The following is a 57671-nucleotide window of genomic DNA, read 5'->3' as shown; positions in this document are numbered from 1 at the left end:
TCAAGACCTTCGATTTTAATGTGTTCAGTTAACGTTTGAGCTACACGCTTTTCGTAACCAGAAAAGGCTTGTACTACATACCAACGTAACTTAATTTCTTTGTTCTCGTTCTCATCCGACATGGGATCAGATCTCCAATCCAGTTAAAAAGCCTACAGCGCGGAATAAAATGCCATCTAATCCCCAAAGGATAAGTGCCATAATCACTGTTGCAACCATTACAATTAATGTCGTGTGGGTAGTTTCTTGGCGCGTTGGCCAAATAACTTTGCGTACTTCAATTCGAGCTTCTTTAGCGAAAGCAAGAAAGTTACGTCCCTTAAATGTTTGCGAGGCAATTGCTAATCCAGCCGCTATTGCAACAACAACGCCAATAGCACGTAGTAATACAGATTGATCTGCATACATGTGATTACCAACAACTGCGCCTGCAAGTAGCGCGATTGCTACTAACCACTTTACTGACTCCATCGCACTTGATGGTGTTTCTACATTCGTGCTCATAATATTATTACCTTAACTACAGACACAACAACCCTACACTACGGCAGGGTTAATCCATTAAAATCTAAACTTAAAAACAGACTTAATTTAAACCGGTTTTTAATCTCAGACTACTCAAATAACAAGTAAAACTGGCAGGGGCGGAGAGATTCGAACTCCCAACCATCGGTTTTGGAGACCGCTGTTCTACCAATTGGAACTACGCCCCTGCAAAGTGGATGCCTATTATACTTACGCAGTTCATTAACACAAGCCTAAAAGATACCCACATTGGAAAATCTAATTAATTAATTACATTATTGTTTAAACTGCTAATAATTTAATCGGTTAGATAAACCTACAATCCAAAGATATTGACTATTTCCCTATGGTTTTATAAACGTCACTTAACAAGCTTGAAGCACCAAACCTAAATGTATTTTCTTGCAAATAATCATCACCCATTATTGCGCGTGCTAGCGCTAAATAATCACTAGCATCGGCAACAGTTTTAATACCGCCGGCCGCTTTAAAACCCACACGTTTATTTGAGTTTTTAATAGCTGTTAGCATGATTTTTGTTGATTCAAGAGTCGCATTAACAGCCACTTTACCCGTACTGGTTTTTACAAAATCAGCACCGCTTTCAATTGCAAGCTCAGTGGCTTGAGTTATGAGTGCTTCAGTTTTTAGCTCTCCACTTTCTATTATTACTTTTAGCTGGGCGCGCGACCCACACGCTTTTTTACTTTCGCTTACAAACCTAAGTACTGTTTGAACATCCCCCGCTATTAACTTTTTATAAGGAATAACCAAATCGATTTCATCTGCGCCGCGCTCTATAGCAATGAGTGTTTCGTTAATTACATCACTCAGTGATGCATCACCCGCTGGGAAATTAGTGACTGTTGCAACTTTTACGTGGTTAAGCTCACGCGCTGCAAGTGCTATTTTTGCATCATCAACAAAGGCACTATAAACACATACGGCAGCAGGTGTGCCAAGCGTCGGGTTTATACTATTAACAAGCGCTTGAATGCTTTTGGTGGTATCGCTGGTATTTAAGCTTGTTAAATCCATCAGTGCGACTGCTAATGCGGCATCTTTTTGGTGTTGTGTCATTAGAGCTCCGGTACTTCTTGAGTACAAAATTTGATATGTCTCCATATTAACAAATTAAACCAAACTCGCTATAGCTCATAACCAAACACTATAAGCTGGTTATTTTCCTTGTAACTCGGCGCAATCCCTTGTTAACTAGCTCTTAGGCCTAAAAAGCCCACCTATTATAACTTTTGGTTATATCAACTTGGTTTTAATTATTTTTTACTTATTGATAGCCGCTATATTCTGCTTATCAGAATAAAGCGTTTTCTTATATTTGAATTTGTTTAGGGGTCTTATTAACGTGCAGTATTTACCTATCTTTACCAAACTCGACAACAAACCAGTATTGGTTGTTGGCGGTGGAGAGGTCGCATTACGCAAATGTCGCGCGTTCTTAAAAGCGAGAGCAAGCGTTACTTTAGTAGCACCTTGGTTTTGCGACGAACTAAAAGAGCATGCACATAATAATGAAGTAACGCTTATTGATGCTTATTTTGATGAATCGCACCTTGATGGCAAAATGCTTGTTATTGCAGCCACCGATCGCGATGAAGTAAACAACAACGTATTTGAACTTGCCAATGCCCGCAATGTGTTTGTAAACGTGGTTGATGACCAACCTAAATGTACGTTTATATTCCCATCGATTGTTGATCGCGACCCAATTACCATTGCTATATCAAGTGCTGGCACAGCGCCCGTACTTGCACGTCGCTTACGCGAAAAGCTCGAAACTCTTATTCCGCATCATATTGGCCCACTTGCAACACTTGTTGGTGGCTTTAGAGACAAAGTAAAAAAACGCTTTAAGCATTTTTCAGACCGCCGCCAATTTTGGGAAGGTGTGTTCGACTCATCTGTCGTGAGTAAAGTACAAACCGGCGATACCCAAGCCGCGCAGCAGCAACTAGAGCAAATGCTAGATGCGAAAGCAGAACCTGAAGGCGAAGTATACGTAGTAGGTGCAGGCCCTGGCGATCCAGAGCTTTTAACACTTAAAGCACTGCAACTTATGCAACAAGCCGACGTCGTCGTTTATGACTTTTTAGTCTCTGACGAAATTATGGAATTAGTGCGCCGCGATGCTGACCTTATTTGTGTAGGTAAACGTTTAGGCGATCATAGTGTTGTTCAAGAAGATACCAACCAAATGCTGGTCGACCTTGCTAAACAAGGCAAAAAAGTATGCCGTATTAAAGGTGGTGACCCGTTTATTTATGGTCGTGGTGGCGAAGAAGTACAAGTACTGGCTGCTAACAAAGTAAATTATCAAATTGTACCGGGTATTACAGCAGCTGCAGGTTGTAGTGCTTACGCGGGTATTCCGCTAACGCATCGTGACCATGCACAAGCCATTCAATTTGTAACTGGCCATTGTAAAAAAGACGGCCAAGAACTTGATTGGCAATCGCTGGCAAAAGCTAATCAAACGCTTGCTATTTACATGGGCGTAATTAAATCGCCGCACATACAAAGCGAGCTTTTAAAGCATGGCCGCAAAGCCGACACCCCTGTTGCCATTATCGAAAACGGTACACGTAAAAATCAGCGTGTAGTAACAGGCCAATTAGGCGAACTTGCCGACTTAATCCAGCGCAACAACATTATATCGCCTGCGCTACTCATTATTGGTGAAGTAGCCGCCCTACACTCGCAACTAGCGTGGTTTGGCCAAAACGAGCAAACAAGCAGCTTTGCACAGCCGCTAACAGATGTATCAAATACATAACCGAATTTTAAATTTGTAACTTTTAATCATTTTAGTAGGACGACTAACAATGGCTTTAACTCACCTTCAGCAACTTGAAGCTGAAAGTATCAAAATCATGCGCGAAGTCGCCGCTGAGTTTGAGAACCCAGTAATGCTTTACTCTATTGGTAAAGATTCGTCGGTACTTTTGCACTTAGCGCGTAAAGCATTTTACCCTGCAAAAATTCCGTTTCCGTTATTACACGTAGACACCAACTGGAAGTTTCGTGAAATGATTGAGTTTCGCGACCGTATAGCTAAAGAATACGGCTTTGATCTACTGGTACACAAAAATCCAGAAGGCATTGAAATGGGTGTAGGCCCGTTTACGCATGGCTCGGGTAAACATACTGACATAATGAAAACCCAAGGCTTAAAGCAAGCACTTAACAAATATGGTTTTGATGCTGCATTTGGTGGCGCACGCCGAGACGAAGAAAAATCACGCGCAAAAGAGCGTGTTTATTCATTCCGCGACAAACACCACCGTTGGGACCCTAAAAACCAACGTCCTGAGCTTTGGAACACCTATAACAGCCAAGTTAATCCGGGCGAAAGCATTCGTGTTTTCCCGTTGTCTAACTGGACTGAGCTTGATATTTGGCAATACATTTACCAAGAAAACATCGACATGGTACCGCTTTACCTAGCAAAAGAGCGCCCTGTTGTTGAGCGCGACGGCACCCTAATTATGGTTGACGATGAGCGTATGCCACTTAATGAAGGTGAAGTACCGCAAATGAAATCTGTACGTTTTCGTACATTAGGCTGCTACCCACTTACCGGTGCAGTTGAGTCAACAGCAAGTACTTTAACCGAAATCATCGAAGAAATGCTGCTATCTACGTCATCTGAACGTGAAGGTCGTGTTATTGATCATGATTCAGCCGGCTCAATGGAGAAGAAAAAACGTGAGGGGTATTTTTAATGTCTAGCCAAAATAACGATACATTTAACGAAGTAAAAGAAATAGGCATAGACGCCTACCTAGCACGCCAACAAGACAAAAGCTTATTACGCATGCTTACTTGTGGCAGCGTAGATGACGGTAAATCAACATTGATTGGCCGCCTACTGCACGACAGCCACCAAATTTATGAAGATCAGCTAGCAGCCCTTCATAAAGATAACGAAAAAGTAGGTAACGCAGGTGAAGATCTTGACCTTGCTTTATTAGTTGATGGCCTACAAGCTGAGCGCGAGCAAGGCATTACCATTGACGTAGCGTATCGTTACTTCTCAACAGCTAAGCGTAAATTTATTATTGCCGACACACCTGGGCACGAGCAATACACACGCAACATGGTAACGGGTGCATCAACAAGTGATGTCGCCATTATTTTGGTTGATGCGCGTTACGGCGTGCAAGTACAAACTAAGCGCCATAGCTTTATTTGTGACTCGCTGGGCATTAAGCAGTTTGTTGTTGCCGTTAATAAAATGGATATCGTTGATTTTGACGAAACCGTGTATGAAAAAATTAAGGCCGATTACCTTAAATTTGCTGAGCAACTTAACGTATCAAACATTAAGTTTGTGCCTATGTCGGCGCTTAAAGGCGACAACGTAGTAACGCGTTCTGCTCATACACCGTATTACACCGACAAGCCGCTACTAGAATTACTAGAAGATTCGCCAGCAGCCGAAACAGATACAGGCTTTGAAGCGCGCCTACCTGTGCAATATGTCGTGCGCCCTAACTTAAACTTCCGTGGTTTTCAGGGCACACTTACATCGGGCAAGATACATGTAGGCGATGCAATAAAAGTATTACCGTCGGGTAAAACATCAAGCATTAAAGAAATTGTTACCTTTGATGGCAACCTAGACAGCGCACAAGCAGGCCAAGCAATTACCGTTACCCTAAATAACGAAATTGATATTAGCCGAGGGGATGTAATAGTACCTGCAAACTCAACGGCCGCTGTAACTAACCAGTTGCAAGCTAAAATTGTGTGGATGCATGAGTCGCCATTAGTGTTAGGTAAAAGCTATAACCTAAAACTAGGCAGCAAAAACACCTCAGCTATTGTTAAAAAGATTGATTACACAATTGATGTGAACACGCTTGAGCACGGCACTAGCGACTCATTACAGTTAAACGAAATTGCGATTGTAACACTTGAACTAACCGAAACTATTTTGGCAGACGAGTACCACAGCAATCACGAAACAGGCTCGTTTATCCTAATCGATCGCTTATCAAACCTAACAGTTGCTGCGGGTATGATTGAGCAAGTACTGCAAAGCCAAGCACAGCAAAGTAACTTTAGCGAATTTGAAGTTGAATTTAACAGCTTAGTACGCAAGCACTTTCCGCATTGGCAAGCGCTTGATATTTCTAAGTTATAAGTTAACTTTAGCCTGTTAGGAATTTAAAAGCATGGTAGAACAGCTCGTTTTAACAGGCATTATGCTTACCTTAGTCGGGTGCCTTTTTGGCACCCGTATTAATCCAGCATGGTTATTTGTAAGTGCCATTGGTACTAGTTATTTAACCGGATTAATTGATCTTGAAAGCATGTTAGTTAATTACGCTAACCCGTCGCTTATTACCTTGGTATTACTGGTATTAGTGTCGACAGCAATAGAAAAAACCACCCTAATTCAAAAGTTAGCGCAATCGCTATCTAAAGGTAGTTTAGTAAAATCGGTAACAAAATTGGGGTTATCAACCGCCTTTTTATCGTCGTTTACTAACAATACTGCCGTTGTTGCATCGCTTATTACCGCGATAAAAGACAATCCTAATCACTCCCCTTCAAAGCTATTATTACCGCTGTCGTACACTGCTATTTTGGGCGGCACAATTACGCTTATTGGTACATCAACCAACTTAATCGTCAATGGCTTTGCAGTAGATGCGGGCATGGAACCGCTGGGCTTTTTTGACTTTACCTTAGTGGGTTTGGGCGCGCTAAGCGTAGGCCTAATTACCATTTTAGTAATGCTTAAATACTTACCCGACAACGGTAAAAGCGACCAAGAAGTCGTGCCTTTTTACCTAGAAGGTAAAGTACAAGCAAGCTCAAAATTAATAGGCCAAACCGTAGAAGAAAACGGCCTGCGTGATTTAAAAGACTTATTCCTCGCTGAAATCATTCGCGATGGCAGCCGCATTTGCGCAGTCACTCCACAGCAAATTATTCAAAAAGACGACGTGCTGCTGTTTGTAGGTGACATAAAATCGGTGCCATTACTTACCCGTTTCGACGGCCTAAAAGTAGTGCACGAGAATCATCAAAAAGACATAGAACACTTAGTAGAAGTAGTTGTAAGTCAGTCATCAAAATTTATTGGCAAAACCGTAAAAGAAGCCCGCTTTAGAGAGCAGTTTCATGCAGCCGTTATTGCCATTCGCCGTGGGCACGACCGCTTACAAGGCGGCCTTGGGCAAGTGCAATTACAAGCTGGCGACTCGTTAATACTCGCACCAGGCAAAAACTTTTACACCTTGCCTAATTTAAAGCGCGAATTTGTGTATATTTCAGGGTTTGACTTACAAGCCCACCTTGCACCTAAGCAATCAAATATTGTGCTACTAAGCTTTGCCGCAGTACTGGGTTTAAGCATTATTGGCATAGTGCCGCTGGTTAAAGGCTTATTAGTATTACTGATTGGCTTAATGCTCAGTGGCACCATAAAACTTAACGAAGTAAAACGCCGTTTTCCTATCGAGTTACTCGTGGTTGTAGGTAGCGCCATTGGCCTTGCTAAATTAATGATAGGCACCGGACTTGCCGGGCAAATATCCGACGCCATGTTTATGGTACTTGGCGACTTTGGTCCGTACGGCGCGTTTATTGCCATATTTTTAATGACCGTATTATTTACCGAGCTTATAACTAACAACGCAGCAGCTGCCTTGTCGTTCCCTGTTGCTTACTCGCTCGCGGTTGGTTTTAATGTAGACCCGCTACCGTTTATTATGGCGGTTGCCTTTGGCGCATCAGCCAGCTTTATATCGCCATTTGGGTATCAAACTAACCTAATGGTTTATAGCGCGGGTAACTATCGCTTAAAAGATTACATAGTGATGGGCTTACCCCTTTCTATTATTTATTCAATCACGGTATTAACCCTGATCCCGCTGGTATTTCCGTTTTAATACCTGCGCTCACAGCATAAGAGACTCTCACTATGGATGAAAATATAGTTTGGCATAACTACGCAACTACAAAAGCACAGCGTAGTGAGCAAAAAAAACATAAGCCCGCTATTTTATGGTTTACCGGCTTTTCAGGCTCTGGCAAAAGTACCGTAGCAAACGCACTAGAAGCGGCGCTTAATCAGCAAGGTACGCACACTTACCTGCTAGATGGCGACAACGTACGCCACGGTTTATGTAAAGACCTAGGCTTTAGCGACGAAGACCGCATTGAAAACATACGCCGCGTAGGCGAAACCGCTAAACTAATGACCGACGCTGGCTTGTTAGTACTTACTGCGTTTATATCGCCTTTTAGAGCAGAACGCGATATGGTGCGCAGCCTAGTAGATGACGGCGAATTTATTGAAGTATTTATCGATACCCCACTGGATGTATGCGAAAGCCGCGATCCAAAAGGCTTATACAAAAAAGCCCGCGCAGGGGAGATAAAACACTTCACCGGTATCGATTCAAGCTACGAAGTGCCAAATAATCCAGAAATAATTTTAGATACAAGTAAAAACACCCTAGACCAATCGGTTACACAACTGATAACGTATCTAAAACAAAAGCACATAATATAGGTTAACCCCATGAATCAAACCGAACTGCTAGAAGAAACCCTCATCCTTGCCCGCAAAGCAGGCCAAGCGATAATGGGAATTTACGAAAAGGATTTTAACGTTGAGTACAAAGCCGATGAAAGCCCCGTAACCGACGCCGATTTAGCAGCTCATAAATTGATTGTGGCAGGGCTTCAACAGCTCACACCTGATATTCCAATACTCAGTGAAGAAAACGCCGACATAAGCTGGGATGTACGCCAAACGTGGAAAAGCTACTGGTTAGTTGATCCAATCGACGGCACTAAAGAATTTATTAAAAAGAACGGTGAATTTACCGTAAACATCGCCCTAATTAAAAACGGCATTCCTATTTTAGCCGTAGTAGATGCACCCGCTCTTGGCGTATCGTACTTAGCTGCAGAAGCCATTGGCGCGTTTAAAGATAAAGGCGATGAGCGAATTGAGCTTAAAGTAACCACCAAACCTAACAAAGGGTTAATTCGTGTTGTAGGCAGCCGCTCGCACCCATCACCCGATTTAGCCGAGTTTGTAAAACGCTTTGACGAGGTAGAAATGGTGTCTAAAGGCAGCTCATTAAAGCTGTGTTTAGTGGCTGAGGGCAGCGCCGATATTTACCCGCGCTTAGGTCCAACCTGTGAATGGGATACAGGCGCCGGCCATGCAATCGCCGAAATAGCCGGTGCTAAAGTGACTAAGCTTGATGGCAGCCCGCTTATTTATAACACCAAAGATGAGTACTTGAATCCGCATTTTGTAGTGAGTGCGGTGGAAGAGTAAGGGTAGTTTTTAGTGGTTAGCTATCAGTTGTCAGCAAGGCAAGTGGTAGCTTTAACTCTTTGATGTTACCAGTTGATGTCTAGCAAACGGTGAAAAAACATGCCTAATTTATTACTTGCTAGGTTTTAAGTACATCATACTACCTTTAAATACATCAAATAACTCACAATGAAAGTTTTGAAGACCATCAATTAGCTCCTCAATTTCCCTTAGATTACGAGTAAACTCGGGATTTGATTCTTGCGTACCAGGTAATGAATTAATTTGCATTAAGTTTAGCCAGGCTGATGCATCAGAGTCTACTTGAAATAACCAATCGGTCACAATACCGTCAAAATAAAAATCAGCTAGGGCGAGTGCCTCTTGAAGCTCTTCGTATAACTTATCATCGACCACACGATTTATATCAACGCTACGCAAAAACCTTTTAACAACTATATAAATATGCAGTTTATTTGAGTTACTTTCACGCTTCTCTTTATCAACATTAAGCTTCCACTGCTGGTATGCAATAAAGCCTACTGAGATAGCAATTACAGGGCTTAATAAAGCCGAAAAGATATCAATAACTTGCTTAGCTGTACTTAACGCTTCCAATTTAAATTCCTTTTAAGTTAACCCATTTAGATCTTTTTTAAGTTTTGTAAGTCAAAAAAGAAAGTCCTATCTCTATTTTATCTACAACCCTAACGATTTTGCTGGGCGATAAACGCAAGCGAGTGCTGATTGAATAAGTCGGGGCGTTCTACATTACAGACATGGCCGCAATGGTGAATAGTTTGCAGTACGCTATTTTTATGGCGCTTTACCATTTCTTTAACAGGGCCAAGGAACATATGATCTTCTTTGCCCATAATGTAAAGAATGGGAATATCAATGTCTTTTTCTTTGAAGTACTGCATTAAGGGGTTTACGTCCATGGCTAATTTAAACCATTTTATAAACTCTTTTTGGCACAAGCGTTTTGCTTCACGAACAAACAAAAGTCGAGATTCTTTATGACGCTTTTTCGGCATCATAATAAAAGCAAATAAGCGATACAGCCACATATAAGGCAGGAAGTGTTTAAAAGTATTACCTAAATAAACCAATGTATTACTGCGAGTATTGAAACGAGTAACCGCTCCACCTAGCACCATGCTAGAAACATATTGCGGCGCAATTTCAGCAATATTTCGAATAATAATTGTGCCCAATGAAATACCAACAAAGTGTGCGCTGGTGATATTGTTATGATCTAGCACATCAATAATGTCTTTTGAGACATTATTAAATGAATAATTATTATCAACAAAGTTTTGTACTAAGTTATTCGATTTACCGTGACCACGAAGATCTAGCAGCAATACATTATATTCTTTTTTATAAGCTTTAAGCTGACGAAACCAGATTGCCGAACTACCACCTGCGCCATGGACAAATACAACCCATGTTTTACTGGTTTCGTGCGCAAAAGTAGTATGGAAGAGAATCTCTTTGCTCATTGCAGTTAGTGGCCTATTTACTTCGTTTGGCATATTCAATTGAAGGAAGTATAACGGAGTTTAATAAAAATCTCCTATGAAGTTCAGATCAATGGCTTCTACTTAACAGCTTTTCGGGGCAAATTCTGATTTTTAAATGAAAACCAATAAAAATGACCAGTTGCTATTTTTACGTTATGAAAACCGCCTATCTTAGATCTTGGCTTTGCTGCTGGCGTGACGCTATGGCGTATTGGGTTTCGCTGCGCTCTAACCAACCTACTTTAAAATTATAATGTGGTGCTGCCGCTTAAGGGTGTTGCTCACTTTTACACCGCTGTTTCGTATTCATGACACTTACCCTCCAATTTGGTCTAATTAATTAGTCTACAAATCCTCTCAAAACATGAAGTTTTTAGCTAAAAACTATATTCTTGCGCGCGATTATTATTTAAATAATGGATAAACACACACATGACAACATCTCAAGATGCAACGCATTCAAATGCATCAACAACAGGTGCACACACACCTGCAAACACAACCACTTCTAAATGGAACCTGCACGATACGCAGTGGACTTTAAGCCTTTTTGGTACCGCCGTTGGTGCGGGCATTTTATTTTTACCTATTAACATTGGTATTGGCGGTTTTTGGCCGTTAATTATTTTKGCATGTTTAGCATTTCCAATGACCTTTTKTGCACATCGAGGATTAGCGCGTTTTGTACTGTCATCAAAAAATAAAGATGCTGATTTTACCGATGTAGTTGAAGAGCACTTTGGTGTGACTGCGGGGCGGTTAATTTCTTTATTGTACTTTTTATCTATATTCCCAATTTTGCTTATTTACGGTGTAGGCTTAACCAATACCGTTGATAGCTTTATGGTTAATCAAATGGGGATGGAATCACCTTCTCGCGTGTTGCTTTCGGGTGTATTAGTTGCAGGTATGATTAGCTTAATGATGGGCGGCGAGCGTTTAATGCTACGTGCCTTTGCTATTTTAGTTTATCCGCTTGTGGGTATATTGTTCTTTTTATCACTTTATTTAATCCCAAGCTGGCAAATGCCAGATATGGCAATGCCCGAAATTGGCAGCTTTGGTAAAACGTTGTGGTTATCAATTCCTATTATTGTGTTTTCGTTTAGCCACGCAGCGGCTATCTCAAGCTTTGTAAACGTGCAACGCGGTCACTACGGTGAAAAAGCTACATATAAGTCTGAGGCGATTTTAAAGCGCACTAGCTTACTACTTATTACCTTTGTACTGTTATTTGTGTTCTCTTGCGTGCTATCGCTTACAGGCGAGCAAATGGCCGCGGCTAAAGCAGCTAACGTATCGGTTTTATCCTACCTTGCTAATATTACTGATAACTCGTTTATTGCCACGCTTGGGCCGCTTGTTGCCTTTATTGCTATTACATCGTCGTTTTTGGGTCACTTTTTAGGTGCACGTGAAAGCTTTACGGGTTTAGTAACTAAACAAACAAGCTTAAGCGCAAAAGCGGCTGATAAAATTGGTGTGTTAATTATGTTTTTAGCTATTTGGTTTTGCGCTGTTAAAAACCCAAGTATTTTAGACATGATGGATCAGTTATCGGGCCCAATCATTGCGATGATTTTATTCATCATGCCAATGATTGCAGTTTATAAAGTGCCTGCACTTCATAAGTACCGCAACCGTTTAAGCACGCTATTTATATTAGCGGTTGGCTCACTTGCTGTATTTGCACTTATTTACAGCATGATTAATTAAAACGCTATATATTCAAAAGCCCAGCTAAGTTAATTAGCTGGGCTTTTTTGTGTGCAGTTTATCTCAAAATGTTTTTTTATAACCCTTCTTCAGGCATGTTATAAATTACCTAGCCTAAAAATAAAACAATTATGCACTTTACTAAACAACTTCTACTTTGTGTAAGCTTGCTAACTACGCTTGCTTTAAGCCCTTTTGTTAGAGCCGATGACGCTCCTGCTATTTTGTCGATGAAAGAGCGCGCTGCGTTTATAGATAAAATAACTGAGCTTAGAGTTAACACCTTAATGCCTTCGTTAATGAAGCAGCACAACACTGATATGTGGCTACTTATAAGCCGCGAATATAACGAAGATCCAATATTAAAAACAATGCTGCCTGCAACATGGCTTTCAGCCAGACGTACCACTATTTTGCTATTTGCACTTAATAAACAAGGTGGTGTTGATGCTTACGCTATTGCGCCTTATAAAATAGGTAATGTATTTAAAAAAGGCTGGGATAAGCAAACACAACCTAGCCAGTGGCAGGCACTCAATACGCTTATTGAGCAATACAAACCTCGCAACATTGCACTTAATACTTCTACCGACTGGGCACATGCTGATGGCCTTGTGCTAGGCGATTACAAAACCTTAATGGCTAACTTGCCCGCCACTTATCACGATAAAATAATTTCTGCAGAGCCGCTTGCTGTTGCGTGGTTAGAGCAACGCATTCCTGAAGAAGTTAAAATGTATAAACATATTGTCGCTATTGCCCATCATATTATTGCAGAGGGGTTTTCGGGTAAAACAATTACGGTTGGTGAAACAACTAGCGATGACTTGGTATGGTGGTTTAGAGAGCGCGTAAAAGAGCTAAAACTACAAACATGGTTTCACCCAAGTGTTGCTATTCAGCGCGCCGATGCGAAGTCGTTCGATCATGAAGAAAGCTTTACCAATGGCTACGATGATAACGTTATACAAGCCGGTGACTTGCTTCATGTAGATTTTGGGATTACTTATTTACGCTTAAATACCGACACGCAGCAGCATGCGTATGTGCTCAAAGAAAACGAAATAAGTACACCTAGTTACTTAGTTGAAGCACTAAAAAGCGGTAATAAACTACAAAACATATTTACCAATCAATTTGCGGTAGGTAAAACCGGTAATGAGGTTTTAGCTGCAGCACGAAAAGCCGCCATTGTTCAGGGATTAAAACCCACTATTTATACTCACCCTCTTGGCTACCATGGTCACGCTGCTGGTAATACATTAGGTATGTGGGATTCTCAGCAAGGTGTACCAGGAGATGGTGACTATCCGCTGCATTTAAATACGGCTTACTCAATTGAGCTTAACAATGCGGTGTTTATAAAACAGTGGAATAAAGAAATAAGAATAATGCTAGAGGAAGATGCTATTTTTGATAAAAGCGGTGTCTGGTATTTAAATGGCCGACAAACACAGCTATTGCTTGTAAAATAAAGCAAAAAAAATGGCGCTCACTGAGCGCCATTTTTAATTTAATTCGTCATGCTTATTCTGTATCTGGCAAGTTACGGCCATAGAATATTTCTTGCATTTCGCGAGTCAGCTTAGAGCGAATTTCGTCTTCTTCTTCGTCCGATAACTCATCAGTAGAAAGGCCGAATAAATAGGTATTTAAGTCGGTTTCTTTTAACATCATTTTGGTGTGGAACAGGTTTTCTTGATACACGTTCACGTCCATCATTTGGTACGCTTCTTTTGTATCTTCTGTCATGAAGTTTTGAATCGAGCTAATAGCATGGTCAATGTAGTGTTTAACACCGTTTATGTCGCGGGTAAAACCACGAACACGGTAGTCAATTGTTACTACATCTGACTCAAGGCTATGAATTAAGAAGTTTAACGCTTTAAGTGGCGAAATAATGCCACAGGTAGATACTTCAATATCAGCACGGAATGTACAAATACCATCATCAGGGTGAGCTTCTGGGTATGTGTGTACACAAATATGGCTTTTATCTAGGTGCGCAACAACTGAATCAGGTAATGGGCCTGGTGCTTCGTCAGCATCGTAATTTTGCTGCTCTTCTACTGGTTCTTCTGAAACCAAAATAGTGACACTTGCGCCTTGCGGTTCATAATCTTGGCGCGCTACATTTAAAATGTTAGCACCAATAATATCAACAACTTCACCTAAAATGTCGGTTAGTCTATCTGCACTGTACTGCTCATCGATATATTCAATGTATTCTTTACGTTGTTGCTCGGTCTTTGCGTAACAAATATCATAAATACTAAAGCTTAAACTTTTGGTTAAATTGTTAAAGCCATGAAGTTTAAGTTTATCGAAGGGTTTGTTCATAATAAACCAACCTATAAATTAGTGGGTTCTGCACCTGCAGAATGAAAAGTTCGCGGATTTTATACGAATTCTTCTCGTGGAAAAAGCGTTATTTTGCTTGTTCTTGCACAACTTCGTGGCTATGCGTAATTTCTACTGTTTTATCAAGCATTAATGCAACCGAGCAATACTTTTCAGCAGAGAGTGAAACTGCACGTGCAAGGTGTTTTTCAGACACATTATTGCCTTTAACAACAAAGTGTAAGTTGATTTTGGTAAACACGCGCGGCGCTGTTTCAGCGCGCTCTGCACTTAGTTGCACTTGTACGTCTGAGAAATCTTGTTTAGCTTTTTTTAAAATGCTCACCACATCAACTGATGAGCAACAGCCAACTGACATTAAAACCATTTCCATTGGGCTTGGTGCTGCGCTATCGCTGCCGCCATCAAACACAACATTGTGGTTAGAATCAGAACGGCCAATAAACGTATCGCCTTCAACCCATTTTACATTTGCTTGCATTGTTATATCTCAAAAAAATATTTTCTTGATTGTAAGCAACTTAGCCGTAGTTGCAAATGAAAATGCAACGCAGGGCTATAAAATGGCTAAGATTGTTGTGCTAAAGCGCTATCAAAGAGGTTTTTTACTAAACCTGCAAATTCATCTATAAAGGCATGCTGTTCAACCGTGACAGGCTGTGAGGTGATGCTGCTGAGGACTTCTTCTAAATCGTAAACTATGCCATCAACTTCACGTACAATTTGGCTACGCTGCTCTGTGTTGAGGTCTGTGTGCTGCTCGCAAATAAGCATCACATTTTGTGCAATGACGTCTTCAATTAATTCCATTACTGTTGGGGCACCTGGTTTTATTTCGCCTGGCTTCTCAAACAATGCTAAATTTTGAGTTAGATACATGATCAAATCATCGTACCCTTGCCTATCTAAAACCATTATGCGAACCACCTAAATATATTTAATTATGCTGATTTAAGCAGAAAGAGTCGGTAATTACTAGCCTTGTACGATAGCAATACAAAAAAAGCAGCCGAAGCTGCTTTTGTAATGATTAAGTAGTATTACTACTTAATCTATTTTTAAGCCTGGGCTTAATGTTGCTGGCATCGCTACTTTTTCAAGCTCTACTGAAGCAACTGGGTATGCACAGTAATCAGCTGCGTAATACGCGCTTGCTCTGTGATTACCCGATGCGCCAATACCACCAAATGGTGCTGCGCTTGATGCGCCAGTAATTGGGCGGTTCCAGTTAACAATACCAGCGCGAATACGACGTAAGAAATGGTCGTAATCTGCGGCACTATCACTTAATAAACCAGCCGATAAACCAAAGGTTGTATCGTTTGCTTTATCAATGGCTTGGTCAAAGTCATCAAAGCGGAATACTTTTAAAAGTGGTCCAAAATGCTCTTCATCTGGGAAGTCACTAATATTTGTACACTCAATAATACCTGGTGTTACAAAGCCGGTATTGGCTGTGTGCTCAAGCTCTACTAATACTTGAGCGCCAAGCTCAACAAGCTCGTTTTGCGCTTTAACCATGCCTGCAGCTGCCGCTGATGAGATCATAGAACCCATAAATGGCTGGTCTGCATCATCGTAGTTGCCTACTTTAATCGCTTTAGTTGCAGTGATAAGACGCTCTAAAATTGCATCGCCTTTGCTACCTGTTGGTAAAAACAGTTTACGAGCACATGTACAACGCTGGCCGCTTGAAATAAACGCTGATTGAATAATATCGTGTACAACGGCTTTCGTGTCTTCAACGTCAGTAATAATAAGTGGGTTATTTCCACCCATTTCTAGCGCTAAAATTTTACCCGGTTGACCCGCAAACTGTTCATGTAAAATATGACCAGTACGAGAAGAACCCGTAAAGAACAAGCCATCAATTCCTTTGTGAGCAGCAAGGGCTTTGCCCGTTTCTACTTCACCTTGGACTAGGTTGATAACGCCTGCTGGCAAACCTGCTTTTTCCCATAGTTTAAGCGTAAGCTCAGCAACCTTAGGAGTAAGCTCAGACGGTTTAAATACAACCGTGTTACCTGCTAAAAGCGCTGGCACAATGTGGCCATTAGGTAAGTGGCCCGGAAAGTTATATGGACCAAATACCGCTACTACGCCATGTGGCTTATGACGAATCATCGCACGCCCAAGTGGCATTGCGTTTTCTACGTCGCCAGTGCGCTCTAAAAATGCTTTTTCAGAAATGGCAATTTTACCAACCATAGCACCCGCTTCTGTGCGCGTTTCCCACAGTGGCTTACCTGTTTCTTGTGCGATAGTAATAGCGAGCTCTTCGCTGTTTTCTTTTAATTGCGCTGCGAATGCTTTAATTATTTCCAAGCGCTCAGTAAAGCTTTTATCAGCCCATGCATAAAACGCTTCACGCGCTGAATTTACTGCGGTATCTACTTGCGCCGCAGTGGCTGATGATGCCTGCCAAATAACGTCGTTATTTGCAGGGTTTACTGAATTAAATTCTGTGCCTTGGCCTTGAGACCATTGACCATTAATAAATTGTGCAGGATGAGTCATATACTTTCTCCTAAATTAAACTGGGGTTGCGCTAACAATATCGCCAGCTTGCAAATGTAATGCATCTGCTATTTCTTGCGATAAAATCAGGCTTTTAGCTCGATCGTCAAATGTCATTGGCGCAACTGTTGCTCTAAAGTCATTAAGCTTTTCGTTAGCTAGTAACACCATGGTGTCGCCAGTCATTTCGCCAATTTCAACGTTAAAGTCATTAGCATTACGAATTGTCGCAATGTTATCTACTTTTGCTTCAACCGTTGGACCGGCGTCAAAAATGTCTACGTAGCCGTTAAACGTAAAGCCTTCGCTTTTTAAAAGCTCAATAGCTGGGCGTGTGTTGTCGTGTACTTTACCTATTACGGCTTGCGCATCTTTACTTAGCAAGTTTACGTAAATTGGGTATTTAGGCATTAGTTCTGCAATGAAAACTTTTTGGCCAATACCTGTTAGGTAATCGGCTGTAGGAAAGTCCATTGAGAAAAAGTGCTCTTCAAGCCACTGCCAAAAAGGGCTACTGCCATTTTCGTCAGACACGCCGCGCATTTCTGCAATCACTGTTTGTGCAAAACGCTCTTGATGCTGTTTTATAAACATAAAACGCGCTTTTGAAAGTAGCTTACCGTTACAATTTTTACGATAGCCATCTTTTAAAAACAATGTGCAAAGCTCTGTAGCACCTGTGTAGTCGTTACATAGCGTTAAAATATCAACGGCTTTGTATACGTCTAATGTACGCGAAGAGTGAATCACTTTACTTAAGTGATAATGATAAAATGCATCATCAAGCCCTACCGCCGCTTCAATTGCAGACGTACCTACAACTTCACCGGTTTCGCTATCTTCAAGAACAAACAGGTAGCCTTCGTCACCAGGTTGTGACGTTTGTTTAGCAAATGAGCTTACTGAATGGTCGATCTTTTTTTGTAATAGCTCTTCATTTAAAGGCAAAGACGTAAAACCATGCCCAGATTCGTGGGCAATTTTCAGTAATGCTGAATAATCATTTTGCTGGATTGGGCGAAGGATCATCATGAGTCCGCTTGCTCCCTTATAAATAACGGTAAATAGGAATTGCAGGGCAAGCAGTGCTTGCCCTTAATTGGTTGGCTTAGGTAGCTTATGCGTTTACTACACTTGCTACTGCTTTTTCAAAGCGTGCCATACCTTCGCGAATGTCCGCTTCAGGAATTACTAACGATGGAGTGAAACGTACTACGTCTGCGCCAGCAACTAATGACATAAGACCTTGCTCTGTACCTGCCACTAAAAACTCTTTTGCACGACCTTTGTATTGCTCGTTCACTACTGCACCAATTAATAAACCTTGGCCACGGATTTCGCTAAATACGTTGTATTTTTCGTTAACCGCGCTAAGTAGTTCATTAAATAATGCGGCTTTTTCTTTTACGCCAGCCAGTACTTCTGGGGTATTTACTGTATCGAATGCAGCTTCTGCAACAGCACACGCAAGCGGGTTACCGCCATAAGTAGAACCATGAGTACCTACTTTAAGATGCTGTGCAATTTCAGTTGTTGTGATCATAGCGCCAATAGGGAAACCGCCGCCAAGTGCTTTAGCTGAAGTTAAAATATCAGGTACTACGTTTAAGCCTTGGTATGCGTATAAATCGCCAGTACGGCCAACACCTGTTTGAACTTCATCAAAAATAAGCAGTGCGTTATGTTTAGTACATAAATCGCGAACGCCTTGAGCAAACTCATCAGTTGGTGAAACAATACCGCCTTCACCCTGAAGAGGCTCCATCATTACGGCACATGTTTTATCGCTAATTAGTTTTTCAAAAGCAGCTAGGTCATTGTAATCACAATGAACGATATCGCCAGGCTTAGGACCAAAACCATCTGAATATGCAGCTTGACCGCCAACAGTTACGGTAAAGAATGTACGACCGTGGAAACCTTTGTTGAACGCGATGATTTGTGATTTTTCTGCGCCAAACTTATCAAGTGCAAAACGACGCGCTAATTTAAGCGCGGCTTCGTTTGCTTCTGCGCCAGAGTTGGCAAAGTAAACTTTTTCAGCAAATGTCGCATCAACCATTTTTTTAGCTAGGCGAAGTGCCGGCTCATTGGTCATTACGTTAGATAGATGCCAGATTTTTTCGCCTTGCTCTTTTAATGCGCCTACTAATGCAGGGTGGCAATGGCCAAGACAGTTAACTGCAATACCACCAGCAAAGTCGATAAACTCTCGACCTTGTTGATCCCATACGCGAGAGCCTTCGCCTCGAACAGGAATTACGCTTGAAGGTGCGTAGTTAGGAACCATTACGTGATCAAATAATTCGCGATTGACTGTCATTTTATTTCCTCTTAATTGTGAGCAACACAAAACATCAAAATAGGTGTTTGGTTAATATTTGTAACCAACTTTATAGGCAAGATCAGTAACCTGATAATTGCGCAAAATTGCTTTGTGGTTCAATTTTCAGACGCACATTATTTCAGAATTACTTATATCTGTCTCGTTAAAAACTTTCATGTATCCCTTTAAAATAAAGGGCTAAAGATATTATTTCATAGATAGTGAATAACTATTTGCATAGCTATTTATGCTTATTTTTAAACAACTAACCGCATGAGCACCAAGGCGCGTACGCTTTAATCGGCAAATATGTAATATAACAATAAGATGAGAATGAATGGTTAGTCGCAAAAAAATTAACAAAAAATTCAGATTTTTAGTCAATTTGAATAGCTAAATTGGTAAAATTACTCGATTGGAGGGTTTTTAGTTCCGTTTTAGTGAACTTAAAGTGCGAAAACCAGCTTAAAGCTTCATCAGGTTCAATAAGTTGATGTTCTTTTAAATTAAGATATTGAGAGTAGCACCGTGCCTTTAGCATTACTTCTGTTAATGGCAGTAATGTATCGCCCTTATCTACCCCATTTACTAGCTGCTGCATTACCCCTTTAAACGGTAAATATTTAAAAGCCATTTTGTCTATTACCTTGGCGCTTACTTCTATCGACTTATTGCTAAGTAGAGTGGTTAAAAATAGCGGGTCGGGCTTAAGCTCTAATAATGCGGTGTGTAAATCTTTTTGGTTTTCATTTCGGGCTAGCTGTACTTTACGTTGCCATATTTGCTCAAACGTTTTTAAGTACAAGCGCACTAATGCAATTCGCCCTACATCTAAAAGCATACCAAGGGTAAATGCATGAACGTCATTTACATTATTAATTTGTGCAATTTTTTGCGCGGCAATGGCGTTTGCCATGGCACTGTCACGTAAACGACGTTTTAATAACGAAAATGGTTCGGTGCTATGTGGCATCCAATGACGCACGGCAAATGTAGGTATAACTAGCTGTAAGTTATCAAGGCCAATATAACGAAGGGCGAGCGATGGCTTATCTACTTTTACAGACGTGTTTTTACTACGTTGATTACGATAGTAAGGTAAATTAACGAGCGTTACTAACTCCCTACCCAACCAGCTTAAATCATTAACCAATGGTTCTAAACGCCCTACCGACGCTGACTTTACCGCTAATATATCGAGTATATTGGCAATGCCATCTTCAATACCTATGGTGCTATGAATTACGCCATCTATATCTTCGAGCTGCTTATATATAGCTGTTTCAATTGTTTTGTGCAGTTGCTCACTCGCTTGAGCGCGGTACTTATGATGTGCAGTACTGCTTTGCTGGCGTTTATTCTGTGCGGCCACTTCAACCTGAAGCAAAGTACGCTGCTTCATGGGTTCGCCGTAATCTATATCTAATGTATGAATGAAACCAATTTGCTGGTGCGCAAAGCTGTGCCCAAGCAATAAGTCATGAGCCCGTTGGCTTAGTATTTTGGCAGTACGCTGCTGGGCTACAAGTTCGGTCATGACATCCATTAATAAAGTATAAAATGCTCTGTGTATTATAACATTAGAAGCGAGTTAAAAAGTTATCAAGCAGTTCTAAGCCTTGAGCAGTTAAAATAGCTTCGGGATGAAACTGCACACCTTCGATAGCAAGTTCATTGTGTAACAACCCCATAATTTCGTCAAACTCGCCTTGCTCAGTTTGAGTCCATGCGGTTACTTCAAGCTCTTTAGGCAGAGTTTGTGCTTTAACCACTAAAGAATGATAACGACACACTGTTAACGGATTGGCTAAACCTTTAAACACACCTTTGTTAGTGTGAACTATGGGTGATGTTTTACCGTGCATTACTTTTTTAGCACGAATAACATCTCCCCCTAAGGCTTGTGCGATAGTTTGATGCCCCAAGCAAATTCCTAAAATAGGATATTGCCCTTTTAGTTGCTCAACAACATTTAGTGAAATACCCGCTTCGTTTGGGGTGCATGGCCCAGGCGATAACACGATGTGCTTCGGGTTCAACTGTTTTATTTGTGCAATGCTTAGCTCATCATTACGTTTCACTAAAACGTCTTGATCTAAACGCTGAAAATATTGCACTAAGTTGTAAGTAAACGAATCGTAGTTATCGATCATTAACAGCATTACACAACAGACCTTATAAATTATTGACCACTACTTCACACAAGTGGCACTAAGCGCTGCATTCTACCACTATTAATTAACCAATATAAATTAGCAAAAAGCGTTAAAAACTTGCTCTTTTAACTAAAATAGCAGCTCAAGATAGATTTATTGCCCAGAGTTCAGGTTACTTAAGTTTAATTCCACTCATAGTCGCTTAACTTCTGTGGTTATTCTACTTTCTCGCATCTTGAGCAATAATATCGAGCCCTAAGCTTTTCACGAGTAGTTAATACGACTATTTCAGCTGTATACCCCAGCCATAAATTATTGACCGCTAAAGTACGTGCGTTTATCGATCACTTTATTGAGTACTTTGGTGAAACCCCTTATTGGGAAAAAACAACAACTGCTAAAAAGTAAAAGCGGTTGTTTGAGTTATATCAAATTAAGTTGGCAATGGTTGATTTATGATTGTTTAAACCCCAGTGTATTATATGAAGGCAGTAATTCACTTAAACAACTCATTTATATCCTATTAAGGAGCGAATATGTTAGGCGAAGACCACTCATTAACTAATGACTTTCCAGAGTACTTAAAGACCATTGCCGAATTAAATGAAAGCGACACTGAATTTGCAAAAAAAGCAGATAAGTACGACAAACTAGATAAAGAAATAAGAGTGTTAGAACTTAAAGATGCGCCCATAAGCGATGAACAAATGCATCAGCTAAAACATGACCGTTCTGAGTTAAAAGATTGGCTCTACGAACGTTTACAACAAGAATAGCATTGTATAAATAAAAAAAGAGCTCACTGATGAGGTGAGCTCTTTAGATCAACAAAGGGTAAAACGTTTACTACTTTCTAATTTACAAACCCACCTATTGGCTTCATAAATACAGTGCTTGGACCTGCAAAGGCTTTGGCAAATTCTTCACTAGGCTGGCTGTAAACAGTCGCTCGCTGCATATCAACCACACTTAAAAATAACGGGCCACTTTCGCTCCCCCTGGCAGATGTAACTTTGCTGCGGCTTCATTTTGGTAACGCTCATCAACATGTACGCTGCGGTTATTCTCGCTAATCGTCCACTCATACATAACCGTACCTTCTTCATTTTTAGCTGAGGTAATAAGCTGCTGCATTACCTCTAAAAATTGATCGTACTTGCCATCTTTAATTGGGCCTTCTACGGTCCAGGTTATTTGCCCACTCACTATGCATTACCTAACTTAAGCTGCGCTAATACAGAATCTAAGGTATCAACAAGCTGCTGGTTTTTAGCGTTGTTAAGTGCATCTGGGTGTGGAGGTGCAAAGCGCTCTGCGTCATTATCAAAGTAAAGGCCTGTTGCGTCTTTAAATTCATCGCTTAAAGCTGCACGACAAAAAATATCAGCCCCTAATTTTAGGTCACCGCCATCAAGCCCGTAGGCATCTTTTACCATTTTACTACCTAGTAACGATTTAGGGTTTACCGATACAACTAGTGGCCCCGCGCCTTTAAGCGCAAGCCCTAAATGACGTGACCACATAGTAATAGCCAACTTACTTTGTGCATAGGCTGCGCTATCTGAAAGTGGCTTATTACCTACTAAGGACTCAAAGTTAACGCTTGATTGAGCAGCAGATGATACGTTTACAACGCGCGATTGCACATTCATAACAGGCAATAGCAATTTAGTAAGTAAATAAGGGGCAATAGTATTTACCGCAAAACGAGCATCGAGCCCTTCTTTTGTCGTTATATCAGCAAGTTTGTATATACCTGCATTGTTAATAAGTACATCAAGTACTTTATCTGCTTGTTGTAAATCGCTCAGAACGCTTTGCGCTAATGTTTGTACTTGTGCCATATCGCTTAAATCAGCGACGTAAGTTACAGTGCTTGCCTGCGGGTATTGCTCATTTAAGGCACTTTGTACGTTATTTAATTTATCTTGATTGCGGCCATGCAATAATACGGTGTGGCCTTGGGCTAATAACATCTTTGCAGTTTCTAGCCCAATGCCATCGGTAGCACCGGTAAGTAAAATTGTTTTGTTCATGTTGATCTCTCCTTACTTTATTTTCGCTATATTAGCACCCCGACTTACTGCTGATAATTAGGCCAATAGTTGAATCAGTTTATAGAATTAATTGATAAAGCTAAGCCTATGTTAGTTAATATAAAAGCATTCCTTTAAAAGGCAGATGGGTGCTTAAGCTGAATGTTTTTTATGCTTTTATTTGAATTACTCAACAATCATAACTATTGTTTTTAAATCACCTTAATAGTAGTATTTATCATATAAATACACTTTTCGAGAAATAACATGAAAGTTTTAGTTACTGGCGGCATGGGTTACATAGGTAGCCACACATGTATTGCATTACATGAAGCAGGTATTACACCTGTTATTTATGATAACTTGTCTAATGCAAGTGCGCAGGTGCTTGACCAACTCGAAAAGATTACGGGTACTCGGTTTGAGTTTATTTTGGGCGACATACAAGACGAGCAACAGTTTAAGCTCGCTCTAAAACATACTAAAGCCGAAGCTGTTTTTCATTTTGCAGCTTTAAAAGCTGTTGGCGAATCAACTGAGCAACCGCTGCGTTATTATCAAAATAACGTGTCGGGCACATTAAGCATGTTACAGAGCATGCAAGAGGCGGGCGTTAACCATATTATATTTAGCTCATCGGCTACTGTGTACGGCGAGCCAGACTACCTCCCTATTGACGAAAAGCACCCGATACGCGCAACTAACCCTTATGGTTGGACTAAAGTCATGGTTGAACAAGCCATGCAAGACGTATGTAATGCCAACAGTCAATTTATGGGCATTGCGCTTCGTTACTTTAACCCAGTAGGTGCACACCCAAGTGGTTTATTAGGCGAAAGCCCTAATGGTATTCCTAATAACTTAATGCCATTTATTGCCCAAACAGCAGTAGGTAAACGTGACTTGGTTAATATTTTTGGTGACGACTACGACACCGAAGATGGCACCGGCGTGCGCGACTATATTCACGTTTTAGATTTAGCTAAAGGTCATGTTGCGGCATTTATGCAACACAAAACAGATACCGCCTTTCATGCTTATAACCTAGGCACAGGCCAAGGTTATTCAGTGCTTGATATAATCAAAGCATTTAGCGTATCAGCCAATAAAGATATTCCTTATAAAAGTGCACCACGCCGTGCAGGTGATATTGCCTGTAACTACGCCGATGCCACAAAAGCGCAAAACACACTTAACTGGCACGCAGAACTAACACTTAGCGACATGACAAACGACACATGGCGCTGGCAAACTAATTACCCAAGTGGGTTGGAGAGTTAACATGGCTTTATTAGAAAGTACTCACAGACGTAAAAATCCGCTAACGGGTCGTTGGGTATTAGTGTCACCACATCGTAATAATCGCCCATGGTTAGGCGCAACAGAAGCTGTTAACGAAAACGTATTACCAAAACACGATGAAAGCTGCCCGCTTTGCCCAGGTAACACCCGTGCAAATGGCGATAGCAACCCAGATTACAAATACACGCATGTATTTAGAAATGACTTTGGCGCACTAACGCCTAATACCAGCGAACAACCTCAAAGCTTAGAGTCAGATAGCGATTTATTTATTGCCGATGAAGCTAGTGGCGAATGCCGTGTAATTTGTTTTTCTCCAGAGCATAATAAAACACTACCAGAGCTTAGCCAAAACGCATTGCACGAAGTAGTAAAAACCTGGAAAGAAAATTACACAGAGCTTGCACAGCAGTACGAATGCGTACAAGTTTTTGAAAATAAAGGCGAGATAATGGGTTGCTCGCAACCTCATCCTCACGGCCAAGTTTGGGCTCACTCGCACTTATCAACCGAAATAGAAGCCGAAGATACGCAGCAGCTTGCCTATTATAAAAAGCATGGCAGCGCAATGCTTGCCGATTACGCACAAAAAGAGCAAGCAGATCAAACACGTGTTGTATTTGAAAACGAACATTGGCTTGTTGTTGTGCCATTTTGGGCTGCATGGCCGTTTGAAACAATGATAGTAACTAAAGATAACATTCAAAACTTTAGCCAGCTAAACGATGTGCAAACCGACTCTTTGGCTCAGGCACTTAAAGTATTAACCACTAAATACGACAACGTATTTAATTGCAGCTTTCCCTACTCAATGGGTTGGCACAATGCACCGGCTAATAGAGGCTCTGATGAGCAACATTGGCGTTTGCATGCCCATTTTTATCCGCCGCTACTTCGCTCTGCGACTGTTAAAAAACACATGGTAGGCTACGAAATGCTAGGCGAAAGCCAACGCGATTTAAGCGCAGAAACCGCTGCTTCTATTTTAAAAGCAGCCAGTACAACACATTATAAAGATACAGCAGGACACACAGATGAAGCTTAACGAATTCCAACAACAATTTTTGTCACTGTATGGCGCGCCTGCTCAAGGTATTGCAGCAGCACCAGGGCGTGTAAACCTCATTGGCGAATTTACCGACTACAACGACGGTTTTGTTTTACCGTGTTCGTTAGAGTTTCGTACCCAAGTAATGTTTAAAGAGCGCGACGACAATATTATTACTGTGCATTCTTTAAATTACCCAGGCGAAAAAGACAGCTTTAGTGTTGATGAAGAAATCACTGAAGGCCAGTCGCAATGGGGTAACTACATTCGTGCTGTTACTTATGTTCTTAAAAGAGCGGGCTACACACTGCGTGGCGCCGACCTACTTATTGACAGCAACTTACCGCAAGGTAGTGGCTTGTCGTCATCGGCCGCACTAGAGGTTGCTGTAGGCGGTATGTTTAACCATATTGCACAGCTTGGTTTACCGCCAGAGCAAATTGCGCTATTTGGCCAAGAAGCCGAAAACGACTTTATGCATTGCCAATGTGGCATTATGGATCAGCTTATTTCAGCTAAAGGCGAGAACGGTCATGCACTATTAATCGACTGTGAAAACCTCGCAACTGAGTCTGTTAAAGTTCCTGATGATTTAAATATTGTTATTGTTAACTCTAACTACCCGCGTAAGTTGGTTGATAGCGAATACAACCAGCGCCGTATTGACTGCGAACAAGCTGCTGTAAAAATGGGTGTAGAAACACTTCGCCAAGCCACCATGGCTGGCCTGCAAGCAGTAAAAGCGACATTAAGCGAAAATGAATATAAACGTGCGCACCACGTAATTAGCGAAAACGACCGTGTAATTGCAGCAACTACTGCACTACAAAATAACGATATGGATGCACTTCGTACGCTAATGGCAGCATCGCACCAATCACTTAAACACGACTTTGAAGTAACCGTACCTGCAACCGATGGCTTAGTAGAAATTTGTAAAGAAGCGATGGGCGAGCGTGGCGCAGTACGTATGACGGGTGGTGGTTTTGGTGGCGCAATTGTATGTTTGTGTCGTGATGCGGAAGTACCACTAATTAAAGCAGCGGTAGAAAAGCATTACTTTGAGCGTTTTAGCCTAAATGCTGATATTTACGTATGTTCAGCGGGTTCAGGATTACAAATTACGTCTTTTTAAATAAACTCAAGGAATAAGCATGGCAAAGGTTAATTGGGGAATTATTGGGTGTGGCAATATAGCTCACACCTTTGCTAAAAGCATTGCGCATTGCAGTGATGCACAGCTTATTGGCGCAGCATCAATGAGTATGCAGCGCGCTAAAGAATTTTCCACACCGTACAATATTAAAGGCTATGAGAGCTATCAAGCTCTTATGCAATGCCCAAATATAGATGCTATTTATATTGCCAATACGCACGATCAACACTTTAAAACGATAGCCCAATGCTTAAAACACAATAAGCACGTGCTAAGCGAAAAACCAATTACCGTTAATGCTAAGCAGTTGCAAAGCCTCACAGAGCTTGCAAAACAACAAAACTGCTTTTTAATGGAAGGCGTTTGGATGCGATTTTTACCAGCCATAGTAAAATTACAACAACTCCTAAGTGAAGGTGTTATTGGTAATGTGCACAGTGTTAATGCCAACTTTAGTTTACCTGGCAGTTTTGCCGACACTCACCGATTAATGAACCCTGTAACAGCGGGTGGCGCACTACTCGATTTAGGTATTTACCCTATTTCGATTGCTGATGTGGTATTTAATAAAGCCCCTGAACACATAAAATCCTTTGTACATAAAAGCACGACCGGCGTTGATGAGCGAAGCACTGCTATAGTTGATTACGGTAACGGGCAATTTGCATCTCTTGCCAGCGCACTGCAGCAAAATGGTCCAACAGAAGCATGTATTAATGGTGAGCTTGGCTATATTCGAATACCTCAGTTTGTAGGAGCAAAAACGTTAGAGCTACACATAAAAGACCAAGACCCTCAGTACTTTGAATACAACTTTAGCGACGATGAAAACTTTAAGTTTGAAATTGCACATGTCACGCAGTGTATATTACAAAAGCAAACCCAAAGTAGCGTATTGCCCCTCGGCACTAGCTTACGAGTTATGAACATAATGGATACCTTACGAACACAATGGCAGCTGCAATATAGCAATGCCGTCGAGTCGGCTGAACTGACTAATTAAAAAATAAAAATACACAACAAGGACACACAATGACACACACAATCAAGGCGCTTTCAAAAGCTATATTACTTGCTACGTGCAGTTTATCTGCCAGTGTAGCTGTTGCTGAATCTAATAAACCAGAGCAGCTATACCCGCCAATCACTAGCGAAGTACTGCCAGAGCTTGCAGCTAAAGGTAGCTACAATGTAGGTGTGCAAACACTTGATTTAGTTAACCCAGCGCAGTTTGACCCGGCAACACAAGGTCAAAAAGATCGTCCTTTAAAAGTAGAAGTGTGGTATCCGGCTGCAAATACAGCAAAAGCGCCACTGACCAGCTACACAGATGAAACTCGCTCAGGTAAAGAGTTTACTTTGCAAGCCGATGCAATGCGCGATGTCGCCATTAATAATAAAGAGCACTACCCTGTTGTTGTGCTGTCGCACGGTTATACCGGTTACCGTACAATTATGTACTACCTTGGCGAGCATTTAGCGTCGCACGGTTACATTGTTGTAGCGATTGACCATACCGACTCAACCAATGCCGATGTTGATTTTAAAAACGCACCGTTTTCAGGCTTTTTTAGCACGCTTATAAATCGCTCACGCGATCAGCAGTTTGTTATTAATTACTTTAATGAGCAAAACAACTTTGCAAGCAAACAGGTAGATAATAAAAGCGCAGGTGTAATTGGTTACTCAATGGGTGGCTATGGCGCGGTAAATACAATAGGTGGTTGTTACGCTTTTAATGAGCAAACTACGGCCATGTTTACGGGTATGAAAGACCCTGCTCAAATTAAACAAGTACAGCAATTACTAAACAGCTGCGCTGGTGGACAATACCAAAATCCAAAAGTAGACCCTCGTATAAAAGCCATGGTGGCCTTTGCACCGTGGGGCGGACAGCACGCTATATTTGATGCCAAAGCAATGGCAAATATTAAAGTACCTTCGCTTTATGTAGCCGGTAGCTTAGATGACATTTCAGGCTATGAAGGCATTAAAAATCTTTATGAACAAACAGGCAGCGAAGATAAGTACATGCTTACTTACAAAAATGCACGCCATAATATTGCACCACACCCAGCCCCTGCTATTGCACAAAGCAGCAGCGAATTAGATATCGGCCATTACTACGAGCCTTCGTGGTCTATGCGCACCCTAAACGAAATCAACAAACACTTTGTACTTGCCATGATGGATTGCCACGTAAAAGGCATAGACCGCGAGTGTAAATACTTAGATTTACCACAAAACGGCGACCAAGCTGTTGTTGACGGTAAACCGCTGCCACAGTGGCGTGGGTTTGATAATCGCTTTTCTACCGGTATGGATTGGCAACAAGCTAAACCTCACACCAAGTAATAATAAGCTTTAAGCGGTTGTTTTAATCAATAGCCGCGTACGCCCTTAAAATAATGCAAAAATAAAACGCCTTTTATATAAAAGAGTTACCAGCAAATATTAGCGTGTTTATTTTTTAATCTGCTATTTTAAGAAAAAACCATTGCCATTAACTTCGGTTAAAGGCAATCTAGTCATATATAAGATAAGATAAATAACACAAATATCATGTCCAAATACATACTCTCAATTGATCAAGGAACCACAAGCTCTCGGGCCATCTTGTTTACAAAAGATGCAGACGTTTTTGGTACAGCACAACAAGAATTTTCGCAGCATTTTCCACAAAATGGCTGGGTTGAACACGATCCTAACGATATTTGGCAAACAGTGCTTAGCACCAGTCGCGAAGTACTCGCTAAAAATGATGTAAAACCTGAAGAAATTATTGCCATTGGTATCACTAACCAACGCGAAACCACTTTGGTGTGGAATAAAAAAACAGGCAAAACTATTTATAACGCGATTGTTTGGCAAGATAGACGCACCAGCGACTACTGCGAAAGCTTAACGACCGATGAGCTTTGCCAAACGATAAGCGATAAAACAGGCTTACTGCTCGACCCTTATTTTTCGGCCACTAAAGTTCGCTGGATTTTAGATAACGTTGAAGGCGCACGCGAACAAGCCCTTGCAGGTGAGCTCGCCTTCGGTACTGTTGACACTTACTTGCTTTGGCAACTAACTGGCGGAAAAGAGCATCGCACAGATGCAACCAATGCATCGCGCACCATGTTATTTAATATTCATACCCAGCAGTGGGATCAAGAGCTTTTAGAGTTATTCGATATTCCAGAATCTATGCTTCCAGAAGTAATGGATTCAGCTGATGAATTTGGCTCAACCAGCGCTGATATTTTTGGCGCGCCAATTCGCGTATGTGGTATTGCAGGCGATCAACAGGCAGCCCTTGTTGGCCACGCATGTTTTGAGCAAGGCATGGCTAAAAGTACCTACGGTACTGGCTGTTTTTTAATGCTTAACACCGGCGAAAAAGCACTTACCTCAGAAAACCGCTTACTGACTACTGTTGCCTATAGACTAAACGGCAAACCAACTTACGCCATTGAAGGCAGTATATTTATGGCAGGCGCGACTATGCAGTGGATTGTGGAAGGCTTAAAACTACTTAGTCATGCTGGCGAAAGTGAGTCGATGGTTAAAGATGTCCCCCTCGACCATGGTGTATTTTTAGTGCCTTCGTTTACGGGTTTAGGTGCACCTTATTGGGACCCAAATGCACGCGGCGCTATTTTAGGGCTAACACGCGACTCAGGTATTAGCACCATAGTAGCTGCAGCGCTGCAATCTGTTGGCTACCAGACCAAAGATTTACAAAAAGCGATGGAGCGTGATGGCCTTCGCCCAAGTGTGCTTCGTGTAGATGGCGGTATGGTAAAAAATAATTGGGTTATGACCTTCTTATCAAATATTTTAGGTGCAACAGTTGAGCGACCAACAGTGACCGAAACCACTTCTTTAGGAGTCGCTTATTTAGCGGGCTTACAAGCAGGTGTGTACGAGTCGACTGAACAGTTATCTAAAATGTGGACATGCGACCGTCGCTTTGAGCCTACCATGAGTGCCGACGAGCGTAACGATCTATACGCAAAATGGCAGCACTGCGTAGCTCAAGTCTGCTTAACGAATAAAAACTGCCCGCAGTAAATACTAAGTGGCTAAAGCCTGTACTTTAGCCACTTTGCTTTTTTAACTTAGCTAAGTACTAGATTTAAAAGGCATGCTTTACTGCTTTAAATTGAAAATGGATTGGCGTCACCAATTAACGAATAAAAACTGGGTTTTCTATTGTCAAATGAAAACAGCAGCTTTATGATGCTTATGTCTTATTTATATTACAAATAAAAAGGTTAGCTCGGTGGAATTAGCAGATAACGAATATGACTTACTAGTCATCGGTGGCGGTGTAAACGGCACTGGAATAGCAGCTGATGCAGCAGGCAGAGGGTTAAAAGTTCTATTGTGCGAACAATCAGACCTTGCCTGTGCAACATCTTCAAACAGTTCTAAGCTGATCCACGGCGGTCTGCGCTACCTTGAGCACTACGAATTTAGATTAGTAAAAGAAGCCCTAGCAGAACGAGAAGTGCTACTTAAAAACGCACCTCACATTATGTGGCCGCTTACTTTTAGATTGCCACATCAAAAGCACCTGCGCCCTGCGTGGATGATTCGCATTGGCTTGTTTATGTATGACAACCTAGCAAAACGCGAAACACTTGCTGGTTCTCGAAGCATTAAGTTTGGTGAAAATAGCGTTTTAGAACCCTCTATCACCAAAGGTTTTGAATACTCAGATGGCTGGGTTGATGATTCTCGCTTAGTTATTTTAAACGCGCTGGCTGCTCAAAATAAAGGCGCTACCATTGCTACGCAAACTAAGTGCGTAAACGCGAAACGCGAGCAAGGCAAATGGCAAGTAACGTTAGAGCAACAAAGCAGTAAAACTGAATACACTATTTCGGCTAAGGGTATAGTTAATGCTGCGGGGCCTTGGGTTGCTAAGTTATTTGACGAAGCACTTATTGAAAAATCACCACAAAATATTCGCCTTGTTAAAGGCAGTCACATTGTGGTGCCACGTATTCATGATGAAAAACAAGCGTACATTTTACAAAATAAAGATCAGCGTATTGTGTTTGTTATTCCGTTTGAGGATGACTTCTCACTTATTGGCACAACTGATGTAGAGCACAAAGGTGAAGCACAAGACGTTAAAATTAGTGATGAAGAAATTGATTACTTAATTGATATTACTAATACCTACTTTAAACAACCAATTAAACGCGAAGACATAGTACATACCTTCTCCGGTGTACGCCCATTACTTGATGACGAATCAGTTAATGCACAAGCCGTTACTCGCGATTATAAATTAGAGCTTTCGAGTGATGCTAAGCAAACACCTCTACTGAGTGTGTTTGGCGGAAAAATTACAACTTATCGCAAACTAGCCGAAGCTGCGGTTAATAAGCTTGAAGACTTTTACCCGCAAATGAGTGAAGCGTGGACGAAGCACAGTGCGCTTCCTGGTGGAGACTTTAGCTCGGTAGAAGCGCTTAAGTCTGAACTTAATACTGCTTACAGTTGGTTGCCAGAAGTGACTCTTAAACGCTTTGTACGTACTTACGGAACTCGTGCAAAACTAATTTTAGGTAGTGCAACACAGCTCAGTGATTTAGGCCAAGACTTTGGCCATGGCTTATTTGCAGCAGAAGTAGATTACTTGCTAAATGAAGAGTGGGCAGAAAATGCTTACAACATTTTGTGGCGCCGCAGCAAATTAGGGCTACGCTTTAATGATGCGCAAGTAGCAACGCTTAATCAATACATTGATAATAAGCAAGCAGCTATAAGCGCTTAATTACATTGCTGCTATAACAGCTTCCCGTTAACCCCTTTATAATTTAATCGTTATAAAGGGGTTTATTTTTTTGACTCTAAATTAAAAAGGTAATTAAAACCGCTCAAAGTGGCTGTTTTAATATCAAACTCAACACACTTCACACCTATTTGGTTAAGCGCCGTAGTAAAACACTTATTCAGCTGCTTAGTGCCAATCACTACAACTTGCGTATCACTCAATAATTGCCATTCGCTAGCGTGGCGAGCTGCTCGTACATCGCTGCCAATTAATACACCCGACAAATAGGCTTTAGCTTGTACTGGCGTTAACTCCTTTGAAAGCTGGCGGGTACGCACACTAAAAATACCATGTGCCAAATTACCGCTATCACTACCTAAAGTTAGCTCACAGCCTTGCTCAAATGCTTTAAAGTCAAACTCACCTTCTGCGCAGTCGTTAGGAATTAAAACACTTTGATGACATAACAAATCATATAACTCACCAGTCATAGCTGTTTTAAAGCAAATAATTTCGCCATTGTTTATAAGCACCCATTTGGTATGTGTACCAGGCAAGCATAATAATATTTTACCTTGTTGATACTCTGGATTTTGTTTTAAAAACCCTAAAATTTGCAGCTCTTCGCCGCGCATTACATCAAATAGGCCATTTTGCAGCGTACACTTTGTGCCAGGTAACGCTTTAATAGTATGCCCATCGCAACCAAAGCTAACAGCAGCATTAAGTAACCCTTCGGGATTAATTGGGCATTCTAAATAAGGCGTTTCGTGCCAGCCGATACTTGAGGTAATTTGACCAGCAATATATATAGGTAAGCTGCCATATTCTTGCTTCCACACTGCAATCGTGTCGATTAGGGTTTGCTCAAAATTTTGATTTGCCTTAACAACGCCAGGGCCATCACGTTGTGCTAATAATTTAAGTGTTGATTGCGCTTGTACTTCGCACAAATAAGCGCGTAAATGGCTCGTGCCCCAGTCAACAGCAATAAAAAGAGATGAAGTAGCCAAGCTTTAAAGCCTCCCACCGTCAATTTTAATACTTTGCCCGGTGATCATACTGCTTTCATCGGCGGCTAAAAAGAGTGCCAAATTAGCAACATCTTCAGGGGTTACTAATTTTTTAAGCGCCATGGCTTCCATCCACTTAACTTGCTCTTCTTCGGTAAACCAGCTTGCTAGTTGGCGGTCGGTAGCCACCCACCCTGGTAAAATAGCGTTAACGCGAATACCAAACTCGCCGTAATCGCGAGCCAGTGCCTTAGTCATACCTATTAGGCCTGCCTTTGCGGTTACATAGCCTGCCATTTGAGGTTGTCCCATAATAGCGTTAATAGAACTAAAGTTAATGATACTGCCCGCTCCGTCGTCCTTCATAAAAGACATAGCAACTTGAGAGGCAAAAAATGCAGGGTTTAAGTTTATTTGTAAGCACTGATCCCAATCTTGCACTGTAACGTCTTCGCTTGCTTGGCGGCGATCGTTCGCCACATTATTAACTAGTACATTAATGGCACCAAAAGCGGCGCATGCATCCACAAGTGATTGCTGAAGTGCATGAGAGTCAGTTACATCAACTTGCCTATACCATAGTTTTGAATTGGGTAAATCACGGATAAGCGATTGCGCTGCCTTATCATCAATATCGATAAATGCTACTTTTGCATTTTGGTTTACAAAGGATTCAACCATTGCTCTGCCAATGCCTGATGCACCGCCTGTAATAAAAATAACTTTACCAGAAAGACTATGATATTGAGCTAGGGTGTTCAAATTCAACTCTCCATACAGCGCATTTTCAATTTTATTTAAACTCTTTCTAAACTTACACTTACAGTATAAAGAGCCAAACTAAGTTGTTATTGCTGTGCTAAAATATTTAACTAATTAAAAGTTTATATCATATCCTTAAGTACATTAATATGATATATGATATATAATAAAGCAATATATCAACTCGGAATCCTGCGCAATGAAAAGCCAACCCCGTCAAAATTTAACACAACAATTAACCCACGATTTGGGTTTTGCTATTGTGCGTGGTGTTTACCCTGTAAGCGAAGGCCTGCCTTCTGAAGCCGATTTATGTATAAAGTATGATGTAAGTCGCAGCGCTACCCGCGAAGCGGTAAAAATGCTCTCTGCTAAAGGGTTAATTTCGTCGCGTCCTAAGCAGGGTATTCGAGTATTACCTGAAAGCAGCTGGAACATGTTTGATACCGACGTACTACGTTGGATTTTAAGCAGTAAGCCATCACTGTCGTTATTAAAAGAGTTTACTCAAGTACGCGTAGCCCTTGAACCACAAGCGGCGGCTCTTGCAGCGCTAAATGCAACAGCTGAACAACTCGCTGATATAGATAATGCCTTAGCCCGTATGGCTGAAGCAGACGAAGGCTTAGACGACCCACTAGAAGCCGACATTGCTTTTCATACCAGCATATTAGTGGCCAGTAACAATCGCTTTTTTGTGCAGTTAACTGAGTTTATTAGTACAGCCCTTAGAGTAAGTATTCGTTATACAAACCACATTAAAGGTGTACCGGGTGCAGATGTTGCTAAGCATGCTGATATTTTAGAGACCATAAAGTCACGCGACCCTGAACGCGCTAAAAAAGCAGTAGAAACAATTTTAGAAGAAGCACTACAGTTAATTGAATCTAAATTAGTTTAATAAGCATCTTGTATAAATATTAAGCCCATCAAATTTACTCTTTGTAGTACATTCGATGGGCTTTTTAATGCCTATAAGGCTTAAATTATACCAATTCACTTAATTAAGTGATCTATTTTGAGGATTGGTATTATAGGCATTAAAAAATCCGATATCAGTCACCTGATATCGGATTTTTAATTACTCAAATCAGATCAATCGTTCTGATTAAGCACCTTCTTAGGCTCGAATTATAATCCTAATTTCTTCTCAAGATAGTGGATGTTAGTACCACCATTTTGGAAGTTTTCATCTGCAAGAATTCTTTTATGCAAAGGAGTATTAGTTTTAATTCCGTCAATTACTAGCTCGTTAAGTGCATTGCGCGCGCGGGCAATAGCTACGTCACGGTTTTCACCGTAAGTAATTAACTTTCCAACCATTGAATCGTAATGTGGTGGAACCGTGTAGTCAGCGTAAATATGGCTGTCCCAACGAATACCTAAACCACCAGCAGGATGGAAACGTGTAATTTTACCCGGTGAAGGGATAAACGTTTCAGGGTCTTCAGCATTGATACGACACTCAATAGCATGACCACGAATAACAACGTCGTCTTGAGTGAATGATAAAGGCTGACCCGCTGCAATTTTTAACTGCTCTTTCACTAAATCAATACCAGTAACCATTTCGGTTACTGGGTGTTCAACCTGAATACGTGTATTCATTTCGATGAAGTAAAACTCGCCGTTTTCGTATAAAAACTCAAATGTACCTGCACCACGGTATCCAATTTCGATACATGCTCGAGTACAGCGCTCGCCAATGAATTTACGCGTTTCGGCAGTAATTCCTGGTGCTGGAGCTTCTTCAACTACTTTTTGGTGACGACGTTGCATAGAACAATCACGTTCACCTAAATGTACTGCATTACCTTGGCCGTCAGCTAATACTTGAACTTCGATATGGCGTGGGTTTTCAAGGAATTTTTCCATGTAAACCATGCTATTACCAAAGAACTGCTTAGCTTCTTGCTGTGTTAATGCAATTGAATCAATAAGTTCAGCTTCGCTGCGAACAACACGCATACCACGACCACCACCACCACCAGCGGCTTTGATGATTACCGGATAACCGATACGCTTAGCGATTTGCATGTTACGTTCTTTATCATCTGATACCGGACCGTCAGAGCCAGGTACACATGGAACGCCTGCTTTACGCATTGCTGAAATAGCAGAAACTTTATCACCCATAAGGCGAATAGTGTCACCTTTTGGACCAATAAATACAAAACCACTTTGCTCAACTTGGTCGGCAAAATCAGCGTTTTCTGCAAGGAAACCGTAACCTGGATGAATCGCTACAGCGTCAGTTATTTCAGCCGCAGCAATAATGCGCGGAATATCTAAATAACTTTCAGTTGCTGATGGTCTACCAATACAGATGGTTTCATCTGCAAGCAATACATGCTTAAGATCGCGATCCGCCGTTGAATGCACAGCAACCGTTTTGATCCCAAGCTCTTTGCAGGCGCGCAATATACGAAGTGCAATTTCACCTCGGTTTGCAATGACTACTTTATCTAACATTAGAGTTGGCCTTTTTAGGTTACGCTATTATTCAATGATGAATAGAGGTTGATCAAATTCTATTGGCTCGCCATTTTCAGCTAAGATAGCTCTTACTGTACCGGCTTTATCTGACTCAATTTGGTTCATCATTTTCATAGCTTCGATAATACAAAGCGTATCGCCAACTTTAACTTGCTGACCAACTTCTACATACGCTGGAGCTTCAGGAGACGCAGCTGAGTAAAAAGAACCAACCATTGGTGATTTAACTTGATGGCCAGTAGGTTCTGCTGGAGCTGCTGCTTCAACTGCTACAGGAGCGGCTGCAACTGGAGCTGGGGCTGCTGGCGCTGGTGCATATTGCTGTGGAGCAAATTGCGGGTAACCAGGGCCTGCGCTCATATTGTTACGGTTAATACGTACTGATTCTTCACCTTCAGTGATTTCTAGTTCAGCAATACCTGATTCTTCAACTAATTCGATAAGCTTCTTTATCTTGCGAATATCCATTACACGACCCGCCTGTTTATTTGTGTGTTAATTTAAAATTAAATCGAGTTTTTCAACCGGCTCACAGCTGCATTTAATGCTGCGTGGTAACCCATTGCACCTAATCCACATATCACGCCTTGTGCCACATCAGAAAAATACGAATGATGACGAAAGGCTTCACGTGCGTGCACATTACTTAAGTGCACTTCAAAAAACGGAATATCAACACTTAGCAATGCATCACGTAATGCAACGCTTGTATGCGTAAATGCAGCAGGGTTAATTATTATGTAATCAACCGCTTGCCAAGCACTGTGTATTCGCTCAATGAGGGCTTGCTCACTATTACTTTGAAAATGCGTTAACTCAACATCTAGACTATCAGCAGCACTGGTTAGCTCCTCCATAATCTCACTTAGCGTTTGAAAACCGTATTTATCCGGTTCACGTTTGCCAAGCATGTTCAAATTTGGACCATTTATAACTAAAAGGTTAAATTTTGCAGCCATAATACGCGATATATCCTATAAGTAATGAGTTAAGCGGTTGCTAAGTAGTTTTTCGCTTTTAAGTAAGCAGAAAAAAGTAATGTAGCAACAAATTCTCACGTTAACCAACTATTATAGTGATTTCGATGTAAATAGCAGCAAAATACTGGTCCAATCTCTATTTTGGGAACAAATAACCAGGAGGGAGTCGTAAGCCACTTGGTATATTCAAGTGGCTCTATTGCACTATTATTGTGCGCTGGCGCGCACTGTAGCAAGGTGTTTAGCAAAATCTTCTGCGTTTAAAAAGCCGGTTACACGTTGTGTAGTTAACTCTTTACCTTGGGTGTTAAAAAACAAAATACTAGGTAAACCAAACACGGTGTACTCTTCCATTAGCTCAATTGTTTTATTATCACTGTTAGTTAAATCAACTTGAATTAGCTGATAATGGCTAAACTCACTTTGCACTTTGGCATCAGGAAACGTGTAATGCTCAAACTCTTTACACGCCACACACCAGTCGGCATATAAATCGACCATAACCATTCGACCTTCGTCGTTTGCTTGTGCGACTGCTTCTTTTAGTTCAGCTAAATCAGCCACCTTTTTAAACTCATTACTTTGCGAGCTTACCTGCACAGTTTGTACTGGCCAAAAGTAGTTTTTAGTTAACGTAAACCCTGTAATAACTAACAGCGTTGCAGCAAACCATAATGCAGTTTTTAATTTGCTTTGCGTTTGACTGCTTTGCCAATGATGTAGGTAAAGTGCTGTTGCTAATGCAAGTACACCTGCCATTAATAATATAATGTCGGCGCTTACTAGTCGCTCAAGTAATATAAGCGGCACAACAAGCATTACAAAGCCAAACAAGGTTTTAACTTGCTCCATCCAACCACCTGCTTTAGGCAGTAGTTTACCGCCAGATGTACCCAGTAATAACAGTGGTAATCCCATGCCTAAACTAAGCACATAAAGTGTTAAACCGCCCACTAAATAATCGCCACTTTGCGCTACAAATAATAGTGCAGCCGACAGTGGCGCGGTAGTACAAGGTGATGCTATTAACCCCGACAGTACACCCATTAAAAATACACCAACGTAGTTGCCGCCTTTTTGATTGTTACTTACCTGAGTTAACTTGCTCATCATACTGCTTGGCAGTTTTATTTCGTACCAACCAAACATCGACATAGCCAATAATACAAACAATAAACTAAAGCTAACTAATACAAATGGATGCTGTAAATATCCCTGCACTTGCCCACCAAGCGCCGCAACAACTAAGCCTAGTGCTGCATAGGTAACTGCCATGCCTTGTATATATACAAACGATAGTGCAAACGCTTTTTTAGTTGAAAGGTTTTGCTGACCCGCAATTAAGCTCGATAAAATAGGAAACATTGGAAATACGCAAGGCGTAAAAGCAAGGCCTACGCCTACTACAAAAAATATGAGTAAATTAGTTATTAAGCTCTGACTTGCTAACTGCTCAGTAAAGGTGAGTTCTTTTTCGGCATCATCCGAATTTATTGTAGGTTCAGTAGCCGGCTCGTTGAGTGCTGCAAATGTACTTTGCGCAGTTGCTGCTTCATCTGTAGTGTTATTTTGGTCTACATTTTTAACCTGTGCACCACTAATAACACTAAATGGGATGCTGATTACTTCTGGTGGATAGCAAAGCCCTGCTTTTGCACAGCCTTGGTAACGAACTTTAACCACAGCGCCTTCGGTTACATTACTTAGCTTACTAATAACACTCGCGGAATTAAAAAAAACCTCTGTTTTGCCAAAAAATTCATCTTCAATAATTTCGCCACTGCCAGAGTCGCCTACTTGAATGTTTGCACCTTTGGCGATAATTTCTATTTTCTTTTTATATAAATAATAGTCTGGCGCTATATCCCAACCTACAAACAAGGTACTGCCTTGTTGGTCAAAATCAAAAACAAACGCTTGGTCTACAGGTAAAAAAGTCTGTTGCGGAGGCCCAAGTAGATCACCAAGCACATTATTAGTCGCAGCCTTTACGGGTACGGTTAATAATGTAACCAACAATAAAAAGAAAAAACGCATTAATTCAGTACCTCGTCCATCCAATTAAAATACGCCAAATTACCTGTTGAAACTTCTACAACCTGAATCTCCGGCACTTCGTAGCTATGTAGCTCTTTTATTGTTAAAAACACATCGTTCATTTTATCTGCTTTTGTTTTTATAAGTAGCTTGGCTTCAGTTGCTTCTGCTACTTCACCCTCCCACATATAAATAGAGCCCATGTTAGGTAAAATATTTACACAAGCTGCTAGCTTTTTTTCTACCAACGCCCTTGCTAGGCTGCGTGCTTCTGCTTCGTCTTTGCAAGTCGTAAAAATCATTTTAAAATGCGTAGTCATTATGAACCTATTCTTATTGGACAGTGTCTAGCTTCATAGTATCTGATAGCCGATACAATGTGTAGACGCTTAAATATCAGTAAAATGACTATACCTATGCCCTAACCTTGAAAAGAGACCTAGTCACCCTCATTTATATTTCATCAACTCTTTTGAGTGTCATTATTTAGAGAGCGCTATGTTTAGATTTTTATTTGTGTTGTTTATCATCATCCCTATTATCGAAATCGCCTTACTGATTCAAGTAAGCGATGTGATTGGCGGATTTGCAACAATTGCACTTGTTGTTATTACCGCGATTTTGGGTGCCAAAATGGTTAAAACACAAGGTATGGGTGCGCTGCAAAACGTACAAGCGCAAATGGCGCAAGGGCAAATGCCAGCCAAAGAATTATTTACCGGAATATGCGTTGTAATTGCAGGGGTATTATTACTTACTCCTGGCATTATGACCGACGTGTTTGGGTTACTATTATTAACGCCTGCAATTCGTAACAAACTGGCCGCAGGCCTTGCTAGTCAAGCAACTGTTAGAATGAGCGCAGGTAGGCAACAAGGGCCATCGCCGTTCGCTGGCCAGCAACATGCTGAACGAGAGCAAGGGCAAATGGAACGACCAACGACTATTGATGGCGAGTATGAGAGAAAAGATTAAAAATTTATCATTTTTTCTCTTGGAATTTTTCACTCTACCCCCATTAATGAATGCAAATTAGAAAAGCTTTTTTCTGTACTGTTCAGAAACTGTTAGGAGAACTAAAAAACATGAACATTCGTCCTTTACAAGATCGCGTAATCGTTAAACGTCTAGAAGAAGAAACAAAATCTGCTGGCGGTATTGTATTAACTGGCTCTGCAGCTGAAAAATCAACTCGCGGAGAAGTTGTAGCCGTAGGTAATGGTCGCGTTTTAGATAACGGTGACGTGAGAGCGTTAGAAGTTAAAGCCGGTGACACTGTGTTATTTGGCTCATATGTTGAAAAAGTTGAAAAGATCGAAGGTCAAGAGTACCTGATCATGCGTGAAGATAATATTTTAGGCATTGTAGGCTAAACCTACTTTTCGTTTATAAACATTCAAGAATTTAGAGGAATTTAAAACATGGCAGCAAAAGAAGTACTTTTTGCAGGTGACGCACGCGCTAAAATGCTAACTGGCGTAAACATCCTGGCAAACGCAGTAAAAGTTACATTAGGTCCTAAAGGCCGTAACGTTGTACTAGACAAATCATTTGGCTCTCCAGTTATCACTAAAGATGGTGTATCTGTAGCAAAAGAAATCGAACTTGAAGACAAGTTTGAAAACATGGGCGCACAAATGGTTAAAGAAGTTGCATCTAAAGCAAATGATGCAGCCGGCGATGGTACAACTACCGCTACAGTACTTGCACAGTCTATTGTTAATGAAGGCCTTAAAGCTGTTGCAGCAGGCATGAATCCAATGGATCTTAAGCGCGGCATCGACAAAGCAGTTATTGCTGCTGTTGCAGAGCTTAAAGCATTATCTGTTCCTTGTTCTGATACAAAAGCAATTGCACAAGTAGGCACTATTTCAGCTAACTCTGATCAAGAGATTGGTAACATCATTGCACAAGCAATGGAAAAAGTAGGCCGTAACAGTGGTGTTATTACTGTAGAAGAAGGTCAATCACTTGAAAACGAACTAGATGTTGTTGAAGGCATGCAGTTTGACCGTGGTTACTTATCTCCTTACTTTATCAACAGCCCAGAAAAAGGCACTGTTGAACTAGATAACCCATTTATTCTACTTGTAGATAAAAAAATATCTAACATCCGCGAATTATTACCAACATTAGAAGCGGTTGCTAAAGCAAGCAAACCACTACTAATCATCGCAGAAGACCTTGAAGGCGAAGCACTAGCTACATTAGTAGTTAATAACATGCGCGGTATTGTTAAAGTATCAGCTGTTAAAGCACCTGGCTTTGGCGATCGTCGTAAAGCAATGCTACAAGATATCGCTGTATTAACTGGCGGCACTGTTATTTCTGAAGAAATCGGCTTAGAGCTTGAAAAAGCAACAGTTGAAGACCTAGGTACAGCTAAACGCGTAATTATCACTAAAGATGATACAACTATCATTGACGGTGCTGGTGAAGAAGCGGGTATTACTGGTCGTGTTTCTCAAATTAAAGCACAAATTGAAGAAGCTACATCAGACTACGATAAAGAAAAACTTCAAGAGCGCATGGCTAAACTAGCTGGCGGTGTTGCAGTAATCAAAGTAGGTGCTGCTACTGAAATCGAAATGAAAGAGAAAAAAGACCGCGTTGAAGATGCATTAAATGCAACTCGTGCAGCGGTTGAAGAAGGCGTAGTACCTGGCGGCGGTGTTGCACTTGTACGTGCTGCTAGCAAGCTAGTTGATTTAGTTGGCGACAACGAAGATCAAAACCACGGTATTAAAGTTGCACTTCGTGCGATGGAAGCACCACTTCGTCAAATCGTAACAAACGCAGGCGACGAAGCATCAGTTGTAATTAACGCAGTTAAAGGCGGCGACGGTAACTACGGTTACAACGCAGCAACTGGCGAATACAACGACATGATTGAAATGGGTATCCTAGATCCAACTAAAGTAACACGCTCTGCGCTACAGTTTGCAGGGTCAATTGCGGGTCTAATGATCACTACTGAAGCAATGGTAGCTGAAATCCCTAAAGATGAATCTGCTGGTGCACCTGATATGGGTGGCATGGGCGGAATGGGTGGTATGGGCGGCATGATGTAATAAACATCACCGTTTAAGCACCTCGCTTATATAAAAAACCAGCTTCGGCTGGTTTTTTGCTTTTTAATACTAATTCTATTGCTATTGCTCAATTTATACCCACATCTAAGTTACGTATAACTAAGATTTATATTAAATGGATTTATTAAGTAATAACACAATATTCATCTTCTTTGTTTTTGTTGCCCTTGTGACTGGGTTATTTTCATTCGTAGTTTGGGCTATGCTCAAAATGGTCACGTGGGGTAAAAGTATGTCTAAGGGGGCTTATTTATTTTTAGCATTCTTTCCGCTTATTTCACTGATGCCCATTCCGCCACCTACCTACGAAAATGTACAAAAAGCAAAACAAGAACAAAGAAAACGCAAAGAAGACTCAGGTGATCCACCCGATGATGAAGACGAACTCGCAAGTTAATTAATATCATATACTGCGGGCATATACCCTGCTAAGTCGCTAACTAATATAATAAAAAGTACATTTATTTAATAGTACGAAGTAAACCAAACATGGCTAACGTTCAACAGCATATCGGCAGCATTGCATTAGTTGTTAAGGACTACGACGATGCCATTGAGTTTTATACTCAAAAGCTAAATTTTGAATTAGTCGAGGATACTGATTTAGGGGATGGTAAACGCTGGGTGTTAATTTCACCTCCAAATTCAAACGGGGCTTGTTCAAATGGGACTAATTCGAGCAGGACTAGTTTACTGCTTGCTAAAGCCACAACGCCCGAACAGATGAGCGCTATTGGTAATCAAACGGGTGGTCGCGTGTTTTTATTTTTGCATACCAATGACTTTTGGCGAGATTATAATTTAATGCTTTCTAAAAGCGTTACATTTAACGAAGAGCCTAGAGTAGAACCCTATGGCACCGTAGTGGTTTTTGAAGACCTATATGGTACAAAATGGGATTTATTACAGCTTAATAATTAGTAATGAAAAGCAGCGCTTAAACTCACGTCACTTTATTAACTAACTCTCTTACGATTGCGAATAAATCACTGGGTAGCATGCCCCTTTGCCCATCTCGCTCACTGGCGATATCACCTGCTTTAGCGTGCAGTGTTACACCATAGCGTGCTGCTTCATCAATACTTAAACCTTGAGCGAGTAATGCACCAATAATACCAGTAAGTACATCACCACTGCCGCCGACGGCCAGTGCCGGGTTGCCATCTTCACATACCCACGTGTGCTGGGCATTATCTATTAATGTTCCAGCGCCTTTTAATACACAAGTCGCGTTATAGCGCTTGGCGCAAAGGCGGGCATAATTAAAGCGGTCTGATTCTATGTCGCTGGTGCTAACACTTAGCAGTCGCGAAGCTTCGCCTGGGTGTGGCGTAAGTACACATTTATCTAACATATATGATGAAGCTTGCTTAGCGAGTAAGTTAAGCGCATCTGCATCTATAACCAATGGCATTTTATTGTTTTGGCAATATTGCATTACTTCATCGAATGTTTGTTGTGCCCACTCGTCTTGCCCAAGCCCTGGGCCAATAACAACGCAGCTTGCCCACTCTAACGCTTGATGTAAGTTATTACTGCTTACCATAAGTTCTGGTCTGCCAATACTAATAGGCGTTATTGAGCTTTCGTGTGTATACACCCTTACCATACCAGCACCCGCTCTAAGAGCGGCTTCGCTACTTAACCTAATTGCACCTGCAGTACCTTGATTGCCACCAACACATAAAAGCTTGCCATGGCTGCCTTTATGACTATTGATTGCCCGCGTGGCTATTCCTTTAAAGCTATTAATATTTATCAAGGTCCCTGATGATTGAGCTATACAGGTAAACGCATCACCAATTGCTAAATCATCAAATACTAACTTACCAGTATATTGTTTACCTGCAGTCGTTGTGAGTCCTTGCTTTATACCCACAAAAGTAACGGTTGAAGTCGCTTGTACTGCGCATCCTAAAGGCTGGCCTGTATTTGCTTCAATACCTGATGGAATATCAATGCTTATTACGGGCTTATCACTGTTATTTACCGCGTTAATTATATTCGCAAAATTATCGCGCACGGCGCTATTAAGCCCAGTACCAAGGAGCGCATCAATAACGATATCGCACTCATTAAGAGCATCTTTTGTAAAATGAGAAACCACCCCACCCGCTTCTATCCATAGCTGCTGCGCTTTTGCAGCATCACCGTTTAATGCTTTATCAGGTTCAGCTGCGCATACCGTTACCTTTTTACCTGATTGCATAATAAGCCTAGCTACAACGTAACCGTCTCCAGCATTGTTACCATGACCAACAATGACTAATGTATGCTGTGCATCAAATAACTGCCATTGCTTATATACAGCCTCTCCTGCTCGCTGCATTAGGGTAAATAAATCGCAATGACTATTTTTAGCCGCTAAAGCTTCATTATCTCTTACTTGTTGTACGGTAAATAAGGTTTTATTAAGCATAAAGGCTCCTTTAATAGGTGATACTTCACCTTATCAAATACTTATATCTAGCGGCTAGTTCTGTTGGCAATTTAAAACTGCGATTTTATTTAAAATCTAACTTAGCAAAATACGCCCAAGCCAATTTGGACATGACCAACATGAGCACGTCTAACTTGAGCAAGGTGAGCTAATTAAAGTACAATGCAGTTAATTAAAGGCTTGGTTTACTTGTAACCCAAGCCTGTTTATTTTTAGGTAGAGAAAAGCATGGCACAAACTCGCGGTAACTTATTTATTTTGTCAGCCCCTTCAGGTGCTGGTAAATCAAGCTTAATCAATGCGTTATTAAAAAAACACGCAGATATGAAAGTATCTGTATCACATACAACTCGCGCCCCTCGCCCAGGTGAAGAAAATGGTGTGCATTATCACTTTGCATCTACAGACGAATTTAAAGCGCTTATTGCCAAAGATGACTTTTTTGAATGGGCCCAAGTGTTTGACAATTACTACGGCACATCAAAGCAGGCTATTGAGTCGCAACTTGATGCGGGTATTGACGTGTTTTTAGATATTGATTGGCAAGGCGCTCAACAAGTGCGCAAAATAATGCCAAGCGTAAAAACTATTTTTATACTACCTCCTTCAAAAGAAGAGCTTGAACAACGCTTAAATAATCGTGGTCAAGATTCGGCTGAGGTTATTGCCTCTCGTATGGCAAAAGCACAATCTGAAACATCACATTATAACGAATACGACTATGTAATTGTTAATGATGACTTTGAGACTGCGCTTGGCGACATAGAAATGATTGTAATGGCGCAGCGCTTAACCCTAAAAGCGCAAGAAGAACGCCATCAAGTTTTACTAAATAGCCTGCTTAAATAATTTAAGTCCATTAAAATTAGGCTTAGACAAGTAAAACTGATAAAAATTGAACACTGGCTATTGGCGAAAGTGGCTGCTTGCAGTAAACTACGTCTTTGATTTAAATTATTTTTGGAGTGCTGTGATGGCCCGCGTAACAGTTGAAGATGCAGTAGATGCAGTTGGTAATCGTTTTGACTTAATTTTAGTTGCGGCTCGTCGTGCCCGCCAAATTGCTGTTGGTGGTAAAACTCCACTAGTAGACCCTGAAAACGATAAGCCAACGGTAGTTGCTTTACGTGAAATTGAACTAGGTTTAGTTGATAGCTCTTCAATGGACTTAATTGACCGTGAAGAACAACAACACCAAGAAGCAGCTGAATTAGCTGCTGTTGCTGCTATTGTTGGTGGCAACCAATAATCGACCTCCCGGTCTGATTTAGCCAACGGCGCAGTATTTCTACTATAGCCGTTGGCAATCCTCTCTTTTCATCGTATATTCGTAGCTTACCTAATTTGCTTCACTAGGGCTGTTTATCTTTCGAGGTTAAATTTGCAGTAGTATGTTTGGTATTTAGGCAAGGCAGAGCCTATGTAGTGTGGTTATTCCCCATAAATAGGCGATAACGCAGCATAAATGCAAAACATGCGCTGCCTAAAGGGTTCTGCCTAGGGGCACTTTACTCTTTGTTGCTCGATTTTTGCTTAGCCCGCTAGGCTAAAAATCTCGCGCCGCGATTAAATCGCCCCTAGATTGAACAAATTTTAATCCTGAAAGGTCAACAGGCCCTAGAACATTGGAGTGTGAATGTATCTTTTTGAAGGTCTTAAAAAGAAAATCTCAGAATACTTGCCCGCTGCTGATGTAGAGCTGGTTCAAAAATCTTACGTGGTAGCCCGAGAGGCCCATGAAGGACAAACTCGCTCGAGTGGCGAACCTTACATAACGCACCCAGTAGAAGTAACCCAAATTCTTGCAGGCATGCATCTTGACCATGAAACGCTCATGGCCGCGCTAATGCATGATGTAATTGAAGATACTGATTTTAGTCAGCAAGATTTAGCCGAGATATTTGGCGAAACTGTTGCAGAACTAGTTGAAGGTGTGAGTAAGCTCGATAAGCTTAGCTTTAAAGATAAAAAAGAATTCCAAGCTGAGAACTACCGCAAAATGATTATGGCAATGACTCAGGATATTCGAGTCATTTTAATCAAGCTTGCTGATAGAACACACAACATGCGTACTTTGGGCGCTTTACGCCCAGATAAGCGCCGCAGAATTGCACGTGAAACACTAGAAATTTACGCACCAATTGCAAACCGTTTAGGTATTCACGATATTAAAAATGAGCTTGAAGACTTAGGTTTTCAAGCGTTATACCCTATGCGTCATCGCGCACTTAAATCGGAAGTTGCTAAAGCACGCGGTAATCGCAAAGAAGTTATTACTAATATCCAACATGAAATAGAAGCACGTCTTGAAGAATCAGGCATTAAAGCAACTGTGTCAGGCCGTGAAAAACATTTATATAGTATTTATAAAAAAATGCTTAATAAAGAACTGCTATTTAACGAAGTTATGGATATTTACGCGTTTAGAATTGCAGTTGACTCTATGGATACCTGTTATCGTGTATTAGGCGTAGCTCATAGTCTTTATAAACCTATTGAAACACGCTTTAAAGATTATATTGCAGTACCAAAAACAAACGGTTACCAATCGCTTCATACTTCATTAGTTGGTCCACACGGTATACCTGTTGAAATTCAAATTCGTACTCACGATATGGATCATATGGCCGACAAAGGTGTAGCGGCGCATTGGATGTATAAAAAAGCAGGTGATGGCGCAGGTAATACTTCACAGCAACGTGCTCGCCAATGGATGCAGAGCTTATTAGAGCTTCAGCAAAGTGCGGGTTCATCATTTGAATTTATTGAAAATGTAAAAACTGAGCTATTCCCAGAAGAAATTTACGTATTTACACCAGATGGGCGTATTGTTGAGCTACCAATGGGTGCTACCGCAGTTGATTTTGCTTATGCCGTGCATACAGATGTAGGCAACACCTGTGTAGGCGCGCGCGTTAATCGCAAGCCTCATCCTTTAAGTAGGCCCTTAGATACAGGGCAAACTATAGAGATAATAACAAGCTCAGGTGCTCACCCTAATGCAACATGGCTAAACTTTATTGTTACTGGTAAAGCGCGTTTAGGCGTTCGTAATTACCTTAGAAGCCAGCATCATGAAGAAGCTATGCTTTTAGGGCGCCGCTTACTTGATTCGGCATTGGGTGAGAATAAACTAGATAGCATTGCTGATGAAAATATAGCAAGGGTACTTGAGGAGCACGAACTAACAACGCTTCTTGAATTACTTGTAGAAATTGGCTCTGGTAACCTAATGAGTATGTTAATTGCCAAACGCCTATTACAAAATGACAGTGACGACTTAACTGATATTACCAGCCAAGCTAAAGCGACCATTATTGGTACTGAAGGCATGCTAGTTAATTACTCTAAGTGTTGCCGACCTGTACCTGGTGATGCTATTACAGCTCATGTAAGCCAAGGTAAAGGCCTGACCGTTCACCGCCAAGAATGTAAAAATATCCGTGGCTGGGAAAATGAGCGTTCTAAATACTTAGTTGTAAAGTGGGACGACAACCCAGAGAAAGAATATATTGCAGCTCTGAGAGTTGAAATTATTAATCATCAGGGGGCTCTGGCTAAATTAACCAATGTTGTTACTACAACCCAGGCCAATATTGTAGAAATTACCACCGATGAAAAAGAAAGTAATTTATACGTGATAGATTTAGGGGTTACCGTTAAAAACCGTATCCACGTTGCTAACATCATGCGCCGCATTCGCGTTATGCCTGATGTACAAAAAGTCTATCGTAAAAAGTAAAATAGGAAACACATGAATAAAGCATTTATCTCTACCGACAAAGCACCTGCTGCCATTGGCACTTACAGCCAAGCAGTTAAAGTAGGCACTGCTGTTTATTTATCTGGTCAAATTCCATTAGTGCCAGAAACGATGGAAATGATTTCAGAAAACTTTAGTGAGCAAACGCATCAGGTATTTAAAAATATCACTGCGGTATGTGAAGAAGCAGGCGGGCAAATTCAAGATTTAGTGAAAATAAATATTTATCTAACTGATTTATCTAACTTTGCTACTGTAAATGAAGTGATGAGCCAATACTTTAAGCAACCTTACCCAGCGAGAGCTGCATTAGGTGTTCGTGCACTGCCAAAAGGTGCACAAGTTGAAATAGATGGAATAATGGAACTTCCTTCTACCAATTAAGTATTACAGGCTATAGAGCCTCTCTATAGCCTTTCTTTTCCTCTTAGCACTTCGTTCTCTGTGACTTCTTGACTCATAAGTGAATTTCTAGCAATCTGTGAATCTGTGGTTGTGTTTTACAAAACAAACTTAACTTAAGTAGTAAAAAAGGATTAACTCGTGTTTAAGCTTGCTAACAATGGAAATGTTTTACTTGATGTAAAAGAACATATTCCTCCCAGCGCTGCATTTATTTTAGAGGCTCTCGAAAAGTCAGCTTTTTGCGACTGTAAAATAAATAATGATGCTATTAATGATTTTTTCAAAAACGAAAACACACAACACACTTTGGTTGTAGCAACAAAACACAATGCCACTTTAAATGTAACTATTAGCGACGATAAAATGCTGGCTATTGGCGAGTTAACACTTGCCCAAGGCGGAAAGCTATTAAGTCTAGAGGATGCAAAAAAACAGCTTATTAAAGCAGGAATTGTTCGTGGCTATAAACAAGCATTTTTAGAGCTGTTACTGCAAAAGCAATTTGAGAACACAGCGGGTTCTGTAGTTAAAGGAGTATTAGCTAAAGGCAGACTTCCAAGCGACGGTTTAGCTACAAAACTAATAACAACCGTAGAGACTTTAAAAGACCGCTTAAAAACCCCCAAGCTCAAAGAAGATGGCAGCGTGGATATGCGCGACTTTGGCAAGCTTGCAAGCGTAGAACCAGGCTCTGTGCTTATTCGCCAACAACCAGCAACTCCTGGTAAAGAAGGCTTTACCGTAATAGGTGACATACTGCCCGCAAAACCCGGAGAAAATAAACAATTAGTCGCAGGCGAAGGCACCGAAATATCAAAGCTAAATCCGCTTGAACTAGTCTCTACTATTGCAGGTGTTCCGGTTGAAATTAATAATGGTATGCGTGTCGACGATATTTTTACCATTTCAGATGTAAACGTAAAAAGCGGCCATATTGACTTTCAAGGCAGTGTTATTGTTACGCGCAATATAGACCCTGGTATGAAAGTAACAGCCAAAGGCGATATTACTATATTTGGCACTGTTGAATCTGGGGAGCTTACCGCAGGCGGAAACATCACTGTTAAACAAGGCATTATCGGCCATCAAAAACCCGACGAACAATCACTGTCTTGTAAGCTTATTGCACGAGGTGATATTCATGTCTCTCATTCACAGTATTGCTACCTAGAAGCAAATAATATTTTTATTGATCGTCAAACAAGCCACTGTGTAATGAAAGCTAAACGCTTACTGCAAGTTGGTCAATCAGGCTTACCTAAGGGTAAAATATTTGGTGGCGAAATACTTGATGCAACAACCCTCATTGCTGGCGAAATAGGGAATGAATCAGGTGCTAAAATGATTATTAATTTAGCGGCTTCTGGTGCTGAAATAACAGCAGATACCGATAACTGCTTTAAAGATTTAGCTAAAACAGATTCGCAATTAGATACACTTCAAACCGCGCTAGAGAAAACAAGTTTAGTAGCTGACGTAGAAAAGAGGAAAATATTAATTACTAAAATTGGTGCTACTCAAAAACATTATTGTGAGCAAGCAGAACAGTTAGAAAAACGTCTTTCAGACTTAGATCACGACTTACATGATTTGCTTAACGACGCTAATTTAGCGGTAAATTCTGTTTTGCATTCAGGTGTAGAAATTCATATTTTTGATAAAGTGCTCAAAACAATCCGCAATTACCCTCCTTGCAACGTTAAACTTTTGAATAACAAAATTGAAATAGAGTTTAAAACAAGCTAAAAACTGAGTGCTCTATTGAGCACTCAAATTAATTAACGTCTTAAAGTAAACCGCTTACCTCAGCATGTGTTTGCTGCGGCCATACACCCACTTGTACTTGACCAATATGCTGTTTTTGTAGCAAGAGCATAGCTAAGCGCGACTGCCCTATTCCACCGCCAATTGTTTGCGGAAATTTACTTTGTAGTAGCGCTTTATGCCAATCAAACTCTAAGCGGTCTTCATCTCCCGTTATACTTAACTGCGCTTTTAAAACCTCAGGACTTACACGTATACCCATTGATGATATTTCAAATGCGTCTTCAAGTACTGGGTTCCATACTAAAATATCACCATTTAAACCCATGTATTGATCGCACGTTGGCGTAGACCAGTCATCGTAATCTGGCGCTCTTACATCATGGATTTTGCCATCACCAAGCGCGCCACCAATACCAATTAAAAATACAGCACCATATTCTTGTGCAATGGCTTTTTCGCGTTGCTTGGCGCTAAAGTCAGGATACATTTTACGTAGCTCTTCACTGTGCACAAACTTAATGTCGTCCGGTAAAAAAGGCGTCAAACCATAAGACTCACTTACAAAAGCTTCAGTCTCTTTTATTCCTTTATAAATAGATTGAACAGTTTGCTTTAGTGTTGCCAGCGAACGCTCTGTGGTTTCATTAATTACTTTTTCCCAATCCCATTGATCAACATATACAGAATGAATAGGACTTAATGAATCTTCATCTGGGCGCAAAGCTTTCATTTGAGTGTAAATGCCCTCACCAACACCAAAGCCATAAGTTGCCAGTGTTTTACGTTTCCACTTAGCCAATGAATGCACCACTTCGTAGCGGCTATCTGTAATCGCTTTCACATTTACAGCAACTGCGTTTTCATGGCCGCTTAAGTTATCTTGCGTGCCGTCACCTACTTTAGCCAAAATAGGGGCTTGAACCTCAACCAGCCCAAGTTGGATTTCTAGTTGCTGTGAAAAAAATTGCTTAACTTTACTTATTTGCTGCTGTTGCTGCACATAGTGTGAACTCATAATAATTGGCCTCATTCCCAGTTATTGTTACTTGCTTAATTGATAAAAAGCGCCCTAATGAGCGCCTTTAATGAAGTTAATGTAACGATTTGATGAATTAATTCAATATCCCATAACAAAAATAGCTTTAATATATAAAAACCATTAATTAAGTGGTATAAAAATCATATATTCGATAATTTTATGAGAAAAATAGAATGGAAAATTATTTAATCGATAATCTCGATAAACAGATACTTCATGCATTAATGGAAAATGCCCGTACTGCGTACGCTGAATTAGCAAAAAGATTTAATGTAAGCGCGGGGACAATTCACGTAAGAATTGAAAAAATGAAGCAAGCAGGAATCATTACAGGCACTCAATTAACGATTAATACTAAACAGCTCGGCTACGATGTGTGTTGCTTTATAGGTATTAATTTAAATAACGCACGTGACTACCCACAAACACTTATAAAGCTAGAAGCATTGGAGGAAGTGGTAGAGGCTTATTACACAACAGGTAACTACAGTATATTTATAAAGGTAATGACAAAGTCCATTGATCACTTACAAGATGTGCTGATTAATAAAATACAGGCAATAGAAGCCATTCAATCAACAGAAACACTAATTTCTCTACAAAATCCAATTAGCCGTACGGTAATGCCTTAACTGTAAAAATCTCGTATAATTGCCGAAAAAAGAGGATAACCATGCAGCAAACTCGCTATCAAAGAATCGAAGACGTACTTTCGCGCCGTCAAACAGACTTAACCGTGTGCTTAGAAGACGTGCACAAACACCATAACTTATCTGCAATAGTACGAAGTGCTGATGCGGTTGGTTGTCATCACGTACATGCTGTATGGCCTGAAAAGCAAAAATGGCTAACTAATAATACCTCAGGTGGTAGTAAAAACTGGCTAGAGACGCACTTACATAGAAATATTGATGATGCTGTTACTGCAATGCGTGAACGCAATCCAGAAATACAAATCTTAGCGACTCACTTATCAGAAGATGCCGTTGATTTTAGAGAAGTAGATTACACCAAGCCAACGGCTATTATTGTTGGACAAGAAAAAACGGGGATATCAGAAAAAGCCCTAGAATATGCCGATCAAAATATTATTATTCCAATGCAAGGCATGGTGCAATCGCTAAATGTTTCGGTTGCTGCTGCGCTAATATTGTTTGAAGCACAGCGCCAACGCGAGCTGGCTGGTTTATATAATAGAGATATGTTGAGCGCCGAAGTTAAACATCCACTTTACTTTGAAGGCTGCCACCCTATTATCGCAAGGCAGTGTAAACAAAAAAAACTACCTTATCCTGCACTTGATGAAAACGGCGAAATAGTCGCTGACGAGCAATTTTGGCAAGCTTTAAAACATACTTGATGGACTAAAGCTCTGTAAGTACACTTAACTTATTCACAAATAATAAGATTGATATAATTTGTCTAAACCTAGCTTAAATCAATACCCAATTACAGAGCTCAAAGGGGTCGGCCCAAAAATGGCTGAGCGTTTGTTAAAGCTAGGTATTTTAACTGTACAAGATATGCTTTTTCACTTGCCACTTCGCTATGAAGATCGCACTCGCTTATACGCGATTAGTGAATTGTCACTGCATAGCCATGTGAGTGTTGAAGCAACAATTGAAACAAGCCAAATCACGTTTGGAAAAAGACGCATGCTTGTTTGCCAAATCAATGATGGTACTGGTAGGCTTACACTACGATTTTTCAATTTTACCGCTGCACAAAAAAACGCATTTAGCGCTGGTAAAATAATACGTTGTTTTGGTGAAGTACGCCGCGGCCGTGTTGGCTTTGAAATGAGTCATCCTGAATACAGCATCAGCGATACCTCTAACGAGCAGCCGGTAGCGACGACATTAACACCCGTTTATTCAACAACCGAAGGCTTAAAGCAGCTATCGATTAGAGCTTTAAGCGAGCAGGCTATTGATTTACTGCATAAATACTCAGTAGAAGAACTACTGCCTTCACAGTGGCAGCCATCAAATATGCCGCTAAGTGACGCCTTATTATTACTGCACCGTCCACCAAATGATGTTGATGTAACTGCATTAGAGCAAGGTACTCACCCTGCTCAGCAACGTCTTGTATTTGAAGAGTTACTTGCTCAAAACCTCAGCTTATTAAAAGTACGAGAGCAAGGGCAACAAGTTAAAGCTGTGGTATTAAATCCGGTAAACACATTAGAAAGCCAATTTTTAGAGCAACTTCCTTTTTCACCCACAAATGCGCAAAGCCGTGTAGTTGCTGAAATTAAAGGTGACATGCAACACGCGTATCCCATGATGCGTTTAGTACAAGGCGATGTAGGCTCAGGTAAAACTCTAGTAGCAGCACTTAGTGCACTAACAGCCATTGCGCAGGGCTTTCAAGTCGCTTTAATGGCTCCTACTGAAATTTTATCAGAGCAGCATGGCGTTAATTTTACAACATGGTTTAATCAACTAGGTATAACAGTTGCTTGGCTTGGCGGTAAAACAAAAGGCAAAGAGCGCGTAGCAACACTTGAAAAAATAGCCTCTGGTGAAGCGCAAATGATTGTAGGTACTCACGCTTTATTTCAAGATGAAGTTAAGTTTAATAACTTAGTGCTTATCGTTATTGACGAACAACACCGCTTTGGTGTCCACCAGCGTTTATCACTGCGTGAAAAAGGTAAGTTTGGTGATTGTTACCCTCATCAACTAGTTATGACTGCAACACCCATCCCGCGTACACTTGCTATGACCGCCTACGCCGACTTAGAAACTTCTGTGATTGATGAGCTACCACCTGGGCGTACGCCAATCACAACAGTGGCACTTCCTGATACTCGCAGAGACGATATTATTGCCCGCGTTAAATTAGCGTGTAACGAGCAAGGCCGCCAAGTTTATTGGGTGTGTACACTTATTGATGAATCTGAAGTACTGCAATGCCAAGCCGCCGAAGACAGCGCACTGCAGTTAAAAGAAGCGCTACCAGAGCTAAACGTAGGCTTAGTACATGGGCGAATGAAATCAGCTGAAAAACAAGCCATCATGAGCGAGTTTAAAGCAGGTAATATACATGTTTTAGTTGCCACTACGGTTATTGAAGTTGGTGTAGACGTCCCTAATGCGAGCTTAATCATTATAGAAAACCCTGAGCGCTTAGGCTTAGCACAGTTACACCAATTACGTGGGCGAGTTGGCCGTGGCGCTACTGCATCGCATTGCGTACTTTTATACCACGCACCACTGTCTCATACTGCTCAAAAGCGATTAGGCGTACTACGCGATAGTAACGATGGTTTTGTAATAGCAGAGCGCGATTTAGAAATTCGTGGCCCTGGTGAAGTACTCGGTACAAAACAAACAGGGTTAGCCGAGTTTAAAATTGCCGATCTTACCCGCGATAAACACATACTTAATCAAGTAAGGCCAATTGCACAGCAAATGCTTAAGCAACATCCAGAGGTTGTTGACCCGCTAGTTCAACGTTGGTTGGGTAACAAGCAAAATTACGCGCAAGCGTAATCACTCTATTTTCGATACTTTTGAGTTTGCTAAGTTAATTTACTAAATTAGCTTACTAAGGATATAAAAAAGCCAGCTCTAAACAATATAGAGCTGACTGATGATATCTAAATAGAGCAGCATAAAAGCGATTAGCGCCCTTTACTGCTCTTAGTTAAATTTAAGCTTTGTTAAGCTCAAATATAAGCGATGTTTGCGGGAATGATATTGGCATTTGTAAACCAAACTGCATTAGCGCTTCACCTGTAAATGTTTGACCACTTATCGCAGCAATAGAAGATGGACGATACTCTTCAAAATTTACCGGCCACACTAAATTAAGTGTGTACTGCGCATCGGCATCTAGACCAACAAAACGAAGCTTATTAGGCGCTGTACGCGGTGTTTCGCGAACGCTGTTATAGGCAAATAACGCTTTTGTTTTTTGCTCATCGATTAAACCAAAGTTAATTGATAAATCGTCGCTATCTAGGCGGTATAAATCGGCAGCATGAATAAATTCACGATGCTCTTTATGAAGTGCTATTGCCGCTTTAAGTGCATTGTATTCGTGATCGGTCAGCTCTCGTGGGTCCATTTCGATACCCATGTGGCCAAACATTGATACCGCAGCACGCATTTCAATACTTACATTACGCCCTGTGATATGACAATCGCGTGGGCCTACGTGTGCACCCATTACCGACGATGGGAAAAAGAACGAACATCCACGCTGTATTTCAAGGCGATCAAGCGCATCGTTTGAATCTGACGTCCATACACGGTCTGTGTGAGCAAGCACGCCGTAATCTACACGTGCACCACCTGATGAACAGCTTTCTATTTCAAGCCCTGGGTGCGCCGCTTTAATACGGTCAATTAAACGATACAGTGCCAATGTTTGTTGGTGCACTGCTGGCTTACCATCAAAATTACCCGCATGGTTAATATCGCGGTTCATATCCCATTTAATGTACTTAATAGTTGGGTATTCAACTAAAATATCGTCAATCGCTTTGTATAGGTACTCAACCACCTCAGAGCGCGTTAAATCAAGTACGAGCTGATTTCTAAAGCTTAACTGTTCGTTGTTTTGAGAGCCTAAAACCCAATCAGGATGCGCGCGGTATAAATCGCTATCTGGGTTTACCATTTCTGGTTCAAACCAAATACCAAACTCCATACCTAAGCTATTAACATGATCTATAACTGGCGATAAGCCATCGGGGTAAATTTTGTAATCTACTGTCCAATCACCTAAGCCAGCATTGTCGCCACGGCGGCCTTTAAACCAGCCATCATCAAGTACAAAACGCTCAATACCTAACGGCGCTACTTTGTCGGCTAGTTGCTTAAGCGTATCTACGTCGTGATCAAAGTAAATGCCTTCCCATGTGTTGTAATGCACAGGGCGTGTTTTTTCACACTGTGCTTGGCTAAGTAAATTAGCTTTAACAAAACGATGAAAATTACGAGAAAGCGCACTAAAACCTTCACTCGAAAACGAGCCATAAATGCTCGGGCTTTGATACGTTTGACCTTTAGCAAGCGTAAGCTCACCAGGAAGTAATAGCTCGCCCATTTGTACATAACGGCGCCCTTCAGCTAAAAGCTCTGCACGTAGTTTATTGTTACCACTCCA

55 protein-coding genes and 1 tRNA gene (2 of these 56 running past the window's edge) are annotated in these 57671 nt (G+C 41.0%); 30 read left to right on the top strand and 26 right to left on the bottom strand.

The genetic code is table 11. The features are described 5' to 3' along the window. The 4 genes from nusG to deoC all read right to left on the bottom strand — a co-directional run. Window positions 1-122, bottom strand: partial view of a transcription termination/antitermination protein NusG gene (nusG, locus tag EU510_RS17245; protein WP_149594505.1) — the start only. Its footprint begins 442 nt before the window's first position; the window shows 122 of its 564 coding nt (coding positions 1-122); its start codon is at window positions 120-122; its stop codon lies beyond the left edge, outside the window. A 4-nt stretch (window positions 123-126) separates the two neighbouring features. After that, window positions 127-504 (bottom strand): preprotein translocase subunit SecE, encoded by a 378-nt coding sequence (gene secE / locus EU510_RS17240; protein WP_002958877.1) that lies wholly within the window; start codon window positions 502-504, stop codon window positions 127-129. A 132-nt stretch (window positions 505-636) separates the two neighbouring features. Then, a tRNA-Trp gene (locus tag EU510_RS17235) sits at window positions 637-713 on the bottom strand. Window positions 714-861: 148 nt separating this feature from the next. Continuing rightward, window positions 862-1605, bottom strand: coding sequence for a deoxyribose-phosphate aldolase (deoC, locus tag EU510_RS17230; protein WP_149594504.1), 744 nt, complete (start codon window positions 1603-1605; stop codon window positions 862-864). A 286-nt stretch (window positions 1606-1891) separates the two neighbouring features. Between deoC and cysG the strand changes: the two genes are divergently transcribed. The 6 genes from cysG to cysQ are packed head-to-tail and all read left to right on the top strand — an operon-like array spanning window position 1892 to window position 8854. Beyond that, window positions 1892-3319, top strand: a complete 1428-nt coding sequence (gene cysG, locus EU510_RS17225) for a siroheme synthase CysG (RefSeq protein WP_149594503.1) — start codon at window positions 1892-1894, stop codon at window positions 3317-3319. Window positions 3320-3368: 49 nt separating this feature from the next. Continuing rightward, window positions 3369-4268, top strand: a complete 900-nt coding sequence (gene cysD / locus EU510_RS17220) for a sulfate adenylyltransferase subunit CysD (RefSeq protein WP_033029149.1) — start codon at window positions 3369-3371, stop codon at window positions 4266-4268. Beyond that, a complete protein-coding gene (cysN, locus tag EU510_RS17215; protein WP_149594502.1) occupies window positions 4268-5692 on the top strand; it encodes a sulfate adenylyltransferase subunit CysN in 1425 nt (474 codons plus the stop codon). Before cysD ends, cysN begins: the two co-directional genes overlap by 1 nt. 31 nt (window positions 5693-5723) lie before the next feature. Beyond that, the gene (locus tag EU510_RS17210; protein WP_149594501.1) at window positions 5724-7448 is read left to right on the top strand and encodes an SLC13 family permease; all 1725 of its coding nucleotides are present in this window, start codon (window positions 5724-5726) and stop codon (window positions 7446-7448) included. Between the two features lie 32 nt (window positions 7449-7480). Next, window positions 7481-8074, top strand: coding sequence for an adenylyl-sulfate kinase (gene cysC / locus EU510_RS17205; protein ID WP_010555008.1), 594 nt, complete (start codon window positions 7481-7483; stop codon window positions 8072-8074). Window positions 8075-8083: 9 nt separating this feature from the next. Further along, complete coding sequence (gene cysQ / locus EU510_RS17200) at window positions 8084-8854, top strand: 3'(2'),5'-bisphosphate nucleotidase CysQ (RefSeq protein WP_149594500.1); 771 nt, start codon at window positions 8084-8086, stop codon at window positions 8852-8854. A gap of 111 nt (window positions 8855-8965) precedes the next feature. Here the strand turns inward: cysQ and EU510_RS17195 are convergent, their stop codons facing one another. After that, window positions 8966-9451 (bottom strand): hypothetical protein, encoded by a 486-nt coding sequence (locus EU510_RS17195; RefSeq protein ID WP_149594499.1) that lies wholly within the window; start codon window positions 9449-9451, stop codon window positions 8966-8968. Window positions 9452-9540: 89 nt separating this feature from the next. After that, window positions 9541-10338 carry an alpha/beta fold hydrolase gene (locus EU510_RS17190; RefSeq protein ID WP_007580097.1) on the bottom strand — a complete coding sequence of 266 codons (798 nt, stop codon included), beginning with the start codon at window positions 10336-10338 and terminating at the stop codon, window positions 9541-9543. A gap of 453 nt (window positions 10339-10791) precedes the next feature. On the opposite strand from EU510_RS17190, the gene EU510_RS17185 reads away from it, so the two are divergent. Beyond that, the gene (locus EU510_RS17185; RefSeq protein ID WP_149594498.1) at window positions 10792-12075 is read left to right on the top strand and encodes an aromatic amino acid transport family protein; all 1284 of its coding nucleotides are present in this window, start codon (window positions 10792-10794) and stop codon (window positions 12073-12075) included. 131 nt (window positions 12076-12206) lie between these two features. Continuing rightward, window positions 12207-13550 carry a M24 family metallopeptidase gene (locus EU510_RS17180; RefSeq protein ID WP_149594497.1) on the top strand — a complete coding sequence of 448 codons (1344 nt, stop codon included), beginning with the start codon at window positions 12207-12209 and terminating at the stop codon, window positions 13548-13550. 52 nt (window positions 13551-13602) lie between these two features. On the opposite strand, the gene speD is transcribed toward EU510_RS17180, so the two are convergent. The 8 genes from speD to EU510_RS17140 form a co-directional block, all read right to left on the bottom strand. Continuing rightward, window positions 13603-14415: an adenosylmethionine decarboxylase gene (gene speD / locus EU510_RS17175; RefSeq protein WP_024597058.1), complete on the bottom strand. Its 813-nt coding sequence runs from the start codon at window positions 14413-14415 to the stop codon at window positions 13603-13605. 88 nt (window positions 14416-14503) lie between these two features. Beyond that, window positions 14504-14917: an OsmC family protein gene (locus tag EU510_RS17170; protein ID WP_149594496.1), complete on the bottom strand. Its 414-nt coding sequence runs from the start codon at window positions 14915-14917 to the stop codon at window positions 14504-14506. 86 nt (window positions 14918-15003) lie between these two features. Continuing rightward, complete coding sequence (locus EU510_RS17165; RefSeq protein ID WP_002958862.1) at window positions 15004-15351, bottom strand: DUF3802 family protein; 348 nt, start codon at window positions 15349-15351, stop codon at window positions 15004-15006. A 132-nt stretch (window positions 15352-15483) separates the two neighbouring features. After that, the gene (gene astD / locus EU510_RS17160; RefSeq protein ID WP_149594495.1) at window positions 15484-16953 is read right to left on the bottom strand and encodes a succinylglutamate-semialdehyde dehydrogenase; all 1470 of its coding nucleotides are present in this window, start codon (window positions 16951-16953) and stop codon (window positions 15484-15486) included. Window positions 16954-16968: 15 nt separating this feature from the next. After that, a complete protein-coding gene (gene astA / locus EU510_RS17155) occupies window positions 16969-17985 on the bottom strand; it encodes an arginine N-succinyltransferase (RefSeq protein ID WP_149594494.1) in 1017 nt (338 codons plus the stop codon). 85 nt (window positions 17986-18070) lie between these two features. Next, window positions 18071-19276, bottom strand: coding sequence for an aspartate aminotransferase family protein (locus tag EU510_RS17150; RefSeq protein WP_149594493.1), 1206 nt, complete (start codon window positions 19274-19276; stop codon window positions 18071-18073). A gap of 379 nt (window positions 19277-19655) precedes the next feature. Further along, window positions 19656-20816 carry an HDOD domain-containing protein gene (locus tag EU510_RS17145; protein WP_149594492.1) on the bottom strand — a complete coding sequence of 387 codons (1161 nt, stop codon included), beginning with the start codon at window positions 20814-20816 and terminating at the stop codon, window positions 19656-19658. 43 nt (window positions 20817-20859) lie between these two features. Further along, window positions 20860-21441, bottom strand: coding sequence for an anthranilate synthase component II (locus EU510_RS17140; protein WP_149594491.1), 582 nt, complete (start codon window positions 21439-21441; stop codon window positions 20860-20862). 530 nt (window positions 21442-21971) lie between these two features. Between EU510_RS17140 and EU510_RS17135 the strand changes: the two genes are divergently transcribed. Further along, window positions 21972-22211 carry a YdcH family protein gene (locus EU510_RS17135; RefSeq protein ID WP_149594490.1) on the top strand — a complete coding sequence of 80 codons (240 nt, stop codon included), beginning with the start codon at window positions 21972-21974 and terminating at the stop codon, window positions 22209-22211. A gap of 193 nt (window positions 22212-22404) precedes the next feature. On the opposite strand, the gene EU510_RS17130 is transcribed toward EU510_RS17135, so the two are convergent. Both EU510_RS17130 and EU510_RS17125 read right to left on the bottom strand, forming a co-directional pair. Further along, window positions 22405-22641: a putative quinol monooxygenase gene (locus tag EU510_RS17130; RefSeq protein ID WP_262501245.1), complete on the bottom strand. Its 237-nt coding sequence runs from the start codon at window positions 22639-22641 to the stop codon at window positions 22405-22407. Continuing rightward, on the bottom strand, window positions 22641-23471 hold the full coding sequence (locus EU510_RS17125) for an SDR family NAD(P)-dependent oxidoreductase (protein ID WP_149594489.1): 831 nt from the start codon (window positions 23469-23471) through the stop codon (window positions 22641-22643). The genes EU510_RS17130 and EU510_RS17125 overlap by 1 nt, the downstream gene beginning before the upstream one ends. Before the next feature lie 267 nt (window positions 23472-23738). Here EU510_RS17125 and galE point away from each other — a divergent pair, with 267 nt between their 5' ends. The 7 genes from galE (at window position 23739) to glpD (ending at window position 32756) form a co-directional block, all read left to right on the top strand. Further along, on the top strand, window positions 23739-24752 hold the full coding sequence (gene galE, locus EU510_RS17120) for a UDP-glucose 4-epimerase GalE (protein WP_149594488.1): 1014 nt from the start codon (window positions 23739-23741) through the stop codon (window positions 24750-24752). A gap of 1 nt (window position 24753) precedes the next feature. After that, window positions 24754-25818, top strand: coding sequence for a UDP-glucose--hexose-1-phosphate uridylyltransferase (locus tag EU510_RS17115; RefSeq protein WP_149594487.1), 1065 nt, complete (start codon window positions 24754-24756; stop codon window positions 25816-25818). After that, on the top strand, window positions 25808-26956 hold the full coding sequence (gene galK, locus EU510_RS17110) for a galactokinase (RefSeq protein ID WP_149594486.1): 1149 nt from the start codon (window positions 25808-25810) through the stop codon (window positions 26954-26956). The genes EU510_RS17115 and galK overlap by 11 nt, the downstream gene beginning before the upstream one ends. Before the next feature lie 19 nt (window positions 26957-26975). Next, window positions 26976-27980, top strand: a complete 1005-nt coding sequence (locus EU510_RS17105) for a Gfo/Idh/MocA family protein (RefSeq protein WP_149594485.1) — start codon at window positions 26976-26978, stop codon at window positions 27978-27980. A gap of 29 nt (window positions 27981-28009) precedes the next feature. Further along, window positions 28010-29332 carry an alpha/beta hydrolase family protein gene (locus tag EU510_RS17100; RefSeq protein WP_149594484.1) on the top strand — a complete coding sequence of 441 codons (1323 nt, stop codon included), beginning with the start codon at window positions 28010-28012 and terminating at the stop codon, window positions 29330-29332. A gap of 207 nt (window positions 29333-29539) precedes the next feature. Next, window positions 29540-31039 (top strand): glycerol kinase GlpK, encoded by a 1500-nt coding sequence (glpK, locus tag EU510_RS17095; protein ID WP_149594483.1) that lies wholly within the window; start codon window positions 29540-29542, stop codon window positions 31037-31039. Between the two features lie 211 nt (window positions 31040-31250). Further along, entirely contained in the window at window positions 31251-32756 is a 1506-nt protein-coding gene (gene glpD, locus EU510_RS17090; RefSeq protein ID WP_149594482.1) for a glycerol-3-phosphate dehydrogenase, read from the top strand. Between the two features lie 62 nt (window positions 32757-32818). Here the strand turns inward: glpD and EU510_RS17085 are convergent, their stop codons facing one another. Both EU510_RS17085 and EU510_RS17080 read right to left on the bottom strand, forming a co-directional pair. Then, window positions 32819-33769, bottom strand: a complete 951-nt coding sequence (locus EU510_RS17085; protein WP_149594481.1) for a 2-dehydro-3-deoxygalactonokinase — start codon at window positions 33767-33769, stop codon at window positions 32819-32821. A gap of 3 nt (window positions 33770-33772) precedes the next feature. Then, complete coding sequence (locus EU510_RS17080; protein WP_149594480.1) at window positions 33773-34531, bottom strand: SDR family NAD(P)-dependent oxidoreductase; 759 nt, start codon at window positions 34529-34531, stop codon at window positions 33773-33775. A gap of 199 nt (window positions 34532-34730) precedes the next feature. On the opposite strand from EU510_RS17080, the gene EU510_RS17075 reads away from it, so the two are divergent. Continuing rightward, window positions 34731-35432 carry a FadR/GntR family transcriptional regulator gene (locus EU510_RS17075; RefSeq protein WP_149594479.1) on the top strand — a complete coding sequence of 234 codons (702 nt, stop codon included), beginning with the start codon at window positions 34731-34733 and terminating at the stop codon, window positions 35430-35432. Between the two features lie 230 nt (window positions 35433-35662). On the opposite strand, the gene accC is transcribed toward EU510_RS17075, so the two are convergent. The 5 genes from accC to cutA all read right to left on the bottom strand — a co-directional run bounded on the left by accC (window position 35663) and on the right by cutA (window position 40364). After that, a complete protein-coding gene (accC, locus tag EU510_RS17070) occupies window positions 35663-37003 on the bottom strand; it encodes an acetyl-CoA carboxylase biotin carboxylase subunit (protein ID WP_149594478.1) in 1341 nt (446 codons plus the stop codon). 27 nt (window positions 37004-37030) lie between these two features. Beyond that, window positions 37031-37495 (bottom strand): acetyl-CoA carboxylase biotin carboxyl carrier protein, encoded by a 465-nt coding sequence (gene accB / locus EU510_RS17065; protein WP_149594477.1) that lies wholly within the window; start codon window positions 37493-37495, stop codon window positions 37031-37033. 38 nt (window positions 37496-37533) lie between these two features. Continuing rightward, complete coding sequence (gene aroQ, locus EU510_RS17060; RefSeq protein ID WP_149594476.1) at window positions 37534-37986, bottom strand: type II 3-dehydroquinate dehydratase; 453 nt, start codon at window positions 37984-37986, stop codon at window positions 37534-37536. Between the two features lie 228 nt (window positions 37987-38214). After that, entirely contained in the window at window positions 38215-40044 is a 1830-nt protein-coding gene (locus EU510_RS17055) for a protein-disulfide reductase DsbD (RefSeq protein ID WP_149594475.1), read from the bottom strand. Further along, on the bottom strand, window positions 40044-40364 hold the full coding sequence (gene cutA, locus EU510_RS17050) for a divalent-cation tolerance protein CutA (protein ID WP_002958839.1): 321 nt from the start codon (window positions 40362-40364) through the stop codon (window positions 40044-40046). The genes EU510_RS17055 and cutA overlap by 1 nt, the downstream gene beginning before the upstream one ends. 178 nt (window positions 40365-40542) lie before the next feature. Here cutA and EU510_RS17045 point away from each other — a divergent pair, with 178 nt between their 5' ends. From EU510_RS17045 to EU510_RS17025, 5 genes are all read left to right on the top strand, one after another. Next, window positions 40543-41019: an FxsA family protein gene (locus EU510_RS17045; protein WP_002958838.1), complete on the top strand. Its 477-nt coding sequence runs from the start codon at window positions 40543-40545 to the stop codon at window positions 41017-41019. Window positions 41020-41129: 110 nt separating this feature from the next. Next, complete coding sequence (locus tag EU510_RS17040) at window positions 41130-41417, top strand: co-chaperone GroES (protein ID WP_002958836.1); 288 nt, start codon at window positions 41130-41132, stop codon at window positions 41415-41417. Window positions 41418-41465: 48 nt separating this feature from the next. Continuing rightward, entirely contained in the window at window positions 41466-43115 is a 1650-nt protein-coding gene (gene groL / locus EU510_RS17035) for a chaperonin GroEL (protein ID WP_002958835.1), read from the top strand. A gap of 223 nt (window positions 43116-43338) precedes the next feature. Continuing rightward, a complete protein-coding gene (locus tag EU510_RS17030) occupies window positions 43339-43533 on the top strand; it encodes a hypothetical protein (protein ID WP_188085436.1) in 195 nt (64 codons plus the stop codon). Between the two features lie 92 nt (window positions 43534-43625). Further along, complete coding sequence (locus EU510_RS17025; RefSeq protein ID WP_149594474.1) at window positions 43626-44057, top strand: VOC family protein; 432 nt, start codon at window positions 43626-43628, stop codon at window positions 44055-44057. Between the two features lie 22 nt (window positions 44058-44079). Here the strand turns inward: EU510_RS17025 and EU510_RS17020 are convergent, their stop codons facing one another. Further along, window positions 44080-45555 carry an NAD(P)H-hydrate dehydratase gene (locus tag EU510_RS17020; protein WP_149594473.1) on the bottom strand — a complete coding sequence of 492 codons (1476 nt, stop codon included), beginning with the start codon at window positions 45553-45555 and terminating at the stop codon, window positions 44080-44082. Between the two features lie 249 nt (window positions 45556-45804). On the opposite strand from EU510_RS17020, the gene gmk reads away from it, so the two are divergent. The 5 genes from gmk (at window position 45805) to EU510_RS16995 (ending at window position 51490) form a co-directional block, all read left to right on the top strand. Further along, a complete protein-coding gene (gene gmk, locus EU510_RS17015; RefSeq protein ID WP_149594472.1) occupies window positions 45805-46425 on the top strand; it encodes a guanylate kinase in 621 nt (206 codons plus the stop codon). A gap of 124 nt (window positions 46426-46549) precedes the next feature. Beyond that, window positions 46550-46825, top strand: coding sequence for a DNA-directed RNA polymerase subunit omega (gene rpoZ, locus EU510_RS17010; RefSeq protein ID WP_002958829.1), 276 nt, complete (start codon window positions 46550-46552; stop codon window positions 46823-46825). 387 nt (window positions 46826-47212) lie between these two features. Beyond that, on the top strand, window positions 47213-49318 hold the full coding sequence (gene spoT, locus EU510_RS17005) for a bifunctional GTP diphosphokinase/guanosine-3',5'-bis pyrophosphate 3'-pyrophosphohydrolase (protein ID WP_002958827.1): 2106 nt from the start codon (window positions 47213-47215) through the stop codon (window positions 49316-49318). 12 nt (window positions 49319-49330) lie between these two features. Next, complete coding sequence (locus EU510_RS17000; protein WP_149594471.1) at window positions 49331-49723, top strand: RidA family protein; 393 nt, start codon at window positions 49331-49333, stop codon at window positions 49721-49723. Window positions 49724-49882: 159 nt separating this feature from the next. Further along, window positions 49883-51490 carry a DUF342 domain-containing protein gene (locus tag EU510_RS16995; RefSeq protein ID WP_149594470.1) on the top strand — a complete coding sequence of 536 codons (1608 nt, stop codon included), beginning with the start codon at window positions 49883-49885 and terminating at the stop codon, window positions 51488-51490. Between the two features lie 40 nt (window positions 51491-51530). Here the strand turns inward: EU510_RS16995 and asnA are convergent, their stop codons facing one another. Further along, window positions 51531-52526: an aspartate--ammonia ligase gene (gene asnA, locus EU510_RS16990; RefSeq protein ID WP_149594469.1), complete on the bottom strand. Its 996-nt coding sequence runs from the start codon at window positions 52524-52526 to the stop codon at window positions 51531-51533. Window positions 52527-52723: 197 nt separating this feature from the next. Between asnA and asnC the strand changes: the two genes are divergently transcribed. The 3 genes from asnC to recG are packed head-to-tail and all read left to right on the top strand — an operon-like array spanning window position 52724 to window position 56050. Beyond that, window positions 52724-53182 (top strand): transcriptional regulator AsnC, encoded by a 459-nt coding sequence (asnC, locus tag EU510_RS16985; protein ID WP_024595831.1) that lies wholly within the window; start codon window positions 52724-52726, stop codon window positions 53180-53182. A 41-nt stretch (window positions 53183-53223) separates the two neighbouring features. Continuing rightward, window positions 53224-53910, top strand: a complete 687-nt coding sequence (trmH, locus tag EU510_RS16980; protein ID WP_007580009.1) for a tRNA (guanosine(18)-2'-O)-methyltransferase TrmH — start codon at window positions 53224-53226, stop codon at window positions 53908-53910. 58 nt (window positions 53911-53968) lie between these two features. Next, window positions 53969-56050 (top strand): ATP-dependent DNA helicase RecG, encoded by a 2082-nt coding sequence (gene recG / locus EU510_RS16975; RefSeq protein ID WP_149594468.1) that lies wholly within the window; start codon window positions 53969-53971, stop codon window positions 56048-56050. 160 nt (window positions 56051-56210) lie between these two features. Here recG and EU510_RS16970 read toward each other — a convergent pair whose 3' ends face one another. Further along, window positions 56211-57671: the 3' portion of an alpha-galactosidase gene (locus EU510_RS16970; protein WP_149594467.1), read on the bottom strand. Its footprint extends 672 nt past the window's final position; 1461 of the gene's 2133 nt are visible here — the last part of the coding sequence; the start codon falls outside the window, past its right edge; its stop codon occupies window positions 56211-56213.

Source organism: Pseudoalteromonas sp. FUC4, assembly GCF_008370255.1.
GTDB lineage: Bacteria > Pseudomonadota > Gammaproteobacteria > Enterobacterales > Alteromonadaceae > Pseudoalteromonas.
The sequence above is the reverse complement of the archived record's forward strand: the minus strand, read 5'-3'. Positions and strand labels throughout refer to the sequence as shown.

Coding starts and splice junctions, on each gene's coding strand:
- speD (WP_024597058.1), bottom strand. CDS start 14,415: ATGAACAAACCCTTCGATAAACTTAAACTTCATGGCTTTAACAATTTA.
- EU510_RS17135 (WP_149594490.1), top strand. CDS start 21,972: ATGTTAGGCGAAGACCACTCATTAACTAATGACTTTCCAGAGTACTTA.
- EU510_RS17105 (WP_149594485.1), top strand. CDS start 26,976: ATGGCAAAGGTTAATTGGGGAATTATTGGGTGTGGCAATATAGCTCAC.
- cysN (WP_149594502.1), top strand. CDS start 4,268: ATGTCTAGCCAAAATAACGATACATTTAACGAAGTAAAAGAAATAGGC.
- trmH (WP_007580009.1), top strand. CDS start 53,224: ATGCAGCAAACTCGCTATCAAAGAATCGAAGACGTACTTTCGCGCCGT.
- EU510_RS17125 (WP_149594489.1), bottom strand. CDS start 23,471: ATGAACAAAACAATTTTACTTACCGGTGCTACCGATGGCATTGGGCTA.
- EU510_RS17040 (WP_002958836.1), top strand. CDS start 41,130: ATGAACATTCGTCCTTTACAAGATCGCGTAATCGTTAAACGTCTAGAA.
- rpoZ (WP_002958829.1), top strand. CDS start 46,550: ATGGCCCGCGTAACAGTTGAAGATGCAGTAGATGCAGTTGGTAATCGT.
- EU510_RS17000 (WP_149594471.1), top strand. CDS start 49,331: ATGAATAAAGCATTTATCTCTACCGACAAAGCACCTGCTGCCATTGGC.
- secE (WP_002958877.1), bottom strand. CDS start 504: ATGAGCACGAATGTAGAAACACCATCAAGTGCGATGGAGTCAGTAAAG.
- aroQ (WP_149594476.1), bottom strand. CDS start 37,986: ATGGCTGCAAAATTTAACCTTTTAGTTATAAATGGTCCAAATTTGAAC.
- accC (WP_149594478.1), bottom strand. CDS start 37,003: ATGTTAGATAAAGTAGTCATTGCAAACCGAGGTGAAATTGCACTTCGT.
- cysQ (WP_149594500.1), top strand. CDS start 8,084: ATGAATCAAACCGAACTGCTAGAAGAAACCCTCATCCTTGCCCGCAAA.
- cysC (WP_010555008.1), top strand. CDS start 7,481: ATGGATGAAAATATAGTTTGGCATAACTACGCAACTACAAAAGCACAG.
- cutA (WP_002958839.1), bottom strand. CDS start 40,364: ATGACTACGCATTTTAAAATGATTTTTACGACTTGCAAAGACGAAGCA.
- EU510_RS17055 (WP_149594475.1), bottom strand. CDS start 40,044: ATGCGTTTTTTCTTTTTATTGTTGGTTACATTATTAACCGTACCCGTA.
- EU510_RS17115 (WP_149594487.1), top strand. CDS start 24,754: ATGGCTTTATTAGAAAGTACTCACAGACGTAAAAATCCGCTAACGGGT.
- EU510_RS17045 (WP_002958838.1), top strand. CDS start 40,543: ATGTTTAGATTTTTATTTGTGTTGTTTATCATCATCCCTATTATCGAA.
- glpK (WP_149594483.1), top strand. CDS start 29,540: ATGTCCAAATACATACTCTCAATTGATCAAGGAACCACAAGCTCTCGG.
- groL (WP_002958835.1), top strand. CDS start 41,466: ATGGCAGCAAAAGAAGTACTTTTTGCAGGTGACGCACGCGCTAAAATG.
- EU510_RS17145 (WP_149594492.1), bottom strand. CDS start 20,816: ATGACCGAACTTGTAGCCCAGCAGCGTACTGCCAAAATACTAAGCCAA.
- deoC (WP_149594504.1), bottom strand. CDS start 1,605: ATGACACAACACCAAAAAGATGCCGCATTAGCAGTCGCACTGATGGAT.
- EU510_RS17020 (WP_149594473.1), bottom strand. CDS start 45,555: ATGCTTAATAAAACCTTATTTACCGTACAACAAGTAAGAGATAATGAA.
- spoT (WP_002958827.1), top strand. CDS start 47,213: ATGTATCTTTTTGAAGGTCTTAAAAAGAAAATCTCAGAATACTTGCCC.
- EU510_RS17030 (WP_188085436.1), top strand. CDS start 43,339: ATGCTCAAAATGGTCACGTGGGGTAAAAGTATGTCTAAGGGGGCTTAT.
- EU510_RS17180 (WP_149594497.1), top strand. CDS start 12,207: ATGCACTTTACTAAACAACTTCTACTTTGTGTAAGCTTGCTAACTACG.
- gmk (WP_149594472.1), top strand. CDS start 45,805: ATGGCACAAACTCGCGGTAACTTATTTATTTTGTCAGCCCCTTCAGGT.
- galE (WP_149594488.1), top strand. CDS start 23,739: ATGAAAGTTTTAGTTACTGGCGGCATGGGTTACATAGGTAGCCACACA.
- EU510_RS17140 (WP_149594491.1), bottom strand. CDS start 21,441: ATGCTGTTAATGATCGATAACTACGATTCGTTTACTTACAACTTAGTG.
- EU510_RS17025 (WP_149594474.1), top strand. CDS start 43,626: ATGGCTAACGTTCAACAGCATATCGGCAGCATTGCATTAGTTGTTAAG.
- cysD (WP_033029149.1), top strand. CDS start 3,369: ATGGCTTTAACTCACCTTCAGCAACTTGAAGCTGAAAGTATCAAAATC.
- EU510_RS17100 (WP_149594484.1), top strand. CDS start 28,010: ATGACACACACAATCAAGGCGCTTTCAAAAGCTATATTACTTGCTACG.
- EU510_RS17075 (WP_149594479.1), top strand. CDS start 34,731: ATGAAAAGCCAACCCCGTCAAAATTTAACACAACAATTAACCCACGAT.
- EU510_RS17150 (WP_149594493.1), bottom strand. CDS start 19,276: ATGACAGTCAATCGCGAATTATTTGATCACGTAATGGTTCCTAACTAC.
- asnC (WP_024595831.1), top strand. CDS start 52,724: ATGGAAAATTATTTAATCGATAATCTCGATAAACAGATACTTCATGCA.
- galK (WP_149594486.1), top strand. CDS start 25,808: ATGAAGCTTAACGAATTCCAACAACAATTTTTGTCACTGTATGGCGCG.
- astD (WP_149594495.1), bottom strand. CDS start 16,953: ATGACTCATCCTGCACAATTTATTAATGGTCAATGGTCTCAAGGCCAA.
- accB (WP_149594477.1), bottom strand. CDS start 37,495: ATGGATATTCGCAAGATAAAGAAGCTTATCGAATTAGTTGAAGAATCA.
- EU510_RS17210 (WP_149594501.1), top strand. CDS start 5,724: ATGGTAGAACAGCTCGTTTTAACAGGCATTATGCTTACCTTAGTCGGG.
- EU510_RS17165 (WP_002958862.1), bottom strand. CDS start 15,351: ATGGTTTTAGATAGGCAAGGGTACGATGATTTGATCATGTATCTAACT.
- EU510_RS17170 (WP_149594496.1), bottom strand. CDS start 14,917: ATGCAAGCAAATGTAAAATGGGTTGAAGGCGATACGTTTATTGGCCGT.
- EU510_RS17190 (WP_007580097.1), bottom strand. CDS start 10,338: ATGAGCAAAGAGATTCTCTTCCATACTACTTTTGCGCACGAAACCAGT.
- astA (WP_149594494.1), bottom strand. CDS start 17,985: ATGATGATCCTTCGCCCAATCCAGCAAAATGATTATTCAGCATTACTG.
- asnA (WP_149594469.1), bottom strand. CDS start 52,526: ATGAGTTCACACTATGTGCAGCAACAGCAGCAAATAAGTAAAGTTAAG.